General features: G+C 68.1%; 65 protein-coding genes and 1 pseudogene (2 of these 66 running past the window's edge). 32 read left to right on the top strand and 34 right to left on the bottom strand.

All coding sequences use genetic code 11. The features are described from left to right. The 13 genes from J2X20_RS02915 to sctV all read right to left on the bottom strand — a co-directional run. Positions 1–395, bottom strand: partial view of an EscU/YscU/HrcU family type III secretion system export apparatus switch protein gene (locus J2X20_RS02915; RefSeq protein WP_310260605.1) — the 5' end (the start) only. Its footprint begins 637 nt before the window's first position; only the first 395 of its 1,032 coding nucleotides appear in the window; the start codon lies at positions 393–395; its stop codon lies off the left edge, out of view. Beyond that, positions 388–1,182, bottom strand: a complete 795-nt coding sequence (gene sctT, locus J2X20_RS02920) for a type III secretion system export apparatus subunit SctT (protein ID WP_310260608.1) — start codon at positions 1,180–1,182, stop codon at positions 388–390. The genes J2X20_RS02915 and sctT overlap by 8 nt, the downstream gene beginning before the upstream one ends. Next, the gene (locus J2X20_RS02925) at positions 1,182–1,667 is read right to left on the bottom strand and encodes a serine kinase (protein WP_310260611.1); all 486 of its coding nucleotides are present in this window, start codon (positions 1,665–1,667) and stop codon (positions 1,182–1,184) included. The genes sctT and J2X20_RS02925 overlap by 1 nt, the downstream gene beginning before the upstream one ends. A gap of 1 nt (position 1,668) precedes the next feature. Then, positions 1,669–2,997 (bottom strand): type III secretion system ATPase SctN, encoded by a 1,329-nt coding sequence (sctN, locus tag J2X20_RS02930; protein ID WP_310260613.1) that lies wholly within the window; start codon positions 2,995–2,997, stop codon positions 1,669–1,671. Further along, positions 2,997–3,632, bottom strand: coding sequence for a type III secretion system stator protein SctL (gene sctL, locus J2X20_RS02935; protein ID WP_310260616.1), 636 nt, complete (start codon positions 3,630–3,632; stop codon positions 2,997–2,999). Before sctL ends, sctN begins: the two co-directional genes overlap by 1 nt. Continuing rightward, the gene (locus tag J2X20_RS02940) at positions 3,614–4,315 is read right to left on the bottom strand and encodes a SctK family type III secretion system sorting platform protein (protein ID WP_310260619.1); all 702 of its coding nucleotides are present in this window, start codon (positions 4,313–4,315) and stop codon (positions 3,614–3,616) included. Before J2X20_RS02940 ends, sctL begins: the two co-directional genes overlap by 19 nt. Before the next feature lie 275 nt (positions 4,316–4,590). Further along, positions 4,591–5,364: a type III secretion system inner membrane ring lipoprotein SctJ gene (sctJ, locus tag J2X20_RS02945; protein WP_310260621.1), complete on the bottom strand. Its 774-nt coding sequence runs from the start codon at positions 5,362–5,364 to the stop codon at positions 4,591–4,593. After that, a complete protein-coding gene (locus J2X20_RS02950; RefSeq protein WP_310260624.1) occupies positions 5,357–5,746 on the bottom strand; it encodes a hypothetical protein in 390 nt (129 codons plus the stop codon). The genes sctJ and J2X20_RS02950 overlap by 8 nt, the downstream gene beginning before the upstream one ends. A gap of 71 nt (positions 5,747–5,817) precedes the next feature. Next, on the bottom strand, positions 5,818–6,012 hold the full coding sequence (locus J2X20_RS02955; RefSeq protein WP_056193332.1) for a hypothetical protein: 195 nt from the start codon (positions 6,010–6,012) through the stop codon (positions 5,818–5,820). Between the two features lie 111 nt (positions 6,013–6,123). Then, positions 6,124–7,257, bottom strand: a complete 1,134-nt coding sequence (locus tag J2X20_RS02960; RefSeq protein ID WP_310260629.1) for an FHA domain-containing protein — start codon at positions 7,255–7,257, stop codon at positions 6,124–6,126. Continuing rightward, complete coding sequence (gene sctC, locus J2X20_RS02965) at positions 7,254–8,978, bottom strand: type III secretion system outer membrane ring subunit SctC (RefSeq protein ID WP_310260631.1); 1,725 nt, start codon at positions 8,976–8,978, stop codon at positions 7,254–7,256. Before sctC ends, J2X20_RS02960 begins: the two co-directional genes overlap by 4 nt. Beyond that, positions 8,978–9,244, bottom strand: a complete 267-nt coding sequence (gene sctS / locus J2X20_RS02970; RefSeq protein ID WP_310260633.1) for a type III secretion system export apparatus subunit SctS — start codon at positions 9,242–9,244, stop codon at positions 8,978–8,980. Before sctS ends, sctC begins: the two co-directional genes overlap by 1 nt. Beyond that, positions 9,241–11,364: a type III secretion system export apparatus subunit SctV gene (gene sctV, locus J2X20_RS02975; RefSeq protein WP_310260635.1), complete on the bottom strand. Its 2,124-nt coding sequence runs from the start codon at positions 11,362–11,364 to the stop codon at positions 9,241–9,243. The genes sctS and sctV overlap by 4 nt, the downstream gene beginning before the upstream one ends. Positions 11,365–11,495: 131 nt before the next feature. Between sctV and sctQ the strand changes: the two genes are divergently transcribed. From sctQ to J2X20_RS03000, 5 genes are all read left to right on the top strand, one after another. Then, positions 11,496–12,572, top strand: coding sequence for a type III secretion system cytoplasmic ring protein SctQ (gene sctQ / locus J2X20_RS02980; RefSeq protein ID WP_310265085.1), 1,077 nt, complete (start codon positions 11,496–11,498; stop codon positions 12,570–12,572). 17 nt (positions 12,573–12,589) lie between these two features. After that, positions 12,590–13,237, top strand: a complete 648-nt coding sequence (sctR, locus tag J2X20_RS02985) for a type III secretion system export apparatus subunit SctR (RefSeq protein WP_409034151.1) — start codon at positions 12,590–12,592, stop codon at positions 13,235–13,237. Between the two features lie 35 nt (positions 13,238–13,272). Further along, on the top strand, positions 13,273–13,830 hold the full coding sequence (locus J2X20_RS02990; RefSeq protein ID WP_310260640.1) for a hypothetical protein: 558 nt from the start codon (positions 13,273–13,275) through the stop codon (positions 13,828–13,830). Positions 13,831–14,145: 315 nt separating this feature from the next. Further along, entirely contained in the window at positions 14,146–14,463 is a 318-nt protein-coding gene (locus J2X20_RS02995) for a hypothetical protein (protein WP_310260641.1), read from the top strand. A gap of 139 nt (positions 14,464–14,602) precedes the next feature. Continuing rightward, a complete protein-coding gene (locus J2X20_RS03000; protein ID WP_310260643.1) occupies positions 14,603–15,151 on the top strand; it encodes a hypothetical protein in 549 nt (182 codons plus the stop codon). 73 nt (positions 15,152–15,224) lie between these two features. Here J2X20_RS03000 and J2X20_RS03005 read toward each other — a convergent pair whose 3' ends face one another. After that, complete coding sequence (locus J2X20_RS03005; protein ID WP_310260645.1) at positions 15,225–15,866, bottom strand: BON domain-containing protein; 642 nt, start codon at positions 15,864–15,866, stop codon at positions 15,225–15,227. 227 nt (positions 15,867–16,093) lie between these two features. Here J2X20_RS03005 and J2X20_RS03010 point away from each other — a divergent pair, with 227 nt between their 5' ends. After that, positions 16,094–16,582, top strand: coding sequence for a hypothetical protein (locus J2X20_RS03010; RefSeq protein WP_310260648.1), 489 nt, complete (start codon positions 16,094–16,096; stop codon positions 16,580–16,582). 14 nt (positions 16,583–16,596) lie between these two features. Here J2X20_RS03010 and J2X20_RS03015 read toward each other — a convergent pair whose 3' ends face one another. From J2X20_RS03015 to J2X20_RS03030, 4 genes are read right to left on the bottom strand one after another with little or no spacing between them, the layout of a single operon-like run. Then, entirely contained in the window at positions 16,597–17,016 is a 420-nt protein-coding gene (locus tag J2X20_RS03015) for a response regulator transcription factor (RefSeq protein ID WP_310260650.1), read from the bottom strand. Positions 17,017–17,029: 13 nt separating this feature from the next. Further along, a complete protein-coding gene (locus J2X20_RS03020; RefSeq protein WP_310260654.1) occupies positions 17,030–17,566 on the bottom strand; it encodes a ferritin-like domain-containing protein in 537 nt (178 codons plus the stop codon). After that, the gene (locus tag J2X20_RS03025) at positions 17,559–18,005 is read right to left on the bottom strand and encodes a BON domain-containing protein (RefSeq protein ID WP_310260657.1); all 447 of its coding nucleotides are present in this window, start codon (positions 18,003–18,005) and stop codon (positions 17,559–17,561) included. Before J2X20_RS03025 ends, J2X20_RS03020 begins: the two co-directional genes overlap by 8 nt. Positions 18,006–18,019: 14 nt before the next feature. Continuing rightward, positions 18,020–18,277, bottom strand: a complete 258-nt coding sequence (locus J2X20_RS03030; protein WP_310260662.1) for a hypothetical protein — start codon at positions 18,275–18,277, stop codon at positions 18,020–18,022. Positions 18,278–18,468: 191 nt separating this feature from the next. Between J2X20_RS03030 and J2X20_RS03035 the strand changes: the two genes are divergently transcribed. Then, positions 18,469–19,104 carry a response regulator transcription factor gene (locus J2X20_RS03035; protein ID WP_310260665.1) on the top strand — a complete coding sequence of 212 codons (636 nt, stop codon included), beginning with the start codon at positions 18,469–18,471 and terminating at the stop codon, positions 19,102–19,104. A 62-nt stretch (positions 19,105–19,166) separates the two neighbouring features. Here the strand turns inward: J2X20_RS03035 and J2X20_RS03040 are convergent, their stop codons facing one another. Together J2X20_RS03040 and J2X20_RS03045 are read right to left on the bottom strand one after the other, a co-directional pair. Further along, entirely contained in the window at positions 19,167–19,340 is a 174-nt protein-coding gene (locus J2X20_RS03040) for a DUF3563 family protein (RefSeq protein ID WP_310260667.1), read from the bottom strand. 96 nt (positions 19,341–19,436) lie between these two features. Continuing rightward, positions 19,437–20,366 carry a VTT domain-containing protein gene (locus tag J2X20_RS03045; RefSeq protein WP_310260670.1) on the bottom strand — a complete coding sequence of 310 codons (930 nt, stop codon included), beginning with the start codon at positions 20,364–20,366 and terminating at the stop codon, positions 19,437–19,439. A gap of 93 nt (positions 20,367–20,459) precedes the next feature. Here J2X20_RS03045 and modB point away from each other — a divergent pair, with 93 nt between their 5' ends. From modB to J2X20_RS03075, 6 genes are all read left to right on the top strand, one after another. After that, positions 20,460–21,143, top strand: a complete 684-nt coding sequence (modB, locus tag J2X20_RS03050) for a molybdate ABC transporter permease subunit (protein WP_310260673.1) — start codon at positions 20,460–20,462, stop codon at positions 21,141–21,143. Continuing rightward, the gene (gene modA, locus J2X20_RS03055; RefSeq protein WP_310260676.1) at positions 21,140–21,874 is read left to right on the top strand and encodes a molybdate ABC transporter substrate-binding protein; all 735 of its coding nucleotides are present in this window, start codon (positions 21,140–21,142) and stop codon (positions 21,872–21,874) included. Before modB ends, modA begins: the two co-directional genes overlap by 4 nt. Further along, positions 21,871–22,632, top strand: coding sequence for an ABC transporter ATP-binding protein (locus J2X20_RS03060; protein ID WP_310260679.1), 762 nt, complete (start codon positions 21,871–21,873; stop codon positions 22,630–22,632). The genes modA and J2X20_RS03060 overlap by 4 nt, the downstream gene beginning before the upstream one ends. After that, positions 22,629–23,444 (top strand): TOBE domain-containing protein, encoded by an 816-nt coding sequence (locus J2X20_RS03065; RefSeq protein ID WP_310260682.1) that lies wholly within the window; start codon positions 22,629–22,631, stop codon positions 23,442–23,444. Before J2X20_RS03060 ends, J2X20_RS03065 begins: the two co-directional genes overlap by 4 nt. Before the next feature lie 235 nt (positions 23,445–23,679). Continuing rightward, positions 23,680–24,471 carry a PEP-CTERM sorting domain-containing protein gene (locus tag J2X20_RS03070; protein ID WP_310260684.1) on the top strand — a complete coding sequence of 264 codons (792 nt, stop codon included), beginning with the start codon at positions 23,680–23,682 and terminating at the stop codon, positions 24,469–24,471. 253 nt (positions 24,472–24,724) lie between these two features. Beyond that, on the top strand, positions 24,725–25,888 hold the full coding sequence (locus J2X20_RS03075; RefSeq protein WP_310260687.1) for an NF038122 family metalloprotease: 1,164 nt from the start codon (positions 24,725–24,727) through the stop codon (positions 25,886–25,888). A gap of 109 nt (positions 25,889–25,997) precedes the next feature. Here the strand turns inward: J2X20_RS03075 and cynS are convergent, their stop codons facing one another. Beyond that, complete coding sequence (cynS, locus tag J2X20_RS03080) at positions 25,998–26,441, bottom strand: cyanase (protein ID WP_310260690.1); 444 nt, start codon at positions 26,439–26,441, stop codon at positions 25,998–26,000. A gap of 161 nt (positions 26,442–26,602) precedes the next feature. On the opposite strand from cynS, the gene J2X20_RS03085 reads away from it, so the two are divergent. The 7 genes from J2X20_RS03085 (at position 26,603) to J2X20_RS03115 (ending at position 31,942) form a co-directional block, all read left to right on the top strand. Next, complete coding sequence (locus J2X20_RS03085; protein WP_310260693.1) at positions 26,603–27,613, top strand: sulfate ABC transporter substrate-binding protein; 1,011 nt, start codon at positions 26,603–26,605, stop codon at positions 27,611–27,613. A 168-nt stretch (positions 27,614–27,781) separates the two neighbouring features. After that, positions 27,782–28,651 carry a sulfate ABC transporter permease subunit CysT gene (gene cysT / locus J2X20_RS03090; protein ID WP_310260696.1) on the top strand — a complete coding sequence of 290 codons (870 nt, stop codon included), beginning with the start codon at positions 27,782–27,784 and terminating at the stop codon, positions 28,649–28,651. Then, entirely contained in the window at positions 28,648–29,529 is an 882-nt protein-coding gene (gene cysW / locus J2X20_RS03095; protein ID WP_310260697.1) for a sulfate ABC transporter permease subunit CysW, read from the top strand. The genes cysT and cysW overlap by 4 nt, the downstream gene beginning before the upstream one ends. Then, positions 29,529–30,587 carry a sulfate/molybdate ABC transporter ATP-binding protein gene (locus J2X20_RS03100; RefSeq protein ID WP_310260700.1) on the top strand — a complete coding sequence of 353 codons (1,059 nt, stop codon included), beginning with the start codon at positions 29,529–29,531 and terminating at the stop codon, positions 30,585–30,587. The genes cysW and J2X20_RS03100 overlap by 1 nt, the downstream gene beginning before the upstream one ends. Before the next feature lie 149 nt (positions 30,588–30,736). Next, positions 30,737–31,018 (top strand): hypothetical protein, encoded by a 282-nt coding sequence (locus J2X20_RS03105; protein WP_310260703.1) that lies wholly within the window; start codon positions 30,737–30,739, stop codon positions 31,016–31,018. Between the two features lie 95 nt (positions 31,019–31,113). Continuing rightward, positions 31,114–31,332 (top strand): TOBE domain-containing protein, encoded by a 219-nt coding sequence (locus tag J2X20_RS03110; RefSeq protein ID WP_310260706.1) that lies wholly within the window; start codon positions 31,114–31,116, stop codon positions 31,330–31,332. Positions 31,333–31,342: 10 nt separating this feature from the next. Beyond that, positions 31,343–31,942, top strand: coding sequence for an RBBP9/YdeN family alpha/beta hydrolase (locus J2X20_RS03115; RefSeq protein ID WP_310260708.1), 600 nt, complete (start codon positions 31,343–31,345; stop codon positions 31,940–31,942). On the opposite strand, the gene J2X20_RS03120 is transcribed toward J2X20_RS03115, so the two are convergent. Both J2X20_RS03120 and J2X20_RS03125 read right to left on the bottom strand, forming a co-directional pair. Continuing rightward, entirely contained in the window at positions 31,917–32,195 is a 279-nt protein-coding gene (locus J2X20_RS03120) for a hypothetical protein (RefSeq protein WP_310260712.1), read from the bottom strand. The genes J2X20_RS03115 and J2X20_RS03120 overlap by 26 nt on opposite strands. A 122-nt stretch (positions 32,196–32,317) precedes the next feature. Continuing rightward, a complete protein-coding gene (locus J2X20_RS03125) occupies positions 32,318–33,199 on the bottom strand; it encodes a dienelactone hydrolase family protein (protein ID WP_310260715.1) in 882 nt (293 codons plus the stop codon). Between the two features lie 119 nt (positions 33,200–33,318). On the opposite strand from J2X20_RS03125, the gene J2X20_RS03130 reads away from it, so the two are divergent. Both J2X20_RS03130 and J2X20_RS03135 read left to right on the top strand, forming a co-directional pair. Beyond that, positions 33,319–34,284: a CysB family HTH-type transcriptional regulator gene (locus J2X20_RS03130; protein ID WP_310260718.1), complete on the top strand. Its 966-nt coding sequence runs from the start codon at positions 33,319–33,321 to the stop codon at positions 34,282–34,284. Positions 34,285–34,360: 76 nt separating this feature from the next. Continuing rightward, positions 34,361–35,353, top strand: coding sequence for a sulfate ABC transporter substrate-binding protein (locus J2X20_RS03135; RefSeq protein ID WP_310260721.1), 993 nt, complete (start codon positions 34,361–34,363; stop codon positions 35,351–35,353). 14 nt (positions 35,354–35,367) lie between these two features. Here J2X20_RS03135 and J2X20_RS03140 read toward each other — a convergent pair whose 3' ends face one another. Both J2X20_RS03140 and J2X20_RS03145 read right to left on the bottom strand, forming a co-directional pair. Beyond that, the gene (locus J2X20_RS03140; RefSeq protein ID WP_310260724.1) at positions 35,368–36,189 is read right to left on the bottom strand and encodes a hypothetical protein; all 822 of its coding nucleotides are present in this window, start codon (positions 36,187–36,189) and stop codon (positions 35,368–35,370) included. 78 nt (positions 36,190–36,267) lie between these two features. After that, a complete protein-coding gene (locus tag J2X20_RS03145; protein ID WP_310265088.1) occupies positions 36,268–36,363 on the bottom strand; it encodes a PEP-CTERM sorting domain-containing protein in 96 nt (31 codons plus the stop codon). Between the two features lie 335 nt (positions 36,364–36,698). Between J2X20_RS03145 and J2X20_RS03150 the strand changes: the two genes are divergently transcribed. Together J2X20_RS03150 and J2X20_RS03155 are read left to right on the top strand one after the other, a co-directional pair. Then, the gene (locus J2X20_RS03150) at positions 36,699–38,222 is read left to right on the top strand and encodes a DUF1800 domain-containing protein (RefSeq protein WP_310260727.1); all 1,524 of its coding nucleotides are present in this window, start codon (positions 36,699–36,701) and stop codon (positions 38,220–38,222) included. Positions 38,223–38,226: 4 nt separating this feature from the next. Continuing rightward, on the top strand, positions 38,227–39,399 hold the full coding sequence (locus tag J2X20_RS03155; RefSeq protein ID WP_310260730.1) for a DUF1501 domain-containing protein: 1,173 nt from the start codon (positions 38,227–38,229) through the stop codon (positions 39,397–39,399). A gap of 10 nt (positions 39,400–39,409) precedes the next feature. Here the strand turns inward: J2X20_RS03155 and J2X20_RS03160 are convergent, their stop codons facing one another. After that, entirely contained in the window at positions 39,410–39,970 is a 561-nt protein-coding gene (locus J2X20_RS03160) for a flavodoxin family protein (RefSeq protein ID WP_310260733.1), read from the bottom strand. Positions 39,971–40,006: 36 nt separating this feature from the next. Beyond that, positions 40,007–40,744: a pirin family protein gene (locus tag J2X20_RS03165; protein WP_310260736.1), complete on the bottom strand. Its 738-nt coding sequence runs from the start codon at positions 40,742–40,744 to the stop codon at positions 40,007–40,009. A gap of 100 nt (positions 40,745–40,844) precedes the next feature. On the opposite strand from J2X20_RS03165, the gene J2X20_RS03170 reads away from it, so the two are divergent. Both J2X20_RS03170 and gluQRS read left to right on the top strand, forming a co-directional pair. Beyond that, positions 40,845–41,813 (top strand): LysR family transcriptional regulator, encoded by a 969-nt coding sequence (locus J2X20_RS03170; protein ID WP_310260739.1) that lies wholly within the window; start codon positions 40,845–40,847, stop codon positions 41,811–41,813. After that, positions 41,813–42,691, top strand: a complete 879-nt coding sequence (gluQRS, locus tag J2X20_RS03175) for a tRNA glutamyl-Q(34) synthetase GluQRS (RefSeq protein ID WP_310260741.1) — start codon at positions 41,813–41,815, stop codon at positions 42,689–42,691. Before J2X20_RS03170 ends, gluQRS begins: the two co-directional genes overlap by 1 nt. Before the next feature lie 18 nt (positions 42,692–42,709). On the opposite strand, the gene J2X20_RS03180 is transcribed toward gluQRS, so the two are convergent. After that, positions 42,710–43,051 (bottom strand): YciI family protein, encoded by a 342-nt coding sequence (locus tag J2X20_RS03180; protein ID WP_310260744.1) that lies wholly within the window; start codon positions 43,049–43,051, stop codon positions 42,710–42,712. A gap of 151 nt (positions 43,052–43,202) precedes the next feature. Here J2X20_RS03180 and J2X20_RS03185 point away from each other — a divergent pair. The 4 genes and pseudogenes from J2X20_RS03185 to J2X20_RS03200 all read left to right on the top strand — a co-directional run. Beyond that, positions 43,203–43,547 (top strand): annotated as a pseudogene (locus tag J2X20_RS03185) (FKBP-type peptidyl-prolyl cis-trans isomerase); the annotation flags it as partial. Between the two features lie 30 nt (positions 43,548–43,577). After that, positions 43,578–43,925, top strand: coding sequence for an FKBP-type peptidyl-prolyl cis-trans isomerase (locus tag J2X20_RS03190; protein ID WP_409034152.1), 348 nt, complete (start codon positions 43,578–43,580; stop codon positions 43,923–43,925). A gap of 90 nt (positions 43,926–44,015) precedes the next feature. Then, complete coding sequence (locus J2X20_RS03195) at positions 44,016–44,432, top strand: PilZ domain-containing protein (RefSeq protein ID WP_310260748.1); 417 nt, start codon at positions 44,016–44,018, stop codon at positions 44,430–44,432. Between the two features lie 87 nt (positions 44,433–44,519). Then, positions 44,520–45,272 carry an MgtC/SapB family protein gene (locus tag J2X20_RS03200; protein WP_310260751.1) on the top strand — a complete coding sequence of 251 codons (753 nt, stop codon included), beginning with the start codon at positions 44,520–44,522 and terminating at the stop codon, positions 45,270–45,272. Here J2X20_RS03200 and J2X20_RS03205 read toward each other — a convergent pair. Beyond that, on the bottom strand, positions 45,269–46,192 hold the full coding sequence (locus J2X20_RS03205; RefSeq protein WP_310260753.1) for a LysR family transcriptional regulator: 924 nt from the start codon (positions 46,190–46,192) through the stop codon (positions 45,269–45,271). The genes J2X20_RS03200 and J2X20_RS03205 overlap by 4 nt on opposite strands. A gap of 96 nt (positions 46,193–46,288) precedes the next feature. Between J2X20_RS03205 and metE the strand changes: the two genes are divergently transcribed. Next, complete coding sequence (gene metE / locus J2X20_RS03210) at positions 46,289–48,610, top strand: 5-methyltetrahydropteroyltriglutamate--homocysteine S-methyltransferase (RefSeq protein ID WP_310260756.1); 2,322 nt, start codon at positions 46,289–46,291, stop codon at positions 48,608–48,610. A 1-nt stretch (position 48,611) separates the two neighbouring features. Here metE and J2X20_RS03215 read toward each other — a convergent pair whose 3' ends face one another. Next, positions 48,612–49,043: a YybH family protein gene (locus J2X20_RS03215; RefSeq protein WP_310260759.1), complete on the bottom strand. Its 432-nt coding sequence runs from the start codon at positions 49,041–49,043 to the stop codon at positions 48,612–48,614. A gap of 192 nt (positions 49,044–49,235) precedes the next feature. On the opposite strand from J2X20_RS03215, the gene J2X20_RS03220 reads away from it, so the two are divergent. Then, a complete protein-coding gene (locus tag J2X20_RS03220) occupies positions 49,236–50,864 on the top strand; it encodes a peroxidase family protein (protein WP_310260763.1) in 1,629 nt (542 codons plus the stop codon). Here the strand turns inward: J2X20_RS03220 and map are convergent. The 4 genes in view from map to J2X20_RS03240 are tightly spaced (at most 36 nt apart) and all read right to left on the bottom strand, a layout consistent with a single transcriptional unit that may run on beyond the window. Continuing rightward, positions 50,861–51,658, bottom strand: a complete 798-nt coding sequence (gene map, locus J2X20_RS03225) for a type I methionyl aminopeptidase (protein ID WP_310260765.1) — start codon at positions 51,656–51,658, stop codon at positions 50,861–50,863. The genes J2X20_RS03220 and map overlap by 4 nt on opposite strands. Beyond that, a complete protein-coding gene (locus J2X20_RS03230; protein ID WP_310260767.1) occupies positions 51,655–51,903 on the bottom strand; it encodes a ParD-like family protein in 249 nt (82 codons plus the stop codon). Before J2X20_RS03230 ends, map begins: the two co-directional genes overlap by 4 nt. A gap of 36 nt (positions 51,904–51,939) precedes the next feature. Then, entirely contained in the window at positions 51,940–52,383 is a 444-nt protein-coding gene (locus tag J2X20_RS03235) for an acyl-CoA thioesterase (RefSeq protein ID WP_310260769.1), read from the bottom strand. Further along, a protein-coding gene (locus J2X20_RS03240) for an ATP-binding protein (protein ID WP_310260770.1) crosses the window boundary here: on the bottom strand, positions 52,376–52,625 show its end. Its footprint extends 2,567 nt past the window's final position; only the last 250 of its 2,817 coding nucleotides appear in the window; its start codon lies off the right edge, out of view; it ends in the stop codon at positions 52,376–52,378. Before J2X20_RS03240 ends, J2X20_RS03235 begins: the two co-directional genes overlap by 8 nt.

Below are 52,625 nucleotides of genomic sequence, written 5' to 3' on the forward strand. Positions count from 1 at the left end.
AAGATCTTCTGGAAGCCCTGGGCCGGGTTGAGCCGGTTCACATCGGGCTTGATGCGCTCCCAGGCCAGCAGCCCGCCCACCTGCGCGAACGAGCCGACCAGGCCGCCCGCCGCCGCCATGGCGCACAGGCCCAGCATGGTGACCACCAGCACGCGCCCGGCATGCAGCAGCAGGGCCGGCACGCCATCGTCCGGCGCGATGAACAGGCCCTCGCTGGTCGCGTGCAGCCACAGCTCGCGCCACAGCCCGAAGATCGTGGCGCCGGCCAGCCACAGCGCCAGCACGACGAAGAGGAAGACGGCGCTGGAGGCCAGGTCATGGCTGAACACCACCTCGCCGCGCTTGCGCGCGTCGCGCAGCTTCTTGGCCGTTGGGGCCTGGTCCTTCTCAGCCACTGCGGGGCCTCATGGACGAACGCAGGAACTCGAGGACGCCGTTGTCGGGCCGCAGGAACTGCTGCAGCGAGTCCCACAGCACATACATGAACAGCATCATCATCAGCGCGGCCAGCAGGCCCTTGAGCGACTGCGTGCTCTGGAAGACGTTGAGCTGAGGCGCCACGCGCTGCAGCAGGCCGGCGCCCAGCTCCACCAGCATCAGCACCAGGATGACGGGCGCGGCCAGCTTGACGATCCAGGTGAACAGGGTGTCGCCCTGGCGGATGGCGAAGGCCTCGATGACATGGCCCAGGTCGGGGAAGAAGTCGGCCACCGGCCACAGCCGGTAGGAGTCCACCACCGCGCCCACCAGGGCCAGCATGCCGCCCGCCGAGACGAAGAGATTGATGACGACCCAGCCGAGGAATTCGCCGGTGGGGCCGTTGTCATGCCCGGCCACGGGGTCGAAGAAGGCGGCGTTGCCGGTGCCGGTCTGGAAGTCGATCAGGTCGCCCACGCTCTGGATGGCCCAGAAGAAGATGCCGAAGCCCAGGCCCAGCATGACGCCGATCAGCGCCTCCTTGGCCGCGATGGCGATCCACATCGTCACCGACAGCGACGGCATGTCGCCCGCCAGCGGCGACATGAACAGGGCCAGCATCAGCATCAGCGAGTTGCGCGACATGCCGGTGATGACGTTGGGCGACAGAAAAGGCGTGACGGCGAACACGGCGAACAGCCGCGGCATCGTCAGCGCGATGGAGGCGAACAGCTGCTCGGGGTGGGTGAAGGCGGTGGGATCCATCAGGCCCGCCGCGCTGCCGACCACAACAGCACCGAGGCCTCCTCGGTCGCCTCGTCCTGCCGGCGCTCTTGCTGCGCACGCTGCTCGGCCCGGGCGCGCTGCTGCATCTGCCTGGCCTTTTCAACATCCGCGCTGGCGCGGCGCAACTGCGCGCGGCTCGTATCGAGCGCGCCCTCGGCCATCGCCACCACGGCCTGCGCTTGAACCACCGCCGCGCCGGCCGTCACGATGCGCGAGTCGAGAGCATGGCTCCAGGCGCCCGCCTGGCGCAGCTGCGCCACGCTGCAGCCGCCCTCGCCCACGGCGGCCACGGTGGACTGCCAATGCAGCGCCTTGGCCTGCTGCTGCTGCAACCAGTGCTGCTCGGCCTCCTGCGCCCTCGCCTCGCAGGCCCGCAGCGCCCGCTGGTCGCGCCCCACGGCCTGCATCGCGCTGCGCTGGTGGCGCTCGCGCACATCGGCCAGCAGCTTCCAGGCGATGGCCATCTCACGCGCCCTCGGCCAGTCGGCGCAGCGCCGCAAGCATCGGCTCGAAGTCCTGGCGCTCGCCGGGCTTCTGCGCGAGGAACTGCTGTATCGCCGGGCGGCGCGCCACCGCCTGGTCAGCCAGAGCATCGGTACCACGGCGGTACTCGCCGATCTGGATCAGCAGCTCCAGCTCCTGGTACTTGGCCATCAGCGAGCGCAGCTGCCCCGCGGCTTGAGCATGCTCGGACGACGCCACGGCCGACATCACGCGGCTGACGCTGGCGAGCACGTCGATGGCCGGGTAGTGGTTGGCCGCGGCGAGCTTGCGCGACAGCACGATATGGCCGTCCAGGATGGAGCGCACCTCCTCGGCGATGGGGTCGCTGTCGTCCTCGCCCTCGGTCAGCACCGAGTAGACGGCGGTGATGGAGCCGCGCTCGCCCTGGCCGGCGCGCTCCAGCAGCTGCGGCAGCATGGAGAAGATGGACGGCGGATAGCTGCGCCGCGTCGGCGGTTCGCCACTGGCCAGGCCGATCTCGCGCTGGGCGCGCGCAAAGCGCGTCAGCGAGTCCACCAGCAGCAGCACCTTCTGGCCCTGGTCGCGAAAATGCTCCGCGATGGTGGTGGCCACATAGGCCGACTTGATGCGCTCCATCGGCGGCCGGTCGGAGGTGGAGACGACCATCACCGTGCGCGCCATGCCTTCGGCGCCCAGGCTGTTCTCGATGAATTCCTTCACCTCGCGGCCACGCTCGCCGATCAGGGCCACCACGTTGACATCGGCCGTGGAGCCGCGGGCCAGCATGCCCAGCAGCGTGCTCTTGCCCACGCCGGGCGGCGAGAACACGCCCACGCGCTGCCCTTCGCCCAGCGTCAGCAGCCCGTCGATGGCGCGGACGCCGGTGGCCAGCGGCTGCGCCACCAGGCGGCGCGCCAGCGGGTTCACCGGCTGGCGCTGCACCGGCAGGCGCGCCAGTGCCTTCAGCGGTTCCTTGCCGTCCATGGGCTCACCCAGGGCATCGAGCACCCGGCCGAGCAGCCCCGGCCCCACCGGGCAGACATGGCCGCGGCCCGAGGGCACCACCTCGGTCAGCGCGGAGATGCCGGTGGTCGGCCCCAGCGGCGTCAGGATGGCGACCTGCTTCTGGAAGCCCACCACCTCCGCCAGCAGCGGCGGCTCGCCCGGCGTGCGCAATTCGCAGAGCTCGCCCACATGGGCCTGGATGCCGGTGGCATCGATCAGCATGCCCACGGCCTTGCTGACGCGGCCGCGCACGCCGACGGTGGGCAGATGGCCGAAGGCGCGCGACAGGTCGTCGACGATGCTTTGCGTGGCCAGCTCGTCCATCAGCCCTGCTCCGCCGGCTGCAGCAGCCCGCTGCGCTCCACGGCAGCGCGAAACGCTTCCAGCTGCGCATCAACGCCGATCTGCAGCGTGCCCGAAGGCGTCTGCAGCACGCAGGCCTGGGCCGGCAGGGCCGGGTCGGCCACGACGGCCAGCGCCTGGGCCCAGGGCAGCTCGCCGCCGATCTGCCTGAGCGCCGCGCGCACATGGGCCTCCTGCGGCGGCGCCACGCGCAGCGTGATGAAGGGTTCGTGGCGCACCAGCGTGTCCACGCGACGCAGCGCGGTCTCCAGCAGCGCCGCCGGGTCGGCCTCGCCCAGGAACTGGCGCACGGCCTGGGCGACGATCTGCGCCATGGCCGCGCGCAGCGCCTGCAGCTGGCGCTGCGCGGCCAGCGCATCGCCCACCAGCTGCTGGGCGTACTCGGCCCGCGCCGCCTGCAGACCCTGTTCATGCCCCTGGCGGCGGCTGTCCTCGGCCTGCTGGCGGGCCTGCTGCTCGATGCGGCGCGCCTCCTGGCGCGCGGCCTCCACCACGGCCGAGGCGTCCAGCAGGGCGGCGTACTCGGCCTCCTTCAACACCTTGCGCTCGCTGAGCAGCTGCAGGTTGTCGGTGGTGATCAGAAAAGCCAGTCCCATTGCGGCAGTCTTTCCGGGACGATGCACAGCAGCATCAGCTCCCTGAGTTGTTCGAGCTGGCGCGGCTGCAGCGGCGGCACGCGCAAGCGGCTGATGCGCTGCGGCAGCTTGAGCCGGACGCGCTGCAGCACCGCCGGCCCTTCGGGCAGCAGCGTGCCCGTCAGCAGGCGGTAGCCACGCTGCACCATCACATGGCCGGCGGCATGGGGCTGTTCCTGCAGGCGTTGCATGTCGACGCGGACGTGGGTGAGCTGGGGCAGGCGGTCGAGCACGAAGTCGACCGCGTCGTCGGCCACGCGCAGCGCCTGGCGCCGCACCTGGCTGCCCATGCCGCCCCGCAGGCCGAACAGTGGCTTGTGCGCGGCAAAGCCGCAGTAGATGGCCAGCAGGCGAAGCGAAGTCGCGTCCATCAGCTCCACGCGCTTGAGCTGGGAATCGAACTGCAGGTCCAGAGACTCATCGGCCAGGCCGCGATCCCGCAGCAGCTGGCCCAGCACGGCGCGGCCCGCAGGCCCGAGGCGCGCGATGCTGCGGTGGCGCACCGGCCAGCCGGGCGGCAGCCAGCTGGGATGCATCCCGTCTTCAGGATGCATGCCATTGCGCAGCGCGAGCCGCAGCATGTCCAGCGGGCCGTGCTCAGGCGCGGGCGGCACGGGGTCGACGGCGGGCTGCAGGGTTCGCACCTCAGTTGCTCCGCCGCGCTTCGCGTGAACTGCGGCGCACGTCATTTGCGGGCCGAGCGCCGGGCCGCTCCCTAGCCGGCCCGCGCTGGCGATGTGCTTGCGGCTCGATGCCGCAAGCATCGCCGTCCCCTCGGGGGCTGAGGCCGGACACATGGCGCCCAGTGGGCGGCATGTGCCTGCCGAAGGGCTGCGGCCCACGCCGCGGCGCGGTCTGCAAGACCGACCGGACTCGCTCGCGTTCAGCGACGCGAGGTTGGGCGAGGGGCAGCTTCATTTCAGCGCTTCAGCAGCTGGCGGCGCGCCCAGGTGCGCCAGTCGAGGCCCTGGCGGCGCAGCAGGCCGGGCAGCGCGATCAGGCAGGCCACCGCGGCCAGCAGCAGCACGCCCAGGGTGATCACCGTGCGGTCGAGTGACAGGCCGGCCACGTCGTAGCGCTGGGGGGCGTCGGCGGCGGCCTGCACCGCGCCACTGGAGCGCTTGGCCTCCACCAGCGACAGCGAGACCTGGTCATGCGACAGGCCCTCGATGCTGTGCGCCACCATGTCCTTGACGGTGGGCGCCAACAGCCGCAGGTCGACGTCGGGACGGTATTTGATGAAGACGGCCGCCGACGAAGGCTTGAGCTTGTCGCTCAGCGGGTCGTTGGCCGGGATCACCACATGCACGCGGGCGGCCACCACGCCGTCGATGGTGCGCAGCGTCTGCGACAGCTCCTGCGACACCGCATAGATGTAGCGCATGCGCTCTTCCGACGGCGTGGACACCAGGCCCTGCTTCTGGAAGACGTCGCCCATGCTGGCGTAGCGGTCGTGCGGCAGGCCCTGAGCGCGCAGCACATCCAGGGCCGCGGGCAGGCGGCTTTCCTCGACCTTGAGCTGCCACAGGCCGCCTTCGGCCGCCTCCTTCTCGGCGGGGATGCTCTCCGAGGTCAGCGCGGCCAGCATCTCGTTGGCCTCGCGCTCGTTGAGGTTGGAATAAAGGTCGACCTTGCAGGCGGCAAGGGCCAGGCACACGACCAGGGCTGCGGCGGTGCGGAGCTGCCTAGCCATTGTTCTTCAGCAAGGAGTTGAACTGGTTGCTGCAGGCGCTGGCCAGGGCCGTGCACATATGCATCTTGCTGAAATAGGTCATGGAATCGTTGCTGAACCTGACGATCTCCATCTGCGCGCGGCCGAACTCGACGGCGGCGGTTTGCGGGTCGCCCAGTTCGGCGGCCGGCAGCATGCGATGGGCCATCAATTCGCTGGCGCCAGGACGCTGGCCGAAGAACTGGTCGGCGGCGCTGGACAGCGACTGCAGCGAGCCGCTACCGCTGGCCGAGGGGCGGACCATATAGCCGGCGAACTGCTTCGCCTCCGCCGGATCGATCGCGGCCGGCGCGGTGGCGCTGGACTGGACCGCAACGGCCATGGCATCGACGGGTTGGACCATGATGACCTCGCTGGATGAAAGGGATGATCGGGAAATGCCGCCCCGGGCCCGGGGCGGCGAGCGCCGGAAGGTCAGACCTTCTGCGACTGCTGGCGAACGTCGCTGGCCGCCTGCAGGACCGTGTTGGTCTGCTGGGCATTGGCCGACGTGATGGCCGCGGTGCGCTGGGCGCTCTGCGACGTCACGGTGCTGAAGATGGTCAGCTGCTTGTTCTGTTCCAGGATTGCCTTGCTGTCCAGTCCGGACTCGGGTGCGGCTACGGCCATGGTGTGACTCCTAACGTCAAAAGTTGATGACATGACAAAAATCGCCCCCGCCCCGGAGGACGGAGACATTCCGCACGCAGGCCGGGCCTGCGGTGCGAAATCCCGTGGTGCTCATCGCTGCCCCTCCCGGCCGGGTGACACCACCAGGCCATCGGCTTCGATGCGCTTGAGTTCGGCGCCCGACTTGAGCACCGCCCCCTCGTAATAGCGGCTGCCATTGGCGAGCTGGATGTAGCTCATGCCGCTGGCGTCCTGGGTGATGCTGACCATGCGCGACGGCAGCACGTTCTGCCAGGCTTCCCACTGCGCACGCTGCAGCTCGGCCGTGCGGTCCGCCTGGGGCCGCGGCCGCACCTGGACTTGGTCGGACACCAGCACCGCCGGGTGCAGGTCGTCGGCCAGGCGGCGGATCTTCTGGCGCACCGAGTCGTCCTCGGCGGCGCCGCTCACCACCAGCCGACCCTGGCCCGCGTAGCTCATCGAGATGCCGGGGTCGCTCACATAGCGGCGCGCCTGCTCGACGATGTCCTGCGCCGCATGCACGCTGGTGCTGACCTGGCGGCCGAAAGGCGCCATGGCCTCGGCCAGGGCCTGCTTGCGCTGGCGCGATTCGACATAGCCACGCACATTGAAGCGGCCACCGGCCACCGCCACCACTTCCACCTCGGGGAAGGGCTTCAGGGCCTTCTCCACCTCGGCCAGGTCGACCGTGGCGGCCCGCGCCGGGCTGCCCGCGCTGCCGGCCCAGGCCAGCACGCCGGCCGCGCCGCCGATGGCGAGCACCATCACCGCCGCGCTCAGCCAGGGCGAGCCACGGCGCGCCGGCGCCTGCAGCAGGGCGGCCGGTGGCGCGTCGCCGGGCATGATGCTTTCGGCCCATTCGGACGCCGGGTCGTCATGCTCGGGCGCGGGATAGCTGCGGTCGACCTGGAAGTCGATGCTGCCGACCGAGACCACATCGCCCGCCACCACGCCCTTGCGCTGGGCCTGCACGTCCTGGCCATTGAGCTTCACGGCGGCCGCGCCGACCTTCTGCAGCGACATCGCCAGCTCACCCACCGTGAACACCAGGTGGCGCGGCAGCACGTCGCTGCCGGGCAGCATGACTTCGCATTCGCCCGAAGCGCCCAGCGTGTTGACACCGGGCTTGAGCGCGATGGTGCGGCCCTTGACCGCGCCACTGAGGAAGCGCAGGCACCAGCCCGGCACGGCGGCCGTGGTGGTCGTGTGGGCCCGCGCGTTCATTGCGTGGGCTCCTGCTGCAGCGGCGGCTTGCTGCCGGATGTGACGAGACGCGGCGTCAGCAGGTAGAAGCGCTCCATGTTGTTCTGCTTCTTCTCGCTGTACTGGAACAGCTTGCCCAGCACCGGGATGCTGGACAGCAGCGGCACGCCCGAGGTCGCGTTGGCCTTTTCCTCGGAGGTGTAGCCGGCGATCAGCAGGCTGGCGCCTTCGTCCACCAGGGCTTGCGTGTTGACGGTGCGCCGCCGCACGACCGGGATGCGGTCGACCATGCTGCTGCTGACGTCGCCGTCCTCGATGTCGATGGACATCAAGACGCCGCGGCCTTCCTTGTCGTCGACGATCAGCGGCGTCACGCGCACGGCGGTGCCGGCGGTGACGCTGTACAGGCTGGAGTCCTGGAAGCCATCGACACGCACATAGAACTCACTGAGGTTCTCCAGCACCGCCTCGTTGTTGTCCAGCGTCAGCACCTTGGGCCGCGCGATGAAATTGGCATTGCCCTTCTGGGCCAGGGCGCTGACGCGCGTCAGCAGGTAGTTGCGCAGGTCGTTGCCGATGGAGGCGGTGAACAGCGCGCCCAGCGGCGTGCTCGGGTTGCCCTGCGGGTTGACGGTGACGACCTGGCCGGCCTCGGAGTTGGCATTGCCGAAGGTCAGCGGTGGCAGGTTGCCGCGGCCGATCTGCAGGTCGCCATGGCGGGCATGCAGACGCCAGTCCACACCCAGGCTGTCCAGCGTGTTGGTGCTGATGTCCATGATCGTGACCTCGATCTCGATCAGACGCGGCCTCACGTCCATGGTCTGGATCAGCTTCTCGTAGCGCGCCATGCGCTCGGGCGTGTCGCGCACCAGCACCGCGTTGAGGCGCGTGTCGGGCTGGAACTGCGGCAATTCACCGCTGGCGAATTCCGTGCCGCCAGCGTCGCCCTCGTCCTCGGCGGCGCTGCTGCCCTCGCTGGACAGCTTGGCCACGCCGCTGCCGGCGCCGTCGCTGACGCCAAGCTTGGTGCGCCGCACCGGCCCGGTCACGGACGACGGCGCAGACGCTCGCCCTGCCCCGCTGCGGCCATAGAGATTGCGCAACACCGTCGCCACACCGGGGATGGACACCTGCTTGCCGGCGCGGTTGATCTTGAAGTCGGCGGCCCAGGCATAGCGCAGCGGGAACACCTGCACGTCGGCGCGGTCGTCGCGCGCCGCGCGCTGGTCGATCAGCCTGACCGTCTGGCGCACCAATTCCACATAGCGCTTGGGGCCCGAGACATAGACATTGCCGTCCGCCTCGCTGATCTGCAGCGGATAGCGGGCGTCGGCGATCTTGAGCCTTGCCAGCGTGTCGGCGATGCGCGGCGCGTTCTTGCCGGCGATGGTGAAGACCTCGCTGCGCGTGTCGGCGGCTGGATCGATGAACAGGAAGGCGCCGTCGTAATACCAGGTCAGGCCGTTGGCTGCGCAGATATTGCTCAGCACCATCTGCACCGCACCCGGCTGGCTGCCGGTGATGGCGAAGCGGCCGCTGATGGTGCCGCTGACCTTGCCATCGATGACCGCGGTGACGCCCTGGGACGCCGCCAGCTCGCGCAGGAAATCGCCCACCGGCTTCTCGTTGGCTTCCATGCGGAAAGGCCGGCCGTTGCGCGGCAGATCGGCCGCCGTGGCGGGACTGGCCAGCAGCGCCGCAACCAAGCCGGCACAAAACAGGAGGTAGGCGGAGCGCAGCATCAGCTCAGCGAAGCCAGGGTTTGGAAAGCGCGTTCGGCGAAGCGCAGCACATCGCGGCCCAGCCAGCCGGCGGTCACGACAAGGGCGATCAGCACCGCGATCAGCCGCACCGACTGGCCGATGCTCTGGTCCTGGATCTGCGTGACCGCCTGCAGCACCGCCACGACCAGCGAGGTCAGCGTGGAGACCAGCACCATGGGCAGCGAGACCATCAGCACGATGAGCAGCCCTTCCCGCGTGATGTCGAGAATGTTCTGAGGTGTCATGCCGCCTCCGCGATCGTCGGCAAGGCCTGAGGTTGCGGGTTGTTGACCCAGCCGACTGGCTGCAAGGCAACGTCCTCGTCCACCTCCTGGTAGGACAGCACCGCCAACTGGGGCGCCACCGGCTCGAGCAGCGTCTTGATGTAGCGCCGGGTGTCGGACGACACGATGGCCACCACGCGTTGCTGGGCGCCGCCGAGGATGCGCCGCACCTGCTCGCGCACGTCCTGAGCCACGGCGGGGTCGAGCAGCAGCAGATTGCCGCGCGGCGAGCGCTCGATGGCCGCCTGCACGCGATCGATCAGGCTGGACTCGAACAGGATGGCATGCAGCTCGCGCCGCGCGCCGACGTGGCGGCTGGTGATGAAGCGGCCAAGGTCGATACGAACCAGCTCGGTCAGCGCCACGACATCGGACTCGGTCGGCGCCCAGATCGCCAGGCTCTCGAAGATGGCATGCAGGTTGCGGATGGGCACGTTCTCCTGCAGCAGCCGGCGCAGCACCTCGGCCAGGCGCTGCAGCGGGACCACGCGGGCCACCTCCGCCGCCAGCTCGGGCACTTCGCGCTGCGCCGCATGCAGCAGGCGCTGCGCCTCCTGCAGGCCGATCAGCTGGGCGATATGGCGGCGCACCACATGGTCCACATGAAGGCCCAGCACTTCCTCGCAGCTCCAGGCGCGGTTCGCTGCCGGTGCTGCATCCACCCACACGACGCGGAGGAAGGGACCGAAGGGCTCGGCCACCTCGGCGCCCGCCGGCGGCGTGGCGGCCTCGGCCGCGTCCAGCAGCCAGCTGCCCGGCCGCAGCGCACCCTGCGAGACCACGACGTCCTGCACCAGCACCTGGTACTGGTTGTCGCCCAGGCCGCTGCCCCAGCCGACCTGCACGCGCGGGAACACCGGCCCCAGGTCGCTCTCGACGCGGGCCTTGGCCGCGGCCATGCGCAGGTCCAGCGCGGGCCGGTCCAGGCGGCCGCGCAGGCCGGTGGACAGGCGCAGCTCCAGCGGCGCCGCGATGGCGCCCTGCACCGCATCGTCGTCGCCGCCGTCGGCGTCGCGGTAGGACATCCAGGCCGGCGTGCGGCGGCTGTCAAGCAGCCGGCGCGTCAGCAGCCCGGCTCCCAGCACCACCAGGGCCAGCGTGCCGAACACCCACTTCGGAAAGCCCGGCACCAGCAGGAAGCTGGCGGTGGCCAGGCCGGCGATCACCAGCGCCCGCGGGTGGGCCATCAGCTGGCGGCTGATCTGGCTAGCCAGCTGATCGTTGCGCCCGTTGTGGGGCTCGCCGTCGGCCGACACGCGGGTGATGACCACGCCCGAGGCGATGGACACCAGCAGCGACGGGATCTGCGAGACCATGCCGTCGCCCACGGTCAGGATGGCATAGCGCTGCAGGGCTCCGCCAATGCTCATGTCGTGCATCAGCGTGCCGATGGCCAGGCCGGCGAGGATGTTGACCAGGGCGATGACGATGCCGGCGATGGCGTCGCCCTTGACGAACTTCATGGCGCCGTCCATCGCGCCGTGCAGCGAGCATTCCTGCTCCAGCTGCTGGCGGCGCTTCTGGGCCTGGGCCGACGACAGCACGCCGGCGCGCACATCGGCGTCGATGCTCATCTGCTTGCCGGGCATGGCGTCCAGCGCGAAGCGCGCCGCCACCTCGGCCACCCGCTCCGAGCCCTTGGCGACGACGATGAACTGCACGATGGCGATGATCAGGAAGACCACGCCGCCGACGACGACGTTGTTGCCGACGATGAGCTTGCCGAAGGTGTCGATGATGTGACCCGCATTGGCGTGCAGCAGGATCAGCTTGGTCGAGGCGATGTTCAGCGCCAGCCGGAACAGCGTCGTGAACAGCAGCAGCGACGGGAAGGTGGACAGCGACAGCGCCGACGGCACATACATCGCCACGATGAGCAGGGTCAGGCTCATCGACAGATTGGCGGCGATCAGGAAGTCCAGCAGCGGCGTGGGCAGCGGCAGCACGAACAGCGCGACGATGGCCACCAGCAGGCCGGCCAGCAGCAGGTCGTTGTGGCGGCCCGCGCTGGCGATCAGGTCCTTCACGCCGCTGCGTCGCGGCAGATGTCTTTGCAGTGCGTTCGGTGCGGTGTCGGCCATGCGAAGCACTCTATGGCGTGACTTTTTTCCGCACCACTACGAGTCCCCGTAGCGCCTCGCCGCGGCGCGCGGTGCTACGAATTCACGTAGTTCCTCCCAGCCCCGTGGATGGCTACGCTCGCCGCGTGCTGATGCCTACCGCCGTGATCGAGCTGAGCGAAGTGAGCGCGTTGACGCGCTTGCCGGCGCCCGCCTGCCAAGCCCTCAACCGTCTCTACGACCGCCGCGCGCCCGCCATCGAACTGATGTTGCGGGGCGAGAGGCATCGTCTGCAGTGGCGCTTCGGCAGCGCCCAGGACTTCACCGGGTCCTGCCGCTATCGATTCCGCCTCGGACCTCACACGGGCTGGCTGGTGCTTGATGCTGCTGCGCAGGCGGCCTTGCTGCAGGAGCGCAGCCACGCCCTGCTGCCGGCCGAGCTGCGCTACGTGCTGCTGGCCGATGCCCTGCAGCCCGTGGCCACTGCACTGGAAGCGGCCTTGCGCCTGCATTTCGAATGGTCGCCCGGCGAGTCCGACGAGGACGCCGAGTCACTGCCGCTGGAGGCCGCTGCCTGCTTCAGCGTGGCCGCCGACGGCCAGGCCTGGCCCTGGCAGGGCCTGCTGCTGTTCCAGGACCCGTCGGCCCTGGACAAGCTGGTGCCGGCCCTGCCGGCCGCCTCGGCCGGCCCCGTGGGTAGCGGCTTCGACGGCCTGCGCGTGCCGCTGGCATTTCGCATCGGCGACAGCGTGCTGAGCCTGGCCGAGGTGCGCGGCATCCGGCCGGGCGACATCGTCAGCGTCGAGCGCTGGACCGCCGCCGGCGCAGGCCTGGTCGTGCAGGCCGAACTGGGTGGCCCCGCGGGCCGGCAACTCATCGCACGGGCCGAGGGCTCGCGCATCACCGTCACGCAATGGAGGGACCCTTCGATGAAACGAGATGAGCTTGCCGGCGCCGGCGAAGGCGAGGACGCGACCGGTCTGCCGCTGGACCGACTCGATGCGCTGGAAGTGGCGCTGCGCTTCGAGGTGGGTCATCTGAGCCTGTCGCTCGGCGAGCTGCGCAATATCGGCCCGGGCCATGTGTTCGACCTGACGCAGCCGCTGAACCGCAGCCCGGTGCGCATCCTGGCCCACGGCAACGTGCTGGGCAAAGGCTTCCTGGTGGCGGTGGGAGAACGCCTGGGCGTGCGCGTCTCGGAGTTCGCGCCCACCGAGCTGAAGAGCTGACGATGAACACCACCGGCATGCCCGAGCCGATGACGCTCGTGGCGCTGATCCTCGCCTTCGGGGTGGCGCCCTTCGTCGCGATGATGGTGACCAGCTACACCAAGCTGGTCATCGTCTTCGGACTGCTGCGCACCGCCCTCGGCCTGCAGCAGACGCCGCCGAACATGGTGCTCAACGGCATCGCCATCATCCTGTCGATCTACATCATGGCGCCGGTGGGCATGGAGGTGGCCGAGGCGCTGCGGCATCGCCAGGCCGGCGCCAAAAGCGAGGGCTGGAGCGACGTGGTGTCGGTGCTGGACGCCGGCAAGGCGCCGCTGAAGGCCTTCCTGCAAAAGCACACCCAGGAGCGCGAGCGCCAGTTCTTCCTGAAGTCGGCCGCCACGATCTGGCCCAAGGAGCAGGCCGACAAGCTGCAGGCCGACGATTTCCTGGTCATGGTGCCCAGCTTCACGCTCAGCGAGCTGACGCGGGCCTTCCAGGTCGGCTTCGTCCTCTACCTGGTGTTCGTCGTCGTCGACCTGATCGTGGCGACGGTGCTGCTGGCGCTGGGCATGTCGATGATTTCGCCGACCACCATCTCCCTGCCCTTCAAGCTGCTGCTGTTCGTCATGCTCGACGGCTGGGCGCGGCTGATCCATGGGCTGGTGCTGTCCTACCGATAGCGGCCAAAATACTGTATACATAAACAGTCATTCATATGTCCCGCCAGCACGCCATGGAAAAGGCCATGACCCAGCAGCTCTACATCCCCTACTTCGCGATCAATCCCTATGGCGGCGATGTGCCGGCCCATGTGATGGAAGCGGCCGTGGCGGAGTTCGAGCGCCAACTCGGCGGAGCCTGGCAGGTGCTGGCTGCCAAGGCGGCTTTCGAGGACGCTGGCGGACTGCGTGCCTTCTGGCGCGGCATCTATCCGTCGGCCATCACCCGCTGGAGCATGGCGGCGCAGGCGGCCGTGAATGCGGCCTACCAGACGGAGCTGCCCCTGCAAGCCAGCCTCGATGACATCGAGCAGTTGAACGCAGCCTATATCGACGTCATTGCGGCGGCCCGCTACGGGTACACGCAGCATGAATGGCTGGACGTCTTCACGGCGCACTACGGCATGAGCGACTACTGCGACTCGCATCAGCAGGCCCTGACCGCCGGCCGCCACTGGCTCGCGGTCGCCCCGGGCGCCTGTCCCATTGCTGCCGCGGAACAGGAAATCCGGGCCCGATGCGAGACCGGCAGGCTTTGCCCGGCCGGCGCTTAGCGCTCAGATTTCTGCCGCCGCGCACTGGACACGGCAGGCTTTGTGGATTACTGTACAAATACACAGTATTCATACGGAGCTTCAGCCATGACGGAACCGCGCCTGCTCGTCATCTCTCTGGCCTCTGCCGAGGTGTGCGCTGCACTGTCGACAACCATGGCACTTCATGGCCTCGGCGCCCGCCTTGGCAAAGCGGCGTTCGCCACCGAGAACTGGCATCAATCCTGGTCCGATCGGTTCCCGGATACGCCTGAGATGGTCGAGCGGCTGCGCAGGGCCTGTGCGCGAGTCACGGCACCGGCATGCACAGTGACCTTGAACCGTATTGCCGGCGAGACGCATTGGACGGCCCTGGCCCAGGGTGAACCACCGGAGTTCACCGACGTCCTGACCGCCGTGCAGGCGGAATTGCTGCGCGAAGGCCTGGAGGCCTCCAACCACAGGCCCCACCTGACCCTGAGCTATTGGCCGCCAGAGCCCCTGGGCATCCTTCCCATCCGCCCCATCCCATGGCGCATCGACGAGATCCTGCTCGTGCGTGGCTGCGGACACGGTCCGGACTACCACTACGAAGTGCTGGGCAGCTGGGGTCTGCACGCCGTGCCGGCCGACGCACAGATCGAACTGTTCTGAGACTCACGAGGTGTTGTCCGACTTTTGCGGGGCCCTGATGCCGACACGGCCGGCATGACGGGATTTCTATGCTGACTGGCGTGGCACCCCCCTTGCCCCTGGGGCTAGAGGACCACCCAACAAGCCAAAGGAGATCCCCATGACGAAGCAAATCCACACCTCCCGTCTTTTGTGTGCCCTCGCGCTGGTCGGCCTGGCCGGCACGGCATCGGCCAATCTGACCAAGCCCGTCTATTCGCAGGCCAAGGACGAGGTCAAGGCCATGTTCAAGGCCGAGCGAGACAAGTGCGGCTCGCTGGCAGGCAATGCCAAGGACGTGTGCGTGGAGCGCGCCAAGGCCCATGAGAAGGTCGCCCTGGCCAACCTCGAATACCAGTACACCGGCACGGTCAAGGATCACAACGACTACCTGGAGTCGCGTTACGAAGCTCGCTACAAGCTGGCCAAGGAAATGTGCGATGACAAGTCCGGCAATGCCAAGGATGTCTGCGTCGCCGAGGCCAAGGCTGAGCATGACAAGGCCAAGGCCGATCTGAAGGCCAACAAGAAGATCGCCACCGCCGAAGCCGACGCCATGGAAGCCAAGCTGAAGGCCGACTACAAGGTTGCCAGCGAACGCTGCGACTCGCTGTCGGGCGACACCAAGGACAGCTGCCAGGCCAGCGCCAAGGCCCGCTACTTCCAGTGATGAAATCGCCCGCTGTGGTCGACACGGCGGGCGGCTCAGCAATACCGCCGGCCCTCGAGCCGGCGGTGTCACGTCAGCGTGAGGCGCCGGGTGCCGGGCTCACCGGCAAGGATTGCTGGGCGCCGTCGGCAATCGCAACGACACGGCCGGCCTGAGGCAAGGCCAGGCGGTTGTCGACGCCGCGCACGCCCTGCGGCGCGCCGGCCAGCACGGTGGCGCGCTCCTTGGCAGCGGCGTCGGGCGCAGGTCCCTCCAGGCGAACGACGCCATTGGTCGTCGTCACCTCGATGCGCGAGGCACTCAAGGCCGGGTCGGCCGCCAGTGCCGTCTTGACCTTGAGGCTGATGCCGGTGTCGTCGATGGCCGTGCCGACGCCATCCACCGCGCTGCGCGAGGCCTCGACGGCGGCATTCTGGGAGTCAGCCACGGTTTCGCCCATGCGCTGCCCCAGGCCGCGCACACTGGCGACCGCGTCATCCAGCTGGGTGCCCACACTGCGCGGGTCCTGCAGGCTGGCCACGGCAATCGCCGTGATGGCGGCACCCAGGCCCAAGGCCAGCAGCCAGGCACCGGCACTGGAACGCCGGTGCAGCCGCTCTTCCTGCCGCCAACGGCGTGCGGGGGGCGGTTCGACGGTGGGGTCGGTGGTGTGGCCGTAGGGCGGCAGACGGTCGCGCCAGTTTTCTTCGATATGGGGTTCGGCTGCGGATCTCATGGCGATCTCCTCTGATGGGCCCGGCGGGCCTCACGCAGCAAGTCTGGAGGGCGGCCCGGGAGCGGCCCATCGGCCGGCGGAGTTGCCGGCTGTAGGACCACGCGCCACTGCATCAGCACGCGCATCGTGGCCTCGCCTTGTCCGATAACGACTGCCGCTGCGGGCCGACACGGCGGGTCATGGCTGCTGCTCATCATCAGCTGCACCCAACTTGAAGCGCTGCCGTCATGAAGCTTCGCCTGCTGCTCTCGCTGCTCGGCCTGTCGATGGTCCATGCGACGCATGCCCAGTCCCTGATGGCTGGCAGCATCGGGCTGGCCGGCCAGGGGACTGCGCAATATGCACCCGATCCGGAGCTGAACTGGCGCGACCCGCAATGGCTGAGCCGCCAGCGCGAACGCTCGCGCTGGCGCTATCAGATGGGGCTGGAGCAGCAACTGCGCTCACCGGTCCAGCTCGGCCCGCAGGCTTCCGTGCGCGAAGCGCTGTGGGCCGGCGTCAGCTACGACTTCAACAAGCGCTTGAGTGGTGGCGTGGAAACGCCGGTCTGGCAACGCGACAGCGGCTGGGCCTCACGCATGAACTTCGAGCGGCCCAAGGGCCAGGGCCTGGCCGGCCTGCGCGGCGCCTTTTCCTACCAGCTGAGTCCGCAAAGCCGGCTGACGCTGCGCCCGCAAGCCCATCGCGTCATGCTCAGCTACTCGGCAAGCTGGTGAAGGTGGGGGCGCCCTCAGCGCCCACCGGCCGGCAGATCCAGGCCGTTGACGGGCGCGCCGTCGGCGAGATCCGCGCAATAGGTGATGAGCTCGTCGAGCTCGCGGCATTTGTCGAACACGCGCTCGGCGCCCAGCGTGGCGCAACGGCGGCGCACGTCGTCGGTGGCGTAATTGGTCAGCACGATGCGGCGCGCCGGCACGCCCAGGCGCTGGGCCGCTCGCAGCACGCCCAGACCCGTGCCGGAGTTCAGGAGGATGTCGACGATGACGACATCGGCATGGCGAGCTGACTCGCGGCTCATCCAGTGCACGGCGGACTCCTCGTCGCCCGCGCTGCCGATGACCTCGACATTGGCCAGTTCCTCGAGGGTGCCCGCCAGGTTCTCGCGGATCACCGGGCTGTTCTCGACGATGAAGGCACGTAAGGCAGGCATGACGATCCCCGGTTCAGGCACGCGCCATCCAGTCCTTGAGCTCGTCGGCATGCTCTTCCTCGTCGGCCAGGATGTCCTCCAGCAGGCGCCGGGTGGTGGAATCCTTGTCGCCCACGAGTCCGATCATCTGGCGGTAGGTCTCGACGGCCACCCGCTCGGCGATGAGATTGGACTTGATCATGGCCTTCAGGTCGTTGACCTCGTCATAGTCCGCATGACTGCGCCCCGGCAGGCCCACCGGATTGAAGTCCGGTTCGCCACCCAGCTGCACGATGCGCTGGGCCAGCCGGTCGGCATGGCCCAGCTCCGCATTGGCATGCACGAGGAATTCCTCGGCGATGCTGGGCGACTCCAGCCCCGTCGCCATGAAGTGGTGGCGACGGTAGCGCAGCACGCAGATCAGCTCGGTGGCCAGCGCGCCGTTGAGCAGCTTGAGGATGTCGTCACGCCAGGGCCCGTAGGCTGGCGTGACCGCCCCTTCGTCGAGGTCGGAACGAGCGGCCCTCAGGCCGGCCTCATCCAGCCGTAGAGCGGTAGGAGCCTCAGCCATTGCGTGCCACCACGAGCTGGTTGTCCACCGAACGCACGCCCTGGACGGCGTTGGCCAGCGTCGTGGCGCGGGCCTGCGAACCGGCATCGGGCGCGGTGCCGGTCAGGGTGACGCGGCCGTCTTCGGCGCGCACGTCGATCTTGGTGGCCTTGAGCCTGTCATCGGCCATCAGGGCCGCATTGATCTTGGTGACGATGGTCGCGTCGGTCGCCGCTTCAGCGGCCGCAGCGCTCGCGTCCTTCAGCTTGGTCTCGGCCTTGTCCATGGCCTGACGCGCATCGGCCTTGGCCTCGGTACCGGCCTGCTTGGCATCGGCGATGGCGCCGTCGAGCTTCTGCCCGGCGGTGCGTTCGTCATCGTGCTTGCCGCAGGCGGCCAAGGCGGCGGCCAGGGTCAGGGCGCCGATCAGCGGCAGTCGGAGGGAGGGGGTGCGGTTCATCATGCGTCCTTTCTTCATCGCTGAAGCGGTTGGGAAAACGATGTCGCCAACTGTGGCGACTGGACTGGCGTCGCGGCGGTGACGACGGTGCCTATCGGCTGTCGGACAACGCCGACTCGTTGCCACTGGCGCATTTCCTCGCCGTGGCGCACGTGTCTCTGGAGGGTGTCGACGAAGAGGGCCAGCAATACCCCGCCGAATACGGCGCCCAGGGCCAGCACCAGCCACAGCGGGGGCATGAGACGGGCCAGGTTGTCGCTCAGGGTCTTCATCACTCGCTCCGTGTGGCTCAATCGCCATGAGCTCACTTTGCGAAAACCCGAAGCCCTGCGCTGCCGGCCGCTTTCGCCAGCAACCGTAGGACAAGCGGCCGGCCTATACCCCGTGTAGGACAGCGCTGATCGCGCACGCCGTTTGCCGTCGCTACGCTTTACTCGTACTCACAACTGATTCGGAGCGCAACATGATTCGCATTGGCATCGTTGACGATCACGCCATCGTGCGTTCCGGCTTGCGCCAGTTCCTCAGCGAGAACGTCGACCTGCGCGTGACAGGCGAGGCCGGCAATGGCCGCGACGCGCTGGAGCTGGCGCGTGGCGGTGAAGTGGACGTGCTGCTGATGGACATCTCCATGCCCGGGCAGAGCGGCGTGGACGCCCTGTCGGCCATCAAGACCCGCTTTCCCGAGCTGCCCATCCTCATCCTCAGCGGCTTCCCGGAGACGCACTACGCCACCGCCCTGCTGCGCCAGGGCGCCAGCGGCTATCTGAACAAGGAATGCGATCCCGAGGAGATCGCCAACGCCATCCGCACCGTGGCGCGGGGCCGGCGCTACATCAGTCCCCAGGTGGCTGAACTGCTGGCCGACGGCGTGGCCGGCGGCGCCTCTGACCGGCCGCTGCACGAGTCACTGTCGGAACGCGAGCTGCAGGTCTTCCTGCGGCTGGCCAAGGGCGAAACAGTGGGTGACATGGCCAAGGCCATGTTCCTCAGCGTCAAGACCGTCAGCACCTACCGCACTCGCGTGCTGGAGAAGATCAAGCTGGAGACCAACAGCGACCTGACCTATTACGCGTTGAAGAACGGGCTGATCCAGTAAATGGCGCCCGGAAATGACAACGGCCCCTGACGGGGCCGTTTGTTCTTGCGTGCCGGCTCGGCTCAGCGGCCGATGTTCAGCGGCGCCACCGAGGAAGCGCGCGACTGGGCAGCAATGCGGCGCTCGAGGTCGGCGTGGTCGATGGCGTCCGACAGATAGCTTTCATCGATGTCGGACTGGGTCTCCAGCGTCAGGGCGCTGCGCAGGGAGGAGAAGAGGTTCTGGATCAGTTCCATTTGGGCTGGGTGGCTCGTGGCCGTTTGCGTTCATCGGGTAAACCCTATTATAGGGTTAACACCATGATTCGCGCAACCCAAGCTTCGTGAACTGCGTCACCCTGGCTCCAGAGCCAGGCCGGCCTGGGTCCAGGCGTCAATGCCGCCGCGCAGCACCTGGGCCTGGTGGCCCCGTTGCTTCAACCAGATGGCGGCGCGCACGGCTGAGGCATCGCCGGGGCAGGCGCAGTAGGTGATGAACACGGCTGCAGGCGGCCAGCCAGCCAGGGCTGCATCACCCAGCGCCCCCATGTCGAGATGCCGGGCGCCGGGAATGCGGTTTTGCAGCGGCATGGTCGGCGAGCAGGCGCGCACGTCGACAAACACGATGTCGCTCCGCTGCTGAGCCAGGGCCAGGGCCTCGGCCGGGCCCAGGCGCTCGAAACGCTCCAGCTCACGGCGAACGCGGGCACGCCGCCACAGCCGCCAGGCCAGGTACAGGCCCAGCGCCACGCCAGCCAGGGCCAGCGCGACGCCGCCCAGATGACTGAGGGCGTGCAGCAGATCGTCGATCTGCTCATGGAAAAGCCGCCCCACCCCGATGGCCACGCCGGCCCACAGCGCCGAGCCGAGCAGGTTCCAGGCGATGAAGCGCGAGGCCGGCATGCCCAGGGCGCCGGCCAGCGGCGGCGCCAGGATGGACAGGCCCGGCACAAACTTGGCGATGACCAGGGTCAGCACGCCGCGGCGGGCGAAGCTGGCCTCGTTCTGGCGCACACAGCTGTCCGGCGAGATCGAGATGCGGCACAGCGTCGCCAGCACGCGCCGACCCAGGCGCTGGCCGGCCCAGAACCACACGCCATTGGCCGCCAGGGCCGCCAGCGTTGCGACGGCAAAGCTTTGCAGCGCAAAGCCGTCCCGCATGGCCGATTCCACGCCCGCCAGCAGCAGCACCGGGGTCGACGGCACGGGAGCGCCCAACTGTTCAAGCAGCACGGCGAGGGCCACGGCCAGCAGGCCGTATTCGGAGAAGAGGTCGTTCAGCATGGTGAGGCTGGCGAGGATAGTCGCAAGCACAACTCCCTGATGTCAGCAGCGCGGGCCGGGCCCTCGTGATGTAGTTGATTACATTACGACATCATGCCCACCGACCTCTGGAGCCAGTTCGACGCCGCGCCGCTGGCATTGACGCTGCGCGTGGCCACGGTCGCGACCCTGCTGGCCCTGCTGCTGGGCGTGGCCCTGGGCTGGGTGTTCGCGCGCACCCGGCTGCCGGGCCGCGGCCTGCTGGAGGCGGTCTGCATGCTGCCCCTGGTGCTGCCGCCCACCGTGCTGGGCTACGGCATCCTGGTGCTGATGGGGCGGCGCAGCGCCCTGGGCGGCTGGCTGCGCGATCACTTCGACTACACCGTCATCTTCAACTGGCATGGCGCCGTCATCGCGTCCACGCTGGTCGCCCTGCCCCTGGTGCTCAAGGGCGCCAGCAGCGCCTTCGCCCAGGTCGACCGCAATCTGGAAGCCGCCGCCCGCACGCTGCGCCAGTCGCGCTGGAGCACCTTCCTGCGCGTGACCCTGCCCTTGGCCTGGCCCGGCATCCTGGCCGGCACCCTGCTGGCGTTTGCCCGCGCCATGGGTGAGTTCGGCGCCTCGCTGATGGTGGCCGGCTCCATCCCCGGCCAGACCCAGACCGCCTCCATGGCCATCTACGACGCCGTCCAGGCCGGCCGCGACGACCTGGCCCTGATGCTGGCCCTCATCGTGTCGGCCGTGTCGGTCGCCGTCCTCGTGCTGTCCAACCGCTATCTGCAACGCACTCCCTCATGAAGCGCGTCCTGATCGCCCTCTGTACCGCCCTGCCCCTGCTCGCATCGGCCCAGCAGCTGACGGTCTCTGCCGCCGCCAGCCTTGCCGATGCCTTCAAGGAGATCGGTCCACGCTTCGAGGCCAGCAAGCCGGGCGCCAGCCTTCGCTTCAACTTCGCCGCCTCGGGCGTGCTGCTGCAGCAGATCGCGCAGGGAGCGCCGGTGGACGTCCTCGTCAGCGCCGACCACGACACCATGAACCGCGGCGCGGACCAGAAGCTCATCGCCACCGGCACACGCCGCGATTTCGCCAGCAACACGCTGGTGCTGGTCGCGCCGCCCGACAGCCCCGTCAAGCGCGTGGACGATCTGAGCCTGCCCACCGTGAAGCGCATCGCCGTCGGCAAGGTCGCCTCCGTGCCGGTGGGCCGTTACATCCAGCAGGCCCTGGGCACGGCACAGCTCTGGTCGGCCCTGAGTCCCAAGCTCGTTTTTGCCGACAACGTGCGCCAGGTGCTGGACTACGTGGCGCGCGGCGAGGTGCAAGCCGGCTTCGTCTACCGCACCGATGCCGAGATCGCCAAGGACAAGGTGCGCGTCGTCGCGACGGTGGGCGGCCACACACCCATCACCTACCCGGCCGCCGTCGTCGCCGACAGCAGGCAGGCCGCGCTGGCGCGAGACTTCGTCGTCTTCCTCGGCAGCGCCGAGGCCCAGGCCATATTGGCCAAATACGGTTTCGGCAAGCCTTGATCGACGTTCGCCTTCAGCTTTCGGTCAGCGACGCGAAGCGCCGCTTCGACCTCGACATCGCGTTCGCCACCGATGCGCCCTTCGTCGCCCTCTACGGCCCCTCGGGCGCCGGCAAGTCGTTGACTCTGCAGGCCATGGCCGGCCTGTTGCCGGTGCAGGCGGGCCATGTGAGGCTGGATGGCCGCGCGCTGCTGGACACGACCGCCGGCATCAACCTGCCGCCCGAGCAACGAGACGTCGGCTATCTCTTCCAGCACTACGCCCTCTTCCCCAACCTCAGCGTGCGCGACAACATCGGCTTCGGCCTGACGAGCTGGCGCCGGCGGCTGACGGCAGACGATGCCGCACGCGTGGACGAGCTGATCGAGTCCTTCGGCCTCACCGCCATGGCGCGCAGCAAACCAGCGACGCTGTCGGGTGGCCAGCAGCAGCGCGTGGCCCTGGCGCGCGCCCTGGCCTGCAACCCCCGGGTGCTGTTGCTGGACGAGCCTTTCGCGGCCCTGCACCCCATGCTGCGCCAGCAGCTGCGCGACGAGTTGCGCGCCGTGCGCGAGCGCTGGGGCATCCCGGCCATCATGATCACCCACGACCTCGATGATGTCGCCGCCCTGGCCAACCGCGCCTATGTCATCGACGGCGGTCGCGTCACCTGCGAAGTCGACCTGGACGCCGGTGCGAGCCACGAGTTGCTCGACGGCGGCGCGCTGCGCCCCGAAGAGCAGCTGCGCCGCGACTTCTTGATAACGCGACTCGCATGAGTTCGGGCGACCATCCGCTGCTGCAGGGCGAGCTGCGCCTGGCCGGTCGGCTGGATGGCCGCTTTTTCGACCTGCTGGCCGCCCTGGCCCTGACCGGCTCGCTGCAGAGGGCCGCACGCGCCGCCGGCTACAGCTACAAGGGCGCCTGGCTGGTGTTGGATGCCGCCACGGCGCTGACGCACTCGCCGCTGGTCGAATCCGCCACCGGCGGCCCGGGGGGTGGCGGCACGCGACTGACGGCCGAGGGCCAGGCCTTGCTCGCCGCCTGGCGGGAACTGCAATCCCGCCATCAGGCCTTCCTGCGTGAACAGGCCGCCTGGCTGCAAACCCAACCCGCGCTCGACGCGCTGCTGAAGAGGATGTCCATGAAGACCACCGCCCGCAACCAGTTCCACGGCCGCATCGCCGGCGTCAACCCGGGCCCGGCCACGACGACGGTGCGCATCACCCTGGACGGCGGCCAGGAGGTCACCGCCTCGCTGACGACCCAGGCCGCCCAGGAGCTGCAGGTGCAGACGGGCAAGGAGGCCCTGGCCCTGGTGAAGTCCAGCGAGGTGGTGCTGGTGACGGACTTCGGCGGCTACCGGCTGTCGGCACGCAACCAGCTCGCGGGCACGGTGTCGCGCCTGCAGCGCGGCGCGGTCTCCAGCCTCGTCGGCCTGACGCTGCCGGGCGGGGCCGTCGTCACGGCCAGCGTCACCAACGATGCCGTCGACGCCCTGGGCCTGGCCGCCGGGCAAGCCGCGACGGCCGTTTTCAAGGCCTATGCCGTCATGCTGGCGGTGCGCGGCGAGCCGGGTCAAGCCGGCTGACGGACCTCGCCCCGGGTCCGTGACCCAGTTCACGGATCTCCAGAAGGCCCACCAAAACGCGGGTGTCGGCCTGCATGACAGCCATTGCGCCCGACGTTTTCACCCGGTGCGGCGCGGCAGGTCGACTTCATAGGGAAACCATTCATTCAAGGGGGCGGCCTGGCCCATCACTTGCATCGCATCTGGCGAATCCCCCCTAGTACTAGGGGTCAACAATCCAAAAAGGTCCATCGCCATGCTGAAGAAAGCCCTCGCCACCGCCGCTCTGCTGCTCGCAGGCTCCGCCGCTCTCGCCGGTCCGGTCGGCAACTACTACGCCTCCGTTAACGGCCAGCGCATCGTGGTCGTGCAAGGCAACAGCATGGTCAACAGCTGGGCCGCCCAAAATGGCTGCGAGTGGTCGATCAACGTCTACAACGACGTGCGCACCAACCCCGCGGGCACCAACTGCGGCGCCGGTGCTCAGTACACGCTGGGCGGCAGCTACGCCGGCGTGAACTATGCCGAGGAAGTCGGCGGCTACCAGGACACCGACGATTCCACGACCGACGGCAGCTTCAACTACACGGTTTCGTACAACACGGGCGCCGTCATCCGCACCGACCGCAACTTCGCCGGCGCGACCACGCTGTTCAATGCGGGTTCGAGCAGCCTGGGCATCACCTACGACGAGACCGACAACTCGCTGTGGATCATCGGCTTCGGCAGCAACCTGCTGCGCCACTACGACATGAGCGGCACCCAGCTGGGCAGCTTCGCGCTGGCCGGCGCCGTGACCGGCGGCCTGGCCCTGGATCACCTCGACCAGACGCTGTGGGTGGTCGACGCCGGCAACACCATGCAGCAATACAGCAAGACCGGCCAGCATCTGCAGACCGGCCTGACCATCGGCTATGTGCTGGGCGGTGAGTTCGATTTCGCGACGGCCAATGTCGGCCGCCTGCCCGAGCCCGCCAGCCTGGGTCTGCTGGGTGTGGCACTGGCCGCCCTCGGCCTGAGCCGCCGCAAGGCCCGCGCGGCCGTCTGAACAAGCACCGGGGGGCGCCTGGACAAGGGAGCTTCGGCTCCCTTGTCCGTTTCTGCGGGTCGGCGGCTTCTTGCAGGGCTGGAACTTCGCCACATCGCCCGAAGTTCCCTAACTCGGCAAGCCAGTGCTTTCCAGACTGTTGGCCCCCCCTCACGCAGGGGGGCTTCAGGACGCTGCCCCACGCCAGTGCCGGCGATTTGCGCACTAGCATTCGCGCCTCATTCGCGCTCACTCGGATAGACAGGGAAGTTCAATGGCCAACGCCGCAATCAAGTCATTCATCCTCGCGGCGGCTTCGGCAGTCGTCCTGGCTGCGCCCGCCGGTGCTGCCACCATCATCCTGCACGACCTCGGCGGCGCCGCCCAGGTGACCGGCACGCAGGCCGAGGTGGGCTTCAGGATCGCCGCCAAGTACTGGGAATCGGTCCTGACCAACAACGCCACGATCGAGCTGAATGTGGGCTACGGTGGGCTGCCGCCGGGCGTGCTGGGCTCGACCGGCTCCAGCCTGACGCAGTTCGTGCCTATCTCTGCGTATTACGGCGCGCTGAACGCCAACAAGACCAGCGCGCTGGACAACCTGGCCGTGGCCAACCTGTCGCCGCTGAATGGCAATGGCGGCGTGTCCGCCCTGGTGCCGTCCTATCTCTCACCGGCAACCAGCACCGGCATCAACGTCGCCGGCGGCACCCGGCTGGCGCCCGACGACGCCATCAACAGCACGCTGGCCCTGACCACGGCCAACGCCAAGGCCCTGGGTGCCAACTTCGGCCCGAACTTCATCGACGGCACCATCCAGTTCTCCAACCAGTTCGCCTTCGACTTCGACCCGACGAACGGCATCCAGGCCGGCAGCTACGACTTCATCGGCGTGGCCATCCACGAGATCGGGCATGCGCTGGGCTTCGTCAGCGGCGCTGACGATTTCGACTACAGCAATGGCTATAGCGGCTCGGTCGATGATGCCTGGTGGAGCTACGGCCTGGACATGTTCCGCTACAGCGCCCCGGGCCAATTGAACTGGGCACCGAACCAGCCGGCCTACTTCTCGTTGGATGGCGGCGCCACGCCCCTGTGGAGCGGCTATTTCTCGACGGGCGAGACCACCGGCGACGGCAACCAGGCCTCGCACTGGAAGGAGCCCAACCAGGCCACGCCGTGCAACAACTTCCTGGGCGTCATGAATCCCTACATCTGCGGCGGCAAGATGGATTCGGTCACCGCGCTGGACCTGGCTGCCTTTGATGCCATCGGCTGGAACGTGAACTTCGACGTGCTGGCCCACCCCGACTACGAGCTGACCACGGCGCAGATCTACGAGCAGTTCGCGACGCCTGAGCCGGCGACCTGGTCGGTGGCCTTGCTGGGCCTGTTTGCTGCCGGGCTGGTCACGCGCCGCCGCAAGCAGCAAGGCTGAGCCCTAGCGCCGCCTTGGCGGATCGCCCCGGTCGCGGCGCGTGCAGAGCACGCCGCCGCGCCGGGGCGATTTCATTGGCCTGTCGAAGACCGAGCCCACCGCGGACCGGTCAGTAGGTCTTGTAAGGCAGGAACTTGCCGCTCATGACGATGCTGACCCGGTCGCCGGCCGGATTGGGCTCGCGCTGCAGGTCCATCTTGAAGTCGATGGCGCTCATGATGCCGTCGCCGAACTCCTCGTGGATGAGCTCCTTGAAGGTCGTGCCGTAGACACTGATCAGCTCGTAGAAGCGGTAGATCAGCGGGTCGGTCGGCACCGATGTGGGCAGGCTGCCCTTGTAGGGCACCACCTTGAGCCACTGGGCCTCGCATTCGCTCAGGTCAAAGAGCCTGGCCAGCGTCGCCGCCTGGGCGTCGTTGAAGGTCATCTGGCCCAGGCAGCCAGCCGTCACCCACTCCTTGGACAGGCCCACGGCTTCGGCCACGTCGGCCCACTTCAGGCCCTTGGCCACCTTGGTGGCGATGATTTTTTCGGTCACGTCGAGGCGGCTCATGCGGGGTCTCCAGGTTGAGTGGCAAACAGTTGCCGCTCATGAGGCCAGCAAGCCCTGTGCCACGCTTGAGTGGTTATCGAATAAGGAAATAAGCAAACTGTCGTTTGGCGAATAAGCGAGTTCGGGCACTCTCGCGGCTTCGTTCATTCGACGGCCCCGCCATGTCCTTCTTCCTGCCCACCCGCCGTGCCGTTCTGGCCCTGCTCGCCGCCTCGGCCGCCCTGCCCGCCTTTGCGTCCGACCCGGCCCTGCTGAACGTCTCGTATGACGTCGCGCGCGAGCTCTACAAGCAGATCAACCCGGCCTTCATCGCCGCGCAGAAGGCCAAGGGCCAGGCCGTCAGCGTCAACCAGAGCCATGGCGGCTCCAGCAAGCAGATCGGCGCCGTCATCGGCGGCCTGGAAGCCGACGTCGTGACGATGAACCAGGCGACCGACGTGGACCAGCTCGCCAGCGCCGGCCTGACGCCGGCCGACTGGCGCAGCCGCTTCCCCAACAACGCAGCGCCCTATTCGTCGACCATGACCTTCCTCGTGCGCAAGGGCAACCCCAAGGGCATCAAGGACTGGAGCGACCTGGCCCGCCCCGGCGTGCAGGTCATCATCCCCAACCCCAAGGTCACCGGCAACGGCCGCTACAGCTATCTGGCCCTCTGGGGCAGCGTCATCGCCAATGGCGGCAGCGAGGCCCAGGCGAAGGAGCTGGTCACCAAGGTGCTGACCAATGTGCCGGTGCTGGACGGCGGCGGCCGCGGCGCCACCACCACCTTCACGCAGCGTGGCATCGGCGATGTGCTGGTCACCTTCGAGGCCGAGGTCGAGTTGATCGAGAACGAGTTCGGCAAGGGCCAGTTCGAGCAGGTCAACCCCAGCATTTCCATCGAGACCGATGCCCCCGTGGCCATCGTCGACAAGGTGGCGGCCAAGAAGGGCACAGCGGCCCTGGCCAAGGCTTACCTCGACTTCCACTGGACGCCGGAAGGCCAGGAAATCATCGCGAAGAACAACTTCCGTCCGCGCGACCCGGCCGTCTTCAAGAAGCACGCCCAGCGCTTCGCCAACATCAAGCTGTTCACCGTCGACCAGACGCTGGGTGGCTGGGCCAAGGTCAGCAAGCAGCACTTCGCGGACGGCGGCACGTTTGACCAGGTGATGGCGAGCATCAAACGCTAGACATGAAGCCCCTCGCCCAGCTTGCCTCGCTGAACGCGGGCAAGTCTGGTCGGTCCCCCGTGGGGACGGCGATGCTTGCGGCGTCGAGCCGCAAGCACATCGCCCGCCGCGGGCCGGCTAGGGAGCGGCCCGGCGCTCGGCCCGCAACGCAGAACCTATAACTTCGACATGGCATCCTTCTCTCTAGGTCGACGACGCGTGCTGCCCGGCTTTGCCCCGACGCTGGGCTTCACGCTGTTCTACCTGTCCCTCATCGTGCTGGTGCCGCTGGCCGCGGTCTTTCTGAAGTCCTCGGGCCATGGCTTCGACGCCTTCTGGGCCGCCGCCACGTCACCGCGCGTGATGGCCTCCTACAAGCTCAGCTTCGGCGCCTCGTTGATCGCCGCCCTCATCAATCTCTTCTTCGGCCTCATCCTGGCCTGGTGCATCGTGCGTTATGAGTTCCCGGGCAAGAAGCTCGTGGATGCGCTGATCGACCTGCCTTTCGCCCTGCCCACCGCCGTGGCCGGCATCGCGCTGACGGCCCTGTACGCGCCCAATGGCTGGGTCGGTTCGATGTTTGCACCCGGCGGCGTGTTCGCGCCGCTGTTCGGCGAGAACGGCACCAAGATCGCCTTCACGCCGCTGGGCGTGCTGCTGGCCCTGATCTTCATCGGCCTGCCCTTCATCGTGCGCACCGTGCAGCCGGTGCTGGAGGACATGGAGACCGAGCTCGAGGAAGCCGCCGCATCGCTGGGCGCCCAGCGCTGGACGACCTTCCGCTATGTGGTGCTGCCGACGCTGACGCCGGCCCTGCTGACCGGCTTTGCGCTGGCCTTCGCGCGCGCCGTTGGCGAATACGGCTCGGTGATCTTCATCGCCGGCAACATCCCCATGGTCAGCGAGATCACGCCGCTGATGATCATCGCCAAGCTGGAGCAGTACGACTATGTGGGCGCCACGGCGATTGCCGCCGTCATGCTGATCGTCAGCTTCGTGCTGCTGCTCATCATCAACGGCCTGCAGGCCTGGAGCAGCAGCCGGGGAACGCGCAAATGAGCACCGCCCTGCACCTCGCCCCGGCGCGCGCCCGCGCCAAATACCAGGACAACCCCGCCACGCGCGAATCCACAGGCGTGCGGCTGACGCTGCTGGTGCTGGGCCTGGGTTTCTTCGCCATCTTCCTGCTGCTGCCGCTGGTGGCCGTCTTCACCGAGGCGCTGCGCAAGGGCTGGGAGCTGTATTTCTCGTCGCTGGCCGACGAAGAGACCTTCTCGGCCATCAAGCTCACGCTGACCGCGGCCTTCATCGCCGTGCCGCTCAATCTCGTGTTCGGCGTCAGCGCCGCCTGGCTGATCGCCAAGCACGAGTTCCGCGGCAAGCAGCTGCTGATCACGCTGATCGACCTGCCCTTCTCGGTTTCGCCCGTCGTCGCCGGCCTGATGTATGTGCTGATCTTCGGCGCCCAGGGCTGGTTCGGGCCCTGGCTGCAGGAGCACGACATCAAGATCATCTTCGCCGTGCCCGGCATCGTGCTGGCGACCGTCTTCGTGACCTTCCCCTTCGTCGCCCGCGAGCTGATCCCGCTGATGCAGGCCCAGGGCAAGGACGAGGAAGAAGCCGCGACGGTGCTCGGCGCCAGCGGCTGGCAGACCTTCCGCCGCGTCACCCTGCCCAATATCAAATGGGGGCTGCTGTACGGCGTCATCCTGTGCAATGCACGCGCCATGGGCGAGTTCGGCGCCGTGTCGGTCGTCTCCGGCCATGTGCGCGGCCTGACCAACACGCTGCCGCTGCATGTCGAGATCCTCTACAACGAATACCAGTTCGCGGCTGCCTTTGCCGTCGCGTCCCTGCTGGCGCTGCTCGCGCTGGTGACGCTGGTGATCAAGCAATTCATCGAGTGGCGTGCCAGCCAGTCGGTTAAGGAAGCGTGATGGGCATCCAGGTTCAGAACATCCACAAAAGCTTCGGCAACTTCACCGCCCTCGGTGACGTGTCGCTGGACTTCCCGCGCGGCGAACTGGTCGCCCTGCTCGGCCCCTCGGGCTGCGGCAAGACGACGCTGCTGCGCATCATCGCGGGCCTAGAGCAGGCCGACAGCGGCCGTGTGCTGCTGGACGGCCAGGACGCCTCTGACACCCATGTGCGCGAGCGCCAGGTGGGCTTCGTCTTCCAGCATTACGCGCTGTTCCGCCACATGACGGTGTTCGACAACGTCGCCTTCGGCCTGCGCGTCAAGCCCAGGAAGCAGCGCCTGCCCGAAGCCGAGATCAGGAAGCGCGTCACCGAACTGCTCAAGCTGGTGCAGCTGGACTGGCTGGGCGACCGCTTCCCACCGCAGCTTTCCGGCGGCCAGCGCCAGCGCATCGCGCTGGCCCGCGCGCTTGCCGTCGAGCCGCGCGTGCTGCTGCTGGACGAACCCTTTGGTGCGCTGGACGCCAAGGTGCGCAAGGAACTGCGCCGCTGGCTGCGCCGCCTGCACGACGAGCTGCACATCACCAGCATCTTCGTCACCCATGACCAGGACGAGGCCCTGGAAGTGGCCGACCGCATCGTGCTGATGGACCATGGCCGCGTCGAGCAGGTCGGCACGCCTCAGGAGGTCTACGAGCGCCCGGCCACGCCCTTCGTCTACGGCTTCCTCGGCGCGGTCAACCGCTTCGTCGGCCAGTCGCGCGGCGGCGTGCTGCACATCGGCGAGCACCAGCTGCCACACGCCGGCGCCCACAACGATGGCGAGGTGCAGGCCTATGCGCGCCCGCATGAGCTGCAGATCCTGACCGACGAGTCCGCGCAGGGCCTGTCGGCGACGGTAGAGCGCGTGCTGTCCTTCGGTGCCAGCGCCCGCGTCGAGCTGATCGGTCCGGACGGCCAACCGCTGGAAGCCGAGCTGACGCGCGACCAGGCCGAGGAGCTGCAGCTGCAGGGCGGCCAGCGCGTCAAGCTCAGCGCGGCCAGGCTCAGCCTGTTCGAGGCCGGCGCCGGTATCTGAGCTTGAACCCCTAACTTGCCGGCCACGCAGCCTCCCCAAGCCTGGGGAGAGCGGCTGGCCGCTCGGCGCAGCCCCGCCTAGTCTTTGGCTCACGGGGGCCACCGCCGGCATGGGCTCCGACCTACCACGACGCCGGCCGGGAGATGCCCATGGCTGGCTTCACCACCGCGCGCCTGTGCGTCGCGCTCATCCTGGTCTGCGTCTGCGCGGCCCCCTCGCTCGCTGCGGCCAAGCCCCAGGCGATGGGCGCCAAGGCCCGCAACGACAGCAAGCCGCTGCGCTTCGATCCCCCCGCCGCCGGCCCGACCCAACCGGGCAACGCCGGCTATGACGCCTGTGTCGACCAGCCCTCACCGGACGGCGCCACCATCGACTGCCAGGCGCTGCAGCGCACTGCCGTCGCCGCCAAGCCCAAGCCGCGACGGCGCTGATATTCGGCACCCGCATGCGCTGCTGAGGATTGCTTCCTTCCCTGCGAGGGGCGGGGTGCACACACTGGTTCCACACCCATCCCCTGGAGCCTCCCGTGAGCATCACCGCCATCAATGTCCGCAACCAGTTCCGCGGCACCATCAAGGAAATCATCGAAGGACCGGTCGTCTCCGAGGTCGACGTCGTCACGCGCAACGGCGACGTCGTCACCTCGGTCATCACGACGCGCTCGGTCAAGGACCTCGGCCTGGAGGTCGGCCGCGAGGTCGTCGCCCTCGTCAAGTCCACCGAGGTGTCCCTGGCCGTGTTCTGAGGGCGACTCCATGCCATACCGCCCACCGCGCGTCCTCATCATTCCGGGCCTGAACGACAGCGGCCCGACGCATTGGCAGACCTGGCTGCAGAGCCAGTACCGCGACGCCCGCCGTGTCACGCAGCGTGACCCGAGCAGGCCGGAGCTGGAGCGCTGGGCCGAACGCATCCAGCGCACGCTGGAGGTGGCCGCGACATCAGACGGACAGGGCGAATGGCTGGCCGTCGCCCACAGCTTCGGCTGCCTGGCCCTGGCCCGCCATCTCGCCGACCACCCGGACTCGCCGGTGCGCGAGGCCCTCTTCGTCGCGCCCGCCGAGCCCGACAAGTTCGGCATCGCCGAATCCCTGCCCCACCAGCGCCTGCCGCGGCGCTCACGCCTGATCGCCAGCAGCACTGACCCTTGGATGAGCGCCGCCAGCGCCGCGCGCTGGGCGCATCGCTGGGGCGCCAGCTACAGCAATCTGGGGCCGGTCGGCCATATCAATGCCGAGGCTGGCTTCGGGCCCTTCCCCATCGCCAAGAGCTGGGTGGAGGCAGCAAGGGCACGGCATGCCGCCGAGCAGCGGCCCAGACATGCGGAGTTCAGGGAGTGGGCGTTCGCGGTCTAGCGTCGGCGGGCATCACCCACTCCGATTCAGCGACGCCATAGGCCCCCTCGGCGCTGGCCAAAGCCTCTTCCAGGGTTTCATGCCACGAGTCCGCGGCATAGCGTCCATCCAGCGACTGATAAGTGAGCAAGAAGTTCTTGTCTCCGTCATCGGTGACCTCAAACCGGAACTCAAGCTCAAGCGCGTTGTCGTCGCGACCAGCCGCTGTTTGGATGCCCGAGGATGCGTACCACGCGGCTTGCGATGCTTGCATAGGACTTCATTGACGTGCTCTGACGAATGAGTTCAGCGTCGCTTCAGGCGGCCCGCTGTGTCGGAGGTGCCATCGCAACGAACACCTGCACCAGGCACCGGCAAGACGCTGTCATGCCTTGCCTAGGTCAGCGCCTGCTTGAACACCGCCAGCGTGCGGTCCCAGGCCAACTGGGCCGACACCGGGTCATAGCGCGGCGTCGTGTCGTTGTTGAAGCCATGCTGGGTGCCGGCGTAGACGAACTGCTCGTAGCGCACGCCGGCGGCCTTCAACGCCGCCTCATAGGCCGGCCAGCTGGCGTTGACGCGCTCGTCGTTGCCCGCATAGTTCAGCAGCAGCCGCGCCTTGATGCGCGGCACATCCTCCAGCGCCGGCGCGCCGCCGTAGAAGGGCACGGCCACGGCCAGCTCCGGCACCTGTGTGGCCACGTAGTTGGCCAATGAGCCGCCCCAGCAGAAACCGACGACGCCGAGCTTGCCGTTGGCATCCGGCAGCGTCAGCAGGCCACGCGCCGCGGCAATGATGTCGGCGCGCGTCCTGGCCGCGTCCAGCTTGCCGAAAAGTTCGCGCGCCTTGTCCTCGTCGCCCGGATAGCCGCCCAGCGGCGCCAGTGCATCGGGCGCATAGGCGACGTAGCCGGCCAGCGCGACGCGGCGCGCGATGTCCTCGATATGCGGGTTCAGGCCGCGGTTCTCGTGCACGACCAGCACGGCCGGCAGCTTGCCCGCGGCGCTCGCCGGCTTGGCCAGATAGCCTTGCACCTTGCCGTTGCCCTGCGGCGAATCGAAAGCCTGGCGGCGCGTGACCAGGCGCGGGTCATCGGGCTTGACCTGCTGGGCCGCCGCGAAATCGGGGCTCAGCGCGGCGAGCAGGGCCGCGGCGCCGGCCGGGCCGCCCGTGAAGGCGGTCGCCTGTTCCAGAAAGCCGCGCCGGCTCAGGTCGCCATGCACATAGCGGTCGAACAAGGGCCAGGCCTGGGCGGGGATGTCGTTCGGAGGGGTCATCGCCGGTGTCCTTATGCGTCGGAACTCCAACTTTAGTGGGACTACCCCGCAAGAAGTGAATATCGATATCGCGAATGGTTCGACGACAGATGCGGCCGCGCTTCGCAGAATCGCGCCGCATGAACTTCCAGCAGCTCCGCTCCGTCCGTGAGGCCCAACGCCGCGGCTTCAACCTGACCGAAGTCGCCCAGGCCCTGCACACCTCCCAGCCCGGCGTCAGCCGCCAGATCCGCGAACTGGAGGAGGAACTCGGCATCGAGCTCTTCGTGCGCGTGGGCAAGCGACTGACCGGCCTGACCGAGCCGGGCGAGCAGGTCCTGCCTGTCATCGAGCGTCTGCTGCTGGAGGCCGAAAACCTCAAGCGCGCCGCCGATGACTTCGCCCAGGCCGGCAGCGGCCGCCTGCGCATCGCCGCCACCCACAGCCAGGCCCGCTATGCGCTGCCGCCTGCCGTGCGCGACTTCCGCGCCCATCACCCCGATGTCAGCCTGCACCTGCAGCAGGGCTCACCGCAGCAGATCGCCCGCCTGCTGCTGGATGGTGAAGCGGACGTCGGCATCGCCACCGAGGCGCTGGCTCAGTACCCCGAGCTCGTCGCCCTGCCCTGCTACCGCTGGACCCACTCGGTCGTGGTGCCGCCCGGCCATCCGCTGCTGGAAGGCCCGCTGACCCTGCCGCGGCTGGCCCAGTTCCCCATCGTCACCTACGAGCCCGGCTACACCGGCCGCTCCCACATCGACGAGGCCTTCGCCGCCGCCCAGCTGTCGCCCCACATCGTGCTGAGCGCCATGGATGCCGACGTCATCAAGACCTATGTGGAACTCGGCCTGGGTGTGGGCATCGTCGCCGCCATCGCCTTCGACGAGGAGCGCGACCGCCACCTGCGCGCCATCGACGCCCGCCACTTGTTCGAGGACAACATGACGCGGCTGGCCGTGCGCCGCAGCGCCTATCTGCGCGACTACATCTATGAGTTCATCCAGACCTTTGCCTCGCCGCTGAAGCGGGAGGTCGTGGACGCTGCACGCCACGAGCTGCCCCCGGTTGCCGCCGAACCTGTGTTGGCCTGGTCAAAGGCTGCATGAGCTTGCGCGAACTCCTTCTTTGCTGACGCCTGTCCTCATCCCTAGAGTGAACCGCTCCACCCCTAACTCAAACACCATGCGCCGCCTTCTCACCGCTCTCTCCCTCGCTCTCGCCGCCACCGGCGCCTTTGCCCAGACCTCCCTGCTCAATGTCTCCTACGACCCGACGCGCGAGCTCTACCAGGACTTCAACAAGGCCTTCGCGGCGCAATGGAAGGCCAAGACGGGCGAGACCGTCAGCATCAAGGCCTCGCACGGCGGCTCGGGCAAGCAGGCCCGCGCCGTCATCGACGGGCTGGAGGCCGATGTCGTCACCCTGGCCCTGGCCTATGACATCGACGCCATCGCCGACCACAAGCTGCTGCCGCTGGACTGGCAGAAGAAGCTGCCCAACAACGCCAGCCCCTACACGTCGACCATCGTCTTCCTGGTGCGCAAGGGCAACCCGAAGAAGATCAGCAACTGGCCCGACCTGGCCCGCAGCGGCGTCGAGGTCATCACGCCCAACCCCAAGACCAGCGGCGGTGCGCGCTGGAACTATCTGGCGGCCTGGGGCTATGCGCTGAAGAACGGCGGCACGCCGGACTCGGCCAGGGACTTCGTCAAGCGCATCTATGCCAACACCAAGGTGCTGGACTCGGGTGCCCGTGGCTCGACGACGACCTTCGTCGAGCGCGGCATCGGCGACGTGCTGATCGCCTGGGAGAACGAGGCCTATCTGGCCGTCAAGGAACTCGGCCCGGACAAGTTCGAGATCGTCACGCCCAGCGTCTCCATCCTGGCCGAGCCGCCGGTGGCCATCGTCGACAAGGTCGTCGACAAGCGCGGCACGCGCAAGCAGGCCGAGGCCTATCTGAACTACCTCTACAGCCCCGAGGGCCAGGAGATCGCGGCCAAGAACTACTACCGCCCGCGCGACGCCAAGGTCGCGGCCAAGTACGCCAAGACCTTCGCTCCGGTCAAGCTCTTCACCATCGACGAACTCTTCGGCACCTGGCGCCAGGCGCAAAAGACGCACTTTGACGACGGCGGTGTGTTCGACAAGATCTACACGCCGGGGGCGAAGTAAGCGCACCAGCGCCGTCAAAAGCGCAGATGGTCAACAACCTCCAGCGGGTAGTGACGCAGAAAGGCCCGCCGGAGTGCTCCTTCCGCGACAGCTCGCTCGAACATCTGCGTCAGCAGCGCCAGATCGGCGGAATCGAGATTGCGCCTGGCCAGGTAGACACCGCTCTCCATCAGCGGCAGGCTCTCCAGCAACTCGATGCGAAAGGCCGTCTGCGACAGCGGCATCCGCGGCGCCAGGTCCAGGGCACCCTGCCCCGTCACATAGGGCAGCAGCGTGAAATCAGCGCGGCCCGCCCGCAGCATGCGGCTCAGCGCCTCGATGTCGGGCACGACATCGGCGCGTTTCTCCACCAGCAGCTGGTCGACGAAATCGCCATAGGCCGGACCGAAGTGGTAGCCGCGCACGAAAATGCCGCGCAGGCTCTTATCAGCGAGCAGCCGCCTCAGGTCGGCCGGCACCGGCGCACGGGCGCGTAGCGTCGCCACAGCCACACCCTGGCGGCTCAAGGGCACGAAGAGATGGGTCTGGTCGCGCTCGGGTTTGCGCAGCGCCGGCAAATAGAGATCGCCGTCCTGCGCATCGAACACCGTTCGGGCAGCGCGCGCACGCGGCACGACGCTGAACCGGAATTCGCATCCGACCAGGACGCCACGCTCGCGCAGCAGTTCCGGCAGCACGCCCTCGACGCGCTCGTCCTCGACGAACACCAGCCGGCCCGCCGGTGACACCGGCACATCGATCACGCGCGAACAGCCCGCCTCGGCAGCCGAGGCGACCCAACCGAGCGTCACCAGCGCCAGCCCTACCCTGAGCGGAATTCGACGACCGCCTTGCATGCGCCGACATTACTGCCTGAGTGCGCTGACAGCAAGCCTGCGAGTCCAGGGCGTGCATCGGCTGCACGCCCGACTGGCTCAGCGGCGTCGACATCGCCAGGTCATTCCGCCCAGGACGGCCACACCGGCCAGCAGCAGGGCCGACGGCGCGGGCTCCGGCACGGCGGTGGTCACGGTCGTCAAGGTCACGTCGTCGATAAGGGTGGCTGACGCACTGCTGCCATAGATGGTGAAGCCCGTCAGCGGGTTGATTCACGTTGGGGCAGGTTCCGGCTACTGCCGCGGACCTTGGCTGCCGCAATGTGGCCAGCGCGGGTATCCGGCATGTCTGCGAAATATCACCACCTCGACACAAAGCGCCCTGCCCATGCGGGCCAGGCTACAAACCAGCAACATGAGGTCGGCCGACAGACACATTAGGGGGGCGACGGGTCTGCTAGCCTGCTGGAGTCAACCTCGGGCCAAGGCCGGTCGTTGGCCCCGGATTCAGCCCGAAAGGCCTGCCTGCGATGAAAGCCTTGCCCCGCCTCGCACTCTGTGCCGCCGCCTTGCTGGCCGGTTGTGCCGGTACCCCGCACCAGGTGCCCGGTGCCCACAGCGCCGCCGCCAACGCGCTCTGGCTGGACCGTCTCACTTGGGGCGCCAGCAGCGCCGACCTCAAGACCGTGCAGGCCAATGGCCGCGAGGCCTGGCTGGATGCCCAGCTCAAACCCGTCGATCCAGCGGTATTGCCCGAGGCCGCCAAGACACAGATCCAGGCCCTTTCCATCAGCCAGCAACCCTTGCTGCCCCTGGTGCAGCAGATGGAAGCCCAGCGCAAGGCCGCCGACGCGCTGACCGATGACGCGGCCAAGGTCGAGGCACAGAAGAACTACCAGCAGGCCCTGACCAAGCTGGCCCGCGAGGCCTCGACGCGGCAGCTGCTGAACGCGCTGTACTCGCCCAACCAGGTGCAGGAGCAGCTGACCTGGTTCTGGTTCAACCACTTCAACGTCCACCAGTACAAGAACAATCTGCGCGTCATGGTGGGCGACTACGAGCAGGGCCTGCGCGAGCGGGCCCTGGGGCGCTTTCGCGACCTGCTGGGCTACACGGCCCACCACCCGGCCATGCTGCGCTATCTCGACAACGAGCAGAACGCCGCCAACCGCATCAACGAGAACTACGCCCGCGAGCTGCTGGAGCTGCACACCCTGGGCGTTGGCGGCGGCTACAGCCAGCGTGACGTGCAGGAACTGGCCCGCGTGCTGACCGGGCTGGGCGTGAACCTGACCGACAACAAGCCCAAGCTCAAGCCGGCCCAGGAAGCCCAATACCGCCGCGACGGGCTGATGGAGTTCAACCCGGCCCGGCACGACTTCGGCGAGAAGAAACTGCTCGGCATCACCGTCAAGGGCCAGGGCGAAGCCGAGCTGGACCAGGTGCTGGACCTCCTGGCTAGGCATCCGAGCACGGCGCGCTTCGTGTCGCGCAAGCTGGCCCAGTACTTCGTCGCCGACGAGCCGCCGCCGGCCCTGGTGGAGCGCATGGCCGAGCGCTGGCAGCAGAGCGACGGGCGCATCGCCGAGGTGCTGCGCGCCCTGGTCGGCTCGCCCGAGTTCGAAGCGTCGCTGGGTCGCAAGTTCAAGGACCCCACGCATTACGTCGTCTCGGCCGTGCGCCTGGCCTATGCCGACAAGGTCGTGCTGAACACCGGCCCCATGATCGGCTGGCTCTACCGCCTGGGCCAGGCGCCCTACAACCGCCAGACACCCGACGGCTATGCCATGGACGAGAGCGCCTGGGCCGGCCCCGGCCAGATGACGACGCGCTTCGAGATCGCCCGCGCGATCGGCAGCGGCAGCGCCGGCCTCTTCAAGGTCGAGGGCGAGGCCAAGGACCGCCCCGCCTTCCCGCAGATCGCCCACCCGCTCTACTACGAGGGCATTGCGCCGCGCCTGGCCGCGCCGACGCAGCAGGCCCTGGCCCAGGCCACCTCGCCGCAGGAATGGAATACCTATCTGCTGGCCTCCCCCGACTTCATGCACAGGTGATGTGATGGACCGACGCCTTCTGCTCCACCTCGGCCTGGGTGCCTCTCTGCTGCCCACCCAACTGTGGGCCGCCACGCCCGAGGCACCAAGGCTGCTGGTCGTCTTCCTGCGCGGCGCCTATGACGCGGCCAATCTGCTGGTGCCGACCTCGTCGAGCTTCTATTACGAGGCCCGGCCCAATATCGCCATCGCGAAGTCGGCCGCCCTGCCGCTGGACGCCAACTGGGGCCTGGCACCGGCCCTGGCCGACAGCATCCACCCGCTGTGGGGCAAGGGCCAGGCCGCCTTCGTGCCCTTTGCCGGCACCAACGACACGACGCGCAGCCATTTCGAGACCCAGGACCACATCGAGCTGGGCCAGGCCGACGAGGGTTCGCGCGACTTCCGCAGCGGCTTCATGAACCGCCTGGCCGGCGTGCTGGGCGCAGGCTCGCGCCTGGAGGCCATGGCCTTCACCGACCAGGTGCCGCTGATCCTGCGCGGCAATCTGCCCGTCGCCAACCAGGCCCTGCGCGACCTCGGCAAGCCGGCCATCAATGCGAGCCAGGCCCAGGTCATCGCCGGCATGTATGCCAACACGCGCATGGCCAACACCGTCAGCGGCGGCTTCGAGGTGCGCGACGAGGTGTCCAAGGAGATGGCCGGCGAAATGGAAGCTGCCAGCCGAGGTGCCATCGCAGCCAAGGGCTTTGCACTGGAGGCACGCCGCATTGCACGCCTGATGCGCGAGCGCGTGACCCTGGGCTTCATCGACGTCGGCGGTTGGGACACCCATGTGGGCGAAGGCGGCGCGACCGGCCAGCTCGCCACCAAGCTCGGCGAGCTGGGCAGGGGCCTGGCGACCTTCGCCGACGAGATGGGGCCGCAGTGGAACAACACCGTGGTCGTCGTCGTCAGCGAGTTCGGCCGCACCTTCCGCGAGAACGGCAACCGCGGCACCGACCACGGCCACGGCAGCGCCTACTGGGTGCTGGGCGGCGGCGTGAAGGGCGGCCGCATTGCCGGCGAACAGCTGGAGGTCAAGGCCGCCACGCTGTTCCAGAACCGCGACTACCCGGTGCTCAACGAGTACCGGGCCCTGTTCGGCGGTCTGTTCAGGCGCATGTACGGCCTGAACGACGCGCAGCTGGCCCAGGTCTTCCCCGGGGCCAGTGCACGCGATATCGGCCTCGTTTAAGGCGCTTGCTTCAGGCCGACTTGGCCCAGCGGTCGACGACCGCCTTCACGCGCTCGCCGAAATGGCGGGCCGTGGCGATATCGCCCGGCACCATCTCTTCGGCCGAGGCATCGCTGGGGGTCTGGGTGATGAGGCCGGCGTAGCCACCGAGGTTGTTGACCTCGTCGCGCGTGGCGGCCTTGTGGTTGGGCGCCTTCAGGCCCATGCCGACCCAGATCATGCCGTGCTGCTGGCTGAGCGTATGCAGGTACTGGATGGTGCCCTGCTTGTCGCCATTCAGCGTGGCCGAGTTGGTGAAGCCGGCGGCGATCTTGTCCTTCCAGACCTGGGCATACCAGGGCTTGCTGCTGGCGTCGGCGAACTTCTTGAACTGCCAGCTCGCGCCGCCCATATAGGTCGGCGTGCCGAAGATGATGCCGTCGGCCGCGGCCAGCGAGGCCCAGTCGGCTTCGGTGATATTGCCTTCGGCGTCGATGGCAATCAGCTGCGCGCCCGCCGCGCCGGCAACGGCCTCGGCGACCTTCTTGGTGTGGCCGTAGCCGGAGTGGTAGAGAACGACGATCTTGCTCATGGAGGACTTCCTCTGTGGGTGGGGGAATGGGAAAACTCAGGCGGCCAGGTCGAAGACCAGGACTTCGGCGTCGCGGCCACCGGTCAGGGCGAGGCGCGATGTTTCGCGAAGCTGCAAGGCATCACCCGCCGTCAGGTCTTGCCCGTTTGCGGTAAGCGCGCCGCGAATGAGATGCACATAGGCGATGCGACCTGGGGCCAGGTTCAGTTCGGCAGATTCGCCGCCGTCGAACAGGCCGGCATAGAGCTTCGCGTCGGCATGGATGGTCACCGCGCCCTCGGCGCCGTCATTGGCCGCCACGAGGCGCAGCTGGCCGCGCTTGGAGCCGGCGTCGAAATGCTTCTGTTCGTAGCTCGGCGCGATGCCGCGTGCATCCGGCTGGATCCAAATCTGCAGGAAATGGGTCGTCTGGTCCTTGGCATGGTTGAACTCGCTGTGCAGCACGCCGGTGCCGGCACTCATGCGCTGCACATCACCGGGGCGGATGACGCCCGCCTCCTTGCCGTTTTGCGCCGCCCCACTCTCGCCATTGCCCATGCTGTCCCTGTGGGCCAGTTCGCCGGACAGCACATAGCTGATGATCTCCATGTCGCGATGGCCATGGGTGCCGAAGCCGGTGCCCGGGGCGATCTTGTCCTCGTTGATGACGCGCAGCGGCCCGAAGCCCATGCGGGCCGGGTCGTAGTAGTCGGCGAAGGAGAAGCTGTGAAAGGACTTCAGCCAGCCGTGGTCGGCGTAGCCGCGGTCACTGGACTTGATGAGTTGGCTCTTCATGCTGGGCTCCTTGCTTGTTGGCGATGTAGTCAATGTAGGAGTCGCTGCCGCGGCAATCGATGAGCCCGCCTCGGGGACACCATTCAAATAGACTGAACGCATGTCGACCTCCCAGGACAAGCGCCGCGCCCTCACCCCCGAGGCCCTGGCCATGATGGACACCATCGCCCGCACCGGCAGCTTTGCCGCCGCGGCCCGCGAGATGGGGCGCGTGCCCTCGGCCCTGACCTATTCCGTGCGCCAACTCGAGGATGCGCTGGACGTGCTGCTCTTCGACCGCAGCTCGCGCCAGGCCGTGCTGACCTCGGCCGGCCAGGAGCTGCTCGTCGAGGGCCGGCGACTGCTGCAGGAACTGGACGCCGTGGCCAATCGCGTGCGCCGCATCGCCACCGGCTGGGAGAGCGAGCTGACCCTGGCCGTCGACGACGCCATCGCCCGCCGCGCCCTCTTCGACCTGATGGAGGAGTTCTACGCCCAGAAGACCGAGGGCGGCGGCCCGCCGCCGACGCGGCTCAAGCTGCGCATCGAGGTGCTGGCTGGCACCTGGGAAGCCCTGCTCAACGGCCAGGCCGACATCGCCATCGGCAAACGCCCCGAACAGCCCACCAGCAGCATCGTCTGCGAGCCCGCCGGCGAGATCGAGTTCGTCTTCTGCGTGGCGCCCCACCACCCCCTGGCCGGCGCGCCCGAGCCGCTGACGGCGGCCCAGATCTCCGACCACCGCATCATTGCCGTGGCCGACAGCGCCCGGCAACTGCAGGCCATCACCATCGGCGTGTTGCCGGGCCAGGACGTGCTGACCATGCCGTCGCTGGCCAGCAAGCTCGAAGCCATGCTGCGCGGCCTGGGCTGCGGCTCCCTGCCGGCGCCCATGGTGCGCCGGCACGTCGAGGCCGGCCGCCTGGTGCAGAAGGCCACCTACGAGGGCCGGCGCGTCAGCGCCATGAGCTATGCCTGGCGCGACACCGGCCAGGCGCCGGGCAAGGCCGTGGCCTGGTGGCTGGACAAGCTGCGCGGCGCGGCCACCCAGCGGGCCCTGCTCGAACAGCACGAGGGCCTGCTGCTCTGATGGGCGGATATCGCGGCCGCTTCGCGCCCTCGCCCACCGGCCCGCTGCATGCGGGCTCGCTGGTGGCCGCGCTGGCGAGTTGGCTGGACGCCCGTGCCCATGGCGGCCAATGGCTGGTGCGCATCGAGGACGTCGACGGCCCACGCTGCCCGCCGGGCATGGCCGAGCTCATCCTCGGACAGCTCGACGCCCTGGGGTTGCAGCCCGACGAGCCACCCGTCCGGCAATCGCACAGCGGCGATCTGTACCAGGCGGCGCTGGACCGCCTCATCGCGTCCGGCCACGCCTATGGCTGCGCCTGCACGCGTGCCGAGATTGCCGCGGCGGCCGGCCCCCGAGCCAAGCATGGCGAGCTGGTCTACCCGGGCACCTGCCGCAAGGGCACGAACGGCCGGCCGGTACGCGCCTGGCGCTTTCGCGTCGAGGGTCATGTCGACTGGCTGGACCGCCGCCTGGGCGCGCAGTCACAGGACCTTGAGACCGAGGTCGGCGACTTTGTCTTGAAGCGCGCCGACGGCCTGTGGGCCTACCAGCTCGCCGTCGTCGTCGACGATGCGGACCAGGGCATCACCGACATCGTCCGCGGCGAGGACCTGGCCGACAACACGCCGCGCCAGATCGCGCTGCAGCGCGCTCTGGGCCTGCCCACGCCGCGCTATCTGCACACGCCGCTGGTGCTGGCCGAGGACGGGCACAAGCTGTCCAAGCAGAACGGGGCGGCGGCCCTCGATCTGCGCGATCCGGCGGCTCGGCTGCGCGAGGCGGCCCATCGCCTGGGGATGCGCTTGCCGCAGGGGCCGCTCGGCGTCGAGGATGTGCTGGCCGGCGTGGTGTCGAGATGGGAAGCGCTGGTGAGGGATTCAGCGGGTCAACGTTAGCGGCGAGCAGGAACAGGCTCAACCCTGCGCCAACTGATCCCACACGGGCCTGACCTCAACCGTGGCGACAGCAGCCATCGGGTGTAGGGCTGCGACCTCGAGAGCGAGGTCGAGACTGGCGCACTGAATGAGTTCATACGCACACATTTGTTCGCGTGAGCGCGAGAAAGGCCCGGAAGAATGGCCGATCCTTCCATCCCTCACGCGCACGGTGACGGCCTCAGAGGCGGGCCGTAGCGGGTTGCCCTGGACTCGAATACCGCGAGCCTCCATCGACTTGATCCAGTTCATGATCTCCGCGATGAGGCGCTCCGTGGGTGCGAACCCGTCGTCGTGGGCCATGATGAGCAGATAGTTCATGCGTCTCTTTCGAAGCGGCAGGGCAAAGACGCCCTGGGACATGACGAACAAGGGGCTGAGAAATCGACATCGAGACCTCACCGGCGACGAAACGACCGTCCCCGGCCAGGAGGCGACAATCCAAGGCTTTCCCCACAGCAAGGATTCCCCCATGAACACCACGCCCAGCGGCCTGCAGTTTGAAGACACCGTCGAAGGTGACGGCAAGCAGGCGGCGGCCGGCCATGACGTCACGGTCCACTACACGGGCTGGCTCTGGGTCGACGGCGCCAAGACGAGCAAGTTCGACTCCAGCAAGGACCGTGGCGACCCGTTCGAGTTCGAACTCGGCGCCGGCATGGTCATCAAGGGCTGGGACGAAGGCGTCCAAGGCATGAAGATCGGCGGCAAGCGCACGCTGATCATCCCGGCCCAGCTGGGCTATGGCGCGCGCGGCGCCGGCGGCGTCATTCCGCCGAATGCAACCCTGTGCTTTGATGTCGAACTGCTCGGCCTGGCCGGCGGCCCCGAGCCCGTCGAGCTGAACCTGCACACCACGTCCACCGGCCTGCAGTATGAGGACCGCATCGTCGGCGACGGCGCCGAGGCCGCCAAGGGCCAGCGCGTGTCGGTGCACTACACCGGCTGGCTGTTCAAGGACGGCATGAAGGGCAAGAAGTTCGACTCCAGCAAGGACCGCGGCCAGCCCTTCAAGTTCCGCCTCGGCGGCGGCGAAGTGATCGCCGGCTGGGACGAGGGCGTGCAGGGCATGAAGGTCGGCGGCACGCGCATGCTGGTGCTGCCGCCCGAGCTGGGCTATGGCGCCTACGGTGCCGGCGGCGTCATCCCGCCCAATGCCACCCTGCTGTTCGAGGTCGATCTGCTGGCGGTTTGACCGTAGTCAAATCAGGGGACGACGGCGCTGCTGACAAGCGCCTGTCATTCGCAGATGCTGTGATCCAGACTCCACGTTCCAGCTCACACCATGTCGATCGATCAACGCCGTTTCCCCCGCGTCGAGTTCTTTCTCGTTCCTGAAGAGCATGAGCAGCTGCCGGTCTGGGTCATCAAGCCCGAGGGGCTGGCGGAGGCGCGCGGCGGCGTCGTCGTCAACCTCAGCGAGGCGGGCCTGCAGATCCTGGCCGCCGCCGAGCCGCCGCTGGATGCCCAGCACTATGAGCTGCGTCTGCTGCTCGGCGAGGACGAGGGCGTGCCCCTGTTCAGCGCCGACGTGCGCCGCGTCTGGACGCGGCCGCTGAGCCGCATCGTGCAGCTCGGCGGCTTCGAGTTCGAAACCGCCAACTCCCAGGCCGAGGAGTTCCTGCTCGCGCAGACGGCCCATGTCACGGCGCGCAAATGGGTGCGCTGCGTGCTCGTGGAGCGCATGACGGCTCTCGCCTAGGCGGGCATACAACGGCCCTCTGGCGGGCCGTATCAGACTGGGTTAGCGTGGCCGCGGGGCAGCATCGCCCCGCCACCGGTCACGCCCATGCTCGAACCCGGCCACCTGCTGCGCTACTGGACCGACAGCCAATGGGCCGCCAATGTGCTGATGCTGATGCATCTGCTGGGCGCCATGGTGCTGGGCCTGCTGCTGGGCTATGAGCGGGCCTACCACGGCCGTGCGGCCGGCATGCGCACCTACGCCCTGGTCTGCATGGCCTCCTGCGCCGTGACCATCCTGGTCGGCTATCCCGACCAATGGTTTGGCGGCCACATGGCCGGCGGCCCGCTGCCGCAGTTCATCGATCCGACGCGGGTCATCCAGGGCGTGGTGACCGGCATCGGCTTCCTGTGCGCCGGCGTCATCATGCGCGAGGGCATGAACATCTCCGGGCTGACGACGGCGGCCTCGATGTGGGCGGCCTCGGCCATCGGCATCGTGCTGGGCATGGGCTTTTATTTCGCGGCCATCGCGCTGACGCTGCTGTGCGCGACGCTGATGATGTGGGGCGCCAAGCTGGAGAGCCGCCTACCCTCCCACCCGGCCATCGCGGTGACGCTGCGCGGTGAATCGGGCCGGCGCTTCACCCAGGCCGAGCTGGCCGAGTTCGCCGACGGCCTGGGGTACCGGTTCGCTCCAGGCTCATTGAGCATCGAGAAGCAGGGCGATCATGAAGAGTGGCGCTTTGTCTGCACCGCCAAGCAAAACTTCAAGGGCCAGACGCTGTGCCGCTTTACCGGCCGCCTGCATGAGCTGCAAGGCGTGGCCGGCTACCGGGTCACGCACGCCCGCAACTAGAGCAGGCTGACAGCCGCCAGGTTCAGCAGCGAGGTCTCGCGCATCAGCCGTACGAAGTCAGCCAGAAAGGGCTTGGCTGCGAGGCTGGGTGTGCTGACCGCATAGAGCCGCCCCGTCAGCCCCGCCTCGCCGATGCGCTGGCGCGCCACATAGCCGCGCGCCAGGTAGTTCTCCACCGCCCACAGTGGCAGGGCCGCGATGCCGCGGCCGCTCGCCACCAGCTGCAGCATGGCCACCGTCAGCTCGCTGGTGCGGCGCGGCGGCGCGATGCCGGCGGGTTGCAACACGCGGCGCACCAGGTCCAGCATCTCGTCCGGCACCGGGTAGGTGATGAGGGTGTGGTCGGCAAAATCGGCCGCCTCCAGCCACGGCTTGGCCAGCAGCGCATGACCCTTGGGCAGCAGCGCCACGATCTCGAAGCTGAACAGCGGGTGCACGACGACACCGGCCTCGTCCGCATCGACGTCGGACACGATGGCCAGCTCGGCGCGGTCCTGGTGCAGCAGGCCGACGGGGTCGGCCTGGAAGCCCGACACGATGTCCAGCTCCACCTCGGGCCAGCGTTCGCGGAAGGCGTCCATGGCCGGCATCAGCCAGTCGAAGCAGGTGTGGCACTCGACGGCGATGCGCAGCTGGCCGGCCGAACCGTCCACCAGCCGGCGCACATCGCGGTCGGCCTCGTCGACCTGCGGCAGCACGGCATCCGCCAGCTTCAACAGCCGCTGGCCGACAGCACCGAACGCGAGCGGGTTGCTCTTTCGCGCGAACAGCTCGGCGCCGTAGTGCTCCTCCAGGCCCTTGAGCTGGTGGGACAACGCCGATTGCGTCAGGTTCAGCAACTGCGCCGCACGGGACAGATTGCCGGCCTCGCGCAGGGCGACCAGGGTGCGCAGATGGCGCAATTCCAGCGGCGTTTGCATGAGCAGAACTGTTGATGAACCCAAAAACGTTTCGTTTGATTCATTGTGCCTGAGGGGCGAGCATCACGAACGAAATTCATCTCTTTTCGATTCATCATGATCAAGACTCATATTCTGGGCTTCCCTCGCATGGGCGAGCACCGCGAACTGAAGACGGCGCTGGAGCGCCACTGGCGCGGTGAATTGCCGGCCGCCGAACTGCAAGCCCAGGCCGCCGCCCTGCGCGCCCGCCACTGGAAGCTGCAGCAGGACGCCGGGCTGGACCATGTCACGGTCGGCGACTTCGCCCTCTACGACCATGTCGCCCATCTGATCCAGCTGTTCGGCTGCGAGCCGGCCCGCTTTGGCTTCACCGGCCAGGAGGCCGCCCTGGAGCGCTACTTCGCCATGGCCCGCGGCATCACGACCGCGCATGCCCACACCGAAGCCTGCGGCTGCAGCGGCACGCATGTCGACGGCGTGCCCGCGCTGGAGATGACCAAGTGGTTCGACACCAACTACCACTATCTGGTGCCGGAATTCGACAGCGCCACCGAGTTCAGCCTGAATGCCGAACGCCTGCTCGCCGAGGTCGATGAAGCCATCGCCCTGCCCGCCAGCCCCAAGGTCGCGCTGCTGGGGCCGGTCAGCTTCCTCTACCTGGGCAAGAGCAAGCAGGAGGGCTTTGACCGGTTGGTGCTGCTCAAGCGCCTGCTGCCCGCCTACGAACAGCTGCTAACCCGCCTGGCCGCCCGCGGCGTGACCTGGGTGCAGCTGGACGAACCCATCCTCGGCCTCGACCTTGCGCCGGCCTGGCAGGACGCGCTGCGCCTGGCCTATGCGCGCCTCGGCGTCGTCGGCCAGCCCCTGCTGCTGGCGACCTATTTCTCGCCGCTGGGCGACAACCTCGCCCTGGCCTGCGAGCTGCCGGTGGCCGGCCTGCATGTAGACGCCGTGCGCGCGCCCGACGAGTTGCTGCCGGTGGCCTTGCGCCTGCCGCTGGACCGCGAGCTGTCGGTCGGCATCATCGACGGCCGCAATATCTGGCGCAGCGACCTCGACCAGGCCCTCGCCCAACTGCGCAAGGTGCAGGAACTGCGTGGCGGCCGGCTGTGGGTGGCGCCGTCCTGCTCGCTGCTGCATGTGCCCTTCAGCCTGCGCCAGGACGCGGCCCTGGACACCGAGCTGCAAGGCTGGCTGGCCGGCGCCGTCGAGAAGCTGGACGAACTGCGCGTGCTCAAGCGGGCGCTGTGGGGCGACGAGGCCAGCGTGGCCCGCGAGCTGGCCGAGTCCCGCATCTCACGCGCCACGCGCGTCTCCAGCCGGCGGGTGCGCAATGGCACGGTCGCGGCCCGCCTCAAGGCCCTGCCTGCGGATGTCGACCGGCGCCGCTCACCCTTCCCCACGCGCCAGGCCGCGCAACGCCAGCGCCTGCGCCTGCCCGCCTTCCCGACGACGACCATCGGTTCCTTCCCACAGACGCCCGCGATCCGCGCTGCCCGCGCCGCCGTCAAGCGCGGCACGCTGGCAGAGCCCGCCTACCGCGAGGCCATGCAAGGCGAGATCGCCCTCGCCGTGCGCAAGCAGGAGGAACTGGGCCTGGACGTGCTGGTGCATGGCGAGGCCGAGCGCAACGACATGGTCGAGTACTTCGGCGAGCAGCTCTCGGGCTTCGCCTTCACGGCCAACGGCTGGGTGCAGAGCTATGGCTCGCGCTGCGTGAAGCCGCCGGTGCTGTTCGGCGACGTGTCCCGCCCCCAGGCCATGACGGTGGACTGGACCGTCTTCGCGCAGAGCCTGACGGACAAGCCCATGAAGGGCATGCTGACCGGCCCCATCACCATCCTGCAATGGTCCTTTGTGCGCGATGACCAGCCGCGCGCCGACACCGCCCTGCAGATCGCCCTGGCCATCCGGGATGAAGTGGCCGACCTGGAAGCCGCCGGCATCGCCGTCATCCAGATCGACGAGCCCGCCATCCGCGAGGGCCTGCCGCTGCGCCGCGCAGCCTGGAGGGCCTATCTCGCCTGGGCCACGCGCGCCTTCCGCGTCTCGGCCAGCGCCGTGCGCGACGACACCCAGATCCACACCCATATGTGCTATTCGGAGTTCAACGACATCCTGCCCGAGATCGCGGCCATGGACGCCGACGTCATCACCATCGAAACCAGCCGCTCCGACATGGAGCTGCTGCGGGCTTTCAGCGACTTCCGCTACCCCAATGAGATCGGCCCCGGCGTCTACGACATCCACTCGCCGCGCGTGCCCGACACGGCCGAGATGCTGCGCCTGCTGAAGAAGGCTGCCGAGGTCATCCCGCCGCAGCTGCTCTGGGTCAACCCGGACTGCGGGCTGAAGACGCGGGGGTGGCCCGAGACCGAAGCCGCGCTGGCGCGCATGGTGGCGGCGGCTCGCGAGCTGCGTCGCGAGGCCGGCTGATTCAGCCGCCAGGCCGCGGCTGGGGCTGGGCCAGCATGTCGGCGTGGCGGTGGACGATCTTCCAGCGGCCGGACTGCTTGCGAAAGACTTCGGTCACGCGCAACGTCATGGCCACCAGCTCGTCCTTGCCCTTCATCTGCACCCTGGCGTGCTGCAGCCCGGTCCAGTAGCCGATCTCGCCGTCGGCCGCGCTGTCGAATATCTCGAAGCGGCTGCTTTCCGTCTTTTCACTGAAGGCGCGGGCATCCTTGGCATAGCGCGCATTGACGGCCTCATTGCCCTGGACATGGCCGCCGCCCGGCGGAAAGAAGCTGGCGCCGCCCTCGGTGGCCGCGAGGGCCATGAAACTGTCTGCCTGGCCACGCACATAGTCGAGCGATGCGGCCTCTCGCTCTCTGAGGAATTGCGCGAAGGCTTCGGTGCGGATGCTCATGCGGGCTCCCGGCGCGCCAAGATTGGCGCACTGTCGGTCGCAGCAGCGGCGCGGCCGGCCGGAGGGGTCTGCATTGGCCTGTAGGTGCGGGCCTACATCTGTGACTCTCCACAAGAGTTGGGATGCGGTCCGGGCCCTCTGCACGCACATTGCGCTAGTTGCACAACGCAATGCATGCTCAGGGAGAAGACGATGGCAGGACATGGATCGCGGCCGCTGCGCGGCCTGGAAAGCACGGGGCAGTCCAGCGTGGGAACCGCCAAGTTCGGGCGGATGTTCCGCTGGTTGCCACCTGCCGCCTTGCCGCAAACCCCGGCCCAGGACGCCGCGTTGCGCGCAACGCTGACCACGCTGGCCGGACTGATGGTGACGTCGGAGTTCGACGAAAACGTCGACGACCACAAATTTCCGAACGACACGCCCGACGCGCCGATCGACATCCCGGAGCCTGACGACGAAAACCCCAGGATCGCTGCCGGCTACACCTATCTCGGCCAGTTCATCGACCACGACATCACCTTCGATCCGGCGTCGTCGCTGCAGCGCATGAACGACCCGGACGCGCTGGAGGACTTCCGCACGCCGAGACTGGATCTGGACTGCCTCTACGGCCGCGGGCCGGCCGACCAGCCCTATCTGTATGCCAAGGACGACCACGTCAAATTCATCCTGGGCCCCAATGTCGGCGTCAACGGCATGGACCGCCCCGACCTCCAGCGGACCTTGGACAACACCGCGCTGATCGGCGACAAGCGCAACGATGAAAACAAGATCGTGACGCAGATCCAGGCGTTGTTCCTGAAGTTCCACAACAAGGTCTACGACAAGATCGCGTCAAGCTTCCAGCCCGGCGAGGAAGGTGCCCGTTTCAACGAGGCCCAGCGCATCGTGCGCTGGTGCTATCAGTGGATCGTGCTGCACGACTTCCTGCCCAAGGTCTGCGATCCCGCCGTCGTCAATGCGCTGATGCCGGCCCCGGGGCAGCGCGAACCGCGGCTGCAGTTCTTCCATCCCCATGGCGGCACGGCCTATATCCCGGTGGAGTTCTCGGTGGCGGCCTATCGCTTCGGCCACTCCATGGTGCGGCCGAGCTATTCGCTGAACGACATCGTGCTCAAGGGAACCGCCACGTTCAAGGGCAAGCCCTTTGGCCGCATCCCGATCTTCTCGGCGCCTCCGCGCCAGCCGACCGATTCGATGACAGGCTTTGGCGAGGGCCTCCCGCCGTCATGGGGTCTCGACTGGAACTTCTTCTTCGGCACGCCCAACAAGCATCCCCAAGGTCAGAAACAGATCCCCCAGCCCAGCTACCGCATCGACGCCTTCCTGGTGGACCCGCTCGGCAAACTGCCGGAATTCGAGAAATCGGGGTCCCCGTTCGCTTCGCTGGCCTTCCGCAACCTGCAGCGTGGCGTCAGCATGGGCTTGCCCTCGGGTCAGAGCGTTGCCCGCATGATCGGCGTGGCACCGGCCAAGGTGCTGAGCGACAAGCAGCTCTGGACCGTTCGCAACGAGGGCGAAAACCTCGTGCCCTGGGACGAGGGCAAGGCCTTCTTCGACAAGCCCGAGAACAAGCGCTGGCTGGCCGGCGCGGCGCCGCTTTGGTACTACATCCTCAAGGAGGCGGAGATCATGCATCACGGCCACCACCTCGGCGAGGTGGGCAGCCGCATCGTCGCCGAGACGCTGATCGGCCTGGCCTGGAACGACCACTACAGCTATCTGTTCCAGATGCCGCGCTGGAACCCCTCGGAAGAGCTGCTGGGCCTGCCGGCCAGCCTGGACATGCTGGCCTTGACGCAGTGGGTTGACGCGCCCTAGGCGTCCGCGATGGCCGGATAGTCGCCAAGACCATCCGGCCACGGCGTCAGGATCTCGAAGCCGTCCTTGGTGACGGCCACCATATGCTCCCACTGGGCCGACAGCGAGTGGTCGCGCGTCACCACCGTCCAGCCATCGTTCAGCTCGCGGATGGCGGCGCCGCCGGCGTTGATCATGGGCTCGATCGTGAAGATCATGCCCTCCTGCAACTTCAGCCCCTCGCCGGGGCGGCCGAAGTGATTGACATGGGGATCGTCGTGATACACGTCGCCGATACCATGGCCGCCGTACTCGCGCACGACGCTGAAGCCGGCCGCATGCGCCACCTTCTGGATGGCGTGGCCCACGTCCCCCAACGTCGCGCCCGGGCGCACCTGGCGGATGCCGGCGCGCAGGGCCTCATAGGTCGTCATGACGAGCCGGCGCGCCAGCACATTGGCCTCGCCGACGATGAACATGCGGCTGCTGTCGCCGAACCAGCCGTCCTTGGTCAGGGTCACGTCGACATTGACGATGTCGCCCTTCTTCAGCTTCTTGTCCTTGGACGGGATGCCATGGCAGACGACATGGTTGGGCGAGATGCAGGCCGTCTTGGGGTAGCCGTGATAGCCGACGTTGGACGGGATGCACTTCAGCGTGCCCACGATGTAGTCATGGCAGATGGCGTCCAGCTCCTCGGTCGACACGCCGGGCACGACGTGGGGCTTGAGCATGGCCAGCACCTCGGCGATCAGATGCCCGGCCTCGCGGGCCTTGGCCACCTCGTCGGGCGTGCGCAGTTTCAGGCTCTTCATGCCCGCGCCCCCTTGGCCTTCGCAGGCTGAGTCCAGCCGGCCAGGCGCGCCAGATCCAGCCCGCCCTCCTGCTCGGCGCGGATCAGCAGCTGGCAGATCTCGCTGTGGCTCAGCTGCGGATGCAGCTCGGCCAGCATGCCGATGCGCATCCAGTGCTCGGCCTGGGCATTGATGGAACGCGACAAGGCCTGGCTCGCAACGCGCAGGCTCTCGTGCATCGGATCGGAGATTTTGACGATTCCCATGCCGCGACTATATACGCTTCGTATACGAAACGTATATCACCCGGGTTGGAAAACCAGCACCGCTTCGTAGGCGCTCAGGAACTCGGGCGGCATGCGCCGGGGTTTGCCGCTGCTGATCTCGATGCAGATCAGCGCCCAGCGCCCGCGCATCAGCGTCACCCCGTCGCTGGCGCGACGCAGCTGGAAGCGCCGCTCCATCGTCAGCTTGCCGTCGCTGGACGTCAGCCAGGTGCCCAGCACCAGGGCCTCGCCTTCGACCGACGGCAGCAGATAGTCGTAGTGGCCTTCGCGGATGGCCATGGCGCGGTCCAGGCGCCGGTAGTCGTCCAGCGACAGCCCTAGCGCCTCGGAGTGCGCCCAGCCCGCCTGCTCGCACCACTGCACGTAGACGGCGTTGTTGGTGTGGGCCAGCCCGTCGATGTCGCTCGGCTGGGGCGTCAGCGCCAGCGTGAACGGCGACGGGTGATCCCAGTCATTCATAGGCCGAGACTTCCGGCCGGCGCGCCAGCACGGCAATCGGCGGCGCCCAGCGCTCGCCGCGCGGCTTCTTGCTCGTCACCAGCGTGATCTCGCTGGGCTCGAAGACCTCGACGTTGTGCGTGATCGGCGTCGTCAGCAGGTATTGGGCGCGGGTCGAGCGCAGGAAGTGGCCGACGAGCTGGATGTTGCGCACGTCCAGGTGGGCGAAGGGCTCGTCGATGAAGACGAAGCCGCCGGGCGTC

The sequence above is a fragment of the Roseateles saccharophilus genome, from assembly GCF_031458095.1.
GTDB classification, from domain to species: domain Bacteria; phylum Pseudomonadota; class Gammaproteobacteria; order Burkholderiales; family Burkholderiaceae_C; genus Pelomonas; species Pelomonas saccharophila_A.

What these genes read in the sequence shown, in the direction of transcription:
- sctT (WP_310260608.1), bottom strand. Translation starts at nt 1,182, where the DNA reads ATGGATCCCACCGCCTTCACCCACCCCGAGCAGCTGTTCGCCTCCATC.
- J2X20_RS02925 (WP_310260611.1), bottom strand. Translation starts at nt 1,667, where the DNA reads ATGGCCATCGCCTGGAAGCTGCTGGCCGATGTGCGCGAGCGCCACCAG.
- sctN (WP_310260613.1), bottom strand. Translation starts at nt 2,997, where the DNA reads ATGGACGAGCTGGCCACGCAAAGCATCGTCGACGACCTGTCGCGCGCC.
- sctL (WP_310260616.1), bottom strand. Translation starts at nt 3,632, where the DNA reads ATGGGACTGGCTTTTCTGATCACCACCGACAACCTGCAGCTGCTCAGC.
- sctJ (WP_310260621.1), bottom strand. Translation starts at nt 5,364, where the DNA reads ATGGCTAGGCAGCTCCGCACCGCCGCAGCCCTGGTCGTGTGCCTGGCC.
- J2X20_RS02950 (WP_310260624.1), bottom strand. Translation starts at nt 5,746, where the DNA reads ATGGTCCAACCCGTCGATGCCATGGCCGTTGCGGTCCAGTCCAGCGCC.
- J2X20_RS02955 (WP_056193332.1), bottom strand. Translation starts at nt 6,012, where the DNA reads ATGGCCGTAGCCGCACCCGAGTCCGGACTGGACAGCAAGGCAATCCTG.
- J2X20_RS02960 (WP_310260629.1), bottom strand. Translation starts at nt 7,257, where the DNA reads ATGAACGCGCGGGCCCACACGACCACCACGGCCGCCGTGCCGGGCTGG.
- sctC (WP_310260631.1), bottom strand. Translation starts at nt 8,978, where the DNA reads ATGCTGCGCTCCGCCTACCTCCTGTTTTGTGCCGGCTTGGTTGCGGCG.
- sctS (WP_310260633.1), bottom strand. Translation starts at nt 9,244, where the DNA reads ATGACACCTCAGAACATTCTCGACATCACGCGGGAAGGGCTGCTCATC.
- sctV (WP_310260635.1), bottom strand. Translation starts at nt 11,364, where the DNA reads ATGGCCGACACCGCACCGAACGCACTGCAAAGACATCTGCCGCGACGC.
- sctQ (WP_310265085.1), top strand. Translation starts at nt 11,496, where the DNA reads ATGCCTACCGCCGTGATCGAGCTGAGCGAAGTGAGCGCGTTGACGCGC.
- sctR (WP_409034151.1), top strand. Translation starts at nt 12,590, where the DNA reads ATGCCCGAGCCGATGACGCTCGTGGCGCTGATCCTCGCCTTCGGGGTG.
- J2X20_RS02990 (WP_310260640.1), top strand. Translation starts at nt 13,273, where the DNA reads ATGTCCCGCCAGCACGCCATGGAAAAGGCCATGACCCAGCAGCTCTAC.
- J2X20_RS03000 (WP_310260643.1), top strand. Translation starts at nt 14,603, where the DNA reads ATGACGAAGCAAATCCACACCTCCCGTCTTTTGTGTGCCCTCGCGCTG.
- J2X20_RS03005 (WP_310260645.1), bottom strand. Translation starts at nt 15,866, where the DNA reads ATGAGATCCGCAGCCGAACCCCATATCGAAGAAAACTGGCGCGACCGT.
- J2X20_RS03010 (WP_310260648.1), top strand. Translation starts at nt 16,094, where the DNA reads ATGAAGCTTCGCCTGCTGCTCTCGCTGCTCGGCCTGTCGATGGTCCAT.
- J2X20_RS03015 (WP_310260650.1), bottom strand. Translation starts at nt 17,016, where the DNA reads ATGCCTGCCTTACGTGCCTTCATCGTCGAGAACAGCCCGGTGATCCGC.
- J2X20_RS03020 (WP_310260654.1), bottom strand. Translation starts at nt 17,566, where the DNA reads ATGGCTGAGGCTCCTACCGCTCTACGGCTGGATGAGGCCGGCCTGAGG.
- J2X20_RS03025 (WP_310260657.1), bottom strand. Translation starts at nt 18,005, where the DNA reads ATGAACCGCACCCCCTCCCTCCGACTGCCGCTGATCGGCGCCCTGACC.
- J2X20_RS03030 (WP_310260662.1), bottom strand. Translation starts at nt 18,277, where the DNA reads ATGAAGACCCTGAGCGACAACCTGGCCCGTCTCATGCCCCCGCTGTGG.
- J2X20_RS03035 (WP_310260665.1), top strand. Translation starts at nt 18,469, where the DNA reads ATGATTCGCATTGGCATCGTTGACGATCACGCCATCGTGCGTTCCGGC.
- J2X20_RS03040 (WP_310260667.1), bottom strand. Translation starts at nt 19,340, where the DNA reads ATGGAACTGATCCAGAACCTCTTCTCCTCCCTGCGCAGCGCCCTGACG.
- J2X20_RS03045 (WP_310260670.1), bottom strand. Translation starts at nt 20,366, where the DNA reads ATGCTGAACGACCTCTTCTCCGAATACGGCCTGCTGGCCGTGGCCCTC.
- modB (WP_310260673.1), top strand. Translation starts at nt 20,460, where the DNA reads ATGCCCACCGACCTCTGGAGCCAGTTCGACGCCGCGCCGCTGGCATTG.
- modA (WP_310260676.1), top strand. Translation starts at nt 21,140, where the DNA reads ATGAAGCGCGTCCTGATCGCCCTCTGTACCGCCCTGCCCCTGCTCGCA.
- J2X20_RS03065 (WP_310260682.1), top strand. Translation starts at nt 22,629, where the DNA reads ATGAGTTCGGGCGACCATCCGCTGCTGCAGGGCGAGCTGCGCCTGGCC.
- J2X20_RS03070 (WP_310260684.1), top strand. Translation starts at nt 23,680, where the DNA reads ATGCTGAAGAAAGCCCTCGCCACCGCCGCTCTGCTGCTCGCAGGCTCC.
- J2X20_RS03075 (WP_310260687.1), top strand. Translation starts at nt 24,725, where the DNA reads ATGGCCAACGCCGCAATCAAGTCATTCATCCTCGCGGCGGCTTCGGCA.
- cynS (WP_310260690.1), bottom strand. Translation starts at nt 26,441, where the DNA reads ATGAGCCGCCTCGACGTGACCGAAAAAATCATCGCCACCAAGGTGGCC.
- J2X20_RS03085 (WP_310260693.1), top strand. Translation starts at nt 26,603, where the DNA reads ATGTCCTTCTTCCTGCCCACCCGCCGTGCCGTTCTGGCCCTGCTCGCC.
- cysT (WP_310260696.1), top strand. Translation starts at nt 27,782, where the DNA reads ATGGCATCCTTCTCTCTAGGTCGACGACGCGTGCTGCCCGGCTTTGCC.
- cysW (WP_310260697.1), top strand. Translation starts at nt 28,648, where the DNA reads ATGAGCACCGCCCTGCACCTCGCCCCGGCGCGCGCCCGCGCCAAATAC.
- J2X20_RS03100 (WP_310260700.1), top strand. Translation starts at nt 29,529, where the DNA reads ATGGGCATCCAGGTTCAGAACATCCACAAAAGCTTCGGCAACTTCACC.
- J2X20_RS03105 (WP_310260703.1), top strand. Translation starts at nt 30,737, where the DNA reads ATGGCTGGCTTCACCACCGCGCGCCTGTGCGTCGCGCTCATCCTGGTC.
- J2X20_RS03115 (WP_310260708.1), top strand. Translation starts at nt 31,343, where the DNA reads ATGCCATACCGCCCACCGCGCGTCCTCATCATTCCGGGCCTGAACGAC.
- J2X20_RS03120 (WP_310260712.1), bottom strand. Translation starts at nt 32,195, where the DNA reads ATGCAAGCATCGCAAGCCGCGTGGTACGCATCCTCGGGCATCCAAACA.
- J2X20_RS03125 (WP_310260715.1), bottom strand. Translation starts at nt 33,199, where the DNA reads ATGACCCCTCCGAACGACATCCCCGCCCAGGCCTGGCCCTTGTTCGAC.
- J2X20_RS03130 (WP_310260718.1), top strand. Translation starts at nt 33,319, where the DNA reads ATGAACTTCCAGCAGCTCCGCTCCGTCCGTGAGGCCCAACGCCGCGGC.
- J2X20_RS03135 (WP_310260721.1), top strand. Translation starts at nt 34,361, where the DNA reads ATGCGCCGCCTTCTCACCGCTCTCTCCCTCGCTCTCGCCGCCACCGGC.
- J2X20_RS03140 (WP_310260724.1), bottom strand. Translation starts at nt 36,189, where the DNA reads ATGCAAGGCGGTCGTCGAATTCCGCTCAGGGTAGGGCTGGCGCTGGTG.
- J2X20_RS03150 (WP_310260727.1), top strand. Translation starts at nt 36,699, where the DNA reads ATGAAAGCCTTGCCCCGCCTCGCACTCTGTGCCGCCGCCTTGCTGGCC.
- J2X20_RS03155 (WP_310260730.1), top strand. Translation starts at nt 38,227, where the DNA reads ATGGACCGACGCCTTCTGCTCCACCTCGGCCTGGGTGCCTCTCTGCTG.
- J2X20_RS03160 (WP_310260733.1), bottom strand. Translation starts at nt 39,970, where the DNA reads ATGAGCAAGATCGTCGTTCTCTACCACTCCGGCTACGGCCACACCAAG.
- J2X20_RS03165 (WP_310260736.1), bottom strand. Translation starts at nt 40,744, where the DNA reads ATGAAGAGCCAACTCATCAAGTCCAGTGACCGCGGCTACGCCGACCAC.
- J2X20_RS03170 (WP_310260739.1), top strand. Translation starts at nt 40,845, where the DNA reads ATGTCGACCTCCCAGGACAAGCGCCGCGCCCTCACCCCCGAGGCCCTG.
- gluQRS (WP_310260741.1), top strand. Translation starts at nt 41,813, where the DNA reads ATGGGCGGATATCGCGGCCGCTTCGCGCCCTCGCCCACCGGCCCGCTG.
- J2X20_RS03180 (WP_310260744.1), bottom strand. Translation starts at nt 43,051, where the DNA reads ATGAACTATCTGCTCATCATGGCCCACGACGACGGGTTCGCACCCACG.
- J2X20_RS03195 (WP_310260748.1), top strand. Translation starts at nt 44,016, where the DNA reads ATGTCGATCGATCAACGCCGTTTCCCCCGCGTCGAGTTCTTTCTCGTT.
- J2X20_RS03200 (WP_310260751.1), top strand. Translation starts at nt 44,520, where the DNA reads ATGCTCGAACCCGGCCACCTGCTGCGCTACTGGACCGACAGCCAATGG.
- J2X20_RS03205 (WP_310260753.1), bottom strand. Translation starts at nt 46,192, where the DNA reads ATGCAAACGCCGCTGGAATTGCGCCATCTGCGCACCCTGGTCGCCCTG.
- metE (WP_310260756.1), top strand. Translation starts at nt 46,289, where the DNA reads ATGATCAAGACTCATATTCTGGGCTTCCCTCGCATGGGCGAGCACCGC.
- J2X20_RS03215 (WP_310260759.1), bottom strand. Translation starts at nt 49,043, where the DNA reads ATGAGCATCCGCACCGAAGCCTTCGCGCAATTCCTCAGAGAGCGAGAG.
- J2X20_RS03220 (WP_310260763.1), top strand. Translation starts at nt 49,236, where the DNA reads ATGGCAGGACATGGATCGCGGCCGCTGCGCGGCCTGGAAAGCACGGGG.
- map (WP_310260765.1), bottom strand. Translation starts at nt 51,658, where the DNA reads ATGAAGAGCCTGAAACTGCGCACGCCCGACGAGGTGGCCAAGGCCCGC.
- J2X20_RS03230 (WP_310260767.1), bottom strand. Translation starts at nt 51,903, where the DNA reads ATGGGAATCGTCAAAATCTCCGATCCGATGCACGAGAGCCTGCGCGTT.
- J2X20_RS03235 (WP_310260769.1), bottom strand. Translation starts at nt 52,383, where the DNA reads ATGAATGACTGGGATCACCCGTCGCCGTTCACGCTGGCGCTGACGCCC.